49 protein-coding genes and 1 riboswitch (2 of these 50 only partly in view) are annotated in these 57492 nt (G+C 72.6%); of the genes, 35 read left to right on the top strand and 14 right to left on the bottom strand.

The genetic code is table 11. The annotated features are described in order from the left end of the window. The 3 genes in view from ABZ809_RS18485 to ABZ809_RS18475 are tightly spaced (at most 26 nt apart) and all read left to right on the top strand, a layout consistent with a single transcriptional unit that may run on beyond the window. On the top strand, positions 1-1037 hold the 3' portion of the coding sequence (locus tag ABZ809_RS18485; RefSeq protein ID WP_357563722.1) for an MmgE/PrpD family protein. Its footprint begins 409 nt before the window's first position; 1037 of the gene's 1446 nt are visible here — the last part of the coding sequence; the start codon falls outside the window, past its left edge; the stop codon is at positions 1035-1037. A 26-nt stretch (positions 1038-1063) separates the two neighbouring features. Beyond that, positions 1064-2527 (top strand): dihydroorotase family protein, encoded by a 1464-nt coding sequence (locus tag ABZ809_RS18480; protein WP_357563721.1) that lies wholly within the window; start codon positions 1064-1066, stop codon positions 2525-2527. A gap of 9 nt (positions 2528-2536) precedes the next feature. After that, entirely contained in the window at positions 2537-3397 is an 861-nt protein-coding gene (locus ABZ809_RS18475) for a CoA ester lyase (protein WP_357563720.1), read from the top strand. A gap of 140 nt (positions 3398-3537) precedes the next feature. On the opposite strand, the gene ABZ809_RS18470 is transcribed toward ABZ809_RS18475, so the two are convergent. Then, a complete protein-coding gene (locus ABZ809_RS18470; protein WP_357563719.1) occupies positions 3538-4809 on the bottom strand; it encodes an MFS transporter in 1272 nt (423 codons plus the stop codon). A gap of 40 nt (positions 4810-4849) precedes the next feature. Then, complete coding sequence (locus ABZ809_RS18465; RefSeq protein WP_357563718.1) at positions 4850-6025, bottom strand: SagB/ThcOx family dehydrogenase; 1176 nt, start codon at positions 6023-6025, stop codon at positions 4850-4852. 913 nt (positions 6026-6938) lie between these two features. On the opposite strand from ABZ809_RS18465, the gene ABZ809_RS18460 reads away from it, so the two are divergent. From ABZ809_RS18460 to ABZ809_RS18445, 4 genes are all read left to right on the top strand, one after another. Beyond that, positions 6939-7691, top strand: coding sequence for an SDR family oxidoreductase (locus ABZ809_RS18460; protein WP_357563717.1), 753 nt, complete (start codon positions 6939-6941; stop codon positions 7689-7691). 14 nt (positions 7692-7705) lie between these two features. Further along, on the top strand, positions 7706-8893 hold the full coding sequence (locus ABZ809_RS18455) for an acyl-CoA dehydrogenase family protein (protein ID WP_357563716.1): 1188 nt from the start codon (positions 7706-7708) through the stop codon (positions 8891-8893). Next, a complete protein-coding gene (locus ABZ809_RS18450; RefSeq protein ID WP_357563715.1) occupies positions 8890-9951 on the top strand; it encodes a phosphotransferase family protein in 1062 nt (353 codons plus the stop codon). Before ABZ809_RS18455 ends, ABZ809_RS18450 begins: the two co-directional genes overlap by 4 nt. A 316-nt stretch (positions 9952-10267) precedes the next feature. Then, entirely contained in the window at positions 10268-11284 is a 1017-nt protein-coding gene (locus ABZ809_RS18445; protein WP_357563714.1) for a LacI family DNA-binding transcriptional regulator, read from the top strand. Positions 11285-11444: 160 nt separating this feature from the next. On the opposite strand, the gene ABZ809_RS18440 is transcribed toward ABZ809_RS18445, so the two are convergent. Continuing rightward, positions 11445-12284 carry a hypothetical protein gene (locus tag ABZ809_RS18440; RefSeq protein WP_357563713.1) on the bottom strand — a complete coding sequence of 280 codons (840 nt, stop codon included), beginning with the start codon at positions 12282-12284 and terminating at the stop codon, positions 11445-11447. 370 nt (positions 12285-12654) lie between these two features. Here ABZ809_RS18440 and ABZ809_RS18435 point away from each other — a divergent pair, with 370 nt between their 5' ends. The 4 genes from ABZ809_RS18435 (at position 12655) to ABZ809_RS18420 (ending at position 15870) form a co-directional block, all read left to right on the top strand. Further along, positions 12655-13674: an ABC transporter substrate-binding protein gene (locus ABZ809_RS18435; RefSeq protein ID WP_357563764.1), complete on the top strand. Its 1020-nt coding sequence runs from the start codon at positions 12655-12657 to the stop codon at positions 13672-13674. Between the two features lie 107 nt (positions 13675-13781). After that, positions 13782-14519 (top strand): ABC transporter permease, encoded by a 738-nt coding sequence (locus tag ABZ809_RS18430; protein WP_357563712.1) that lies wholly within the window; start codon positions 13782-13784, stop codon positions 14517-14519. Between the two features lie 8 nt (positions 14520-14527). Further along, positions 14528-15376, top strand: coding sequence for an ABC transporter ATP-binding protein (locus tag ABZ809_RS18425; protein WP_357563711.1), 849 nt, complete (start codon positions 14528-14530; stop codon positions 15374-15376). 80 nt (positions 15377-15456) lie between these two features. Continuing rightward, the gene (locus ABZ809_RS18420) at positions 15457-15870 is read left to right on the top strand and encodes a VOC family protein (RefSeq protein WP_357563710.1); all 414 of its coding nucleotides are present in this window, start codon (positions 15457-15459) and stop codon (positions 15868-15870) included. A gap of 75 nt (positions 15871-15945) precedes the next feature. Here the strand turns inward: ABZ809_RS18420 and ABZ809_RS18415 are convergent, their stop codons facing one another. The 4 genes from ABZ809_RS18415 to ABZ809_RS18400 all read right to left on the bottom strand — a co-directional run bounded on the left by ABZ809_RS18415 (position 15946) and on the right by ABZ809_RS18400 (position 19693). Then, positions 15946-17085 carry a thiolase family protein gene (locus ABZ809_RS18415; RefSeq protein WP_357563709.1) on the bottom strand — a complete coding sequence of 380 codons (1140 nt, stop codon included), beginning with the start codon at positions 17083-17085 and terminating at the stop codon, positions 15946-15948. Next, positions 17082-17456, bottom strand: coding sequence for an OB-fold domain-containing protein (locus ABZ809_RS18410; protein ID WP_357563708.1), 375 nt, complete (start codon positions 17454-17456; stop codon positions 17082-17084). Before ABZ809_RS18410 ends, ABZ809_RS18415 begins: the two co-directional genes overlap by 4 nt. Continuing rightward, the gene (locus ABZ809_RS18405) at positions 17453-18970 is read right to left on the bottom strand and encodes an AMP-binding protein (protein ID WP_357563707.1); all 1518 of its coding nucleotides are present in this window, start codon (positions 18968-18970) and stop codon (positions 17453-17455) included. The genes ABZ809_RS18410 and ABZ809_RS18405 overlap by 4 nt, the downstream gene beginning before the upstream one ends. Positions 18971-19186: 216 nt before the next feature. After that, the gene (locus tag ABZ809_RS18400; RefSeq protein WP_357563706.1) at positions 19187-19693 is read right to left on the bottom strand and encodes a MarR family transcriptional regulator; all 507 of its coding nucleotides are present in this window, start codon (positions 19691-19693) and stop codon (positions 19187-19189) included. A gap of 134 nt (positions 19694-19827) precedes the next feature. Between ABZ809_RS18400 and icmF the strand changes: the two genes are divergently transcribed. The 10 genes from icmF (at position 19828) to ABZ809_RS18350 (ending at position 35718) form a co-directional block, all read left to right on the top strand. After that, positions 19828-23082, top strand: coding sequence for a fused isobutyryl-CoA mutase/GTPase IcmF (gene icmF / locus ABZ809_RS18395; RefSeq protein WP_357563705.1), 3255 nt, complete (start codon positions 19828-19830; stop codon positions 23080-23082). A 20-nt stretch (positions 23083-23102) separates the two neighbouring features. Next, positions 23103-23960 carry a 3-hydroxybutyryl-CoA dehydrogenase gene (locus ABZ809_RS18390; protein ID WP_357563704.1) on the top strand — a complete coding sequence of 286 codons (858 nt, stop codon included), beginning with the start codon at positions 23103-23105 and terminating at the stop codon, positions 23958-23960. Next, positions 23957-25120, top strand: a complete 1164-nt coding sequence (locus tag ABZ809_RS18385; protein ID WP_357563703.1) for an acyl-CoA dehydrogenase family protein — start codon at positions 23957-23959, stop codon at positions 25118-25120. Before ABZ809_RS18390 ends, ABZ809_RS18385 begins: the two co-directional genes overlap by 4 nt. Before the next feature lie 197 nt (positions 25121-25317). After that, the gene (locus tag ABZ809_RS18380; RefSeq protein WP_357563702.1) at positions 25318-26886 is read left to right on the top strand and encodes a pentapeptide repeat-containing protein; all 1569 of its coding nucleotides are present in this window, start codon (positions 25318-25320) and stop codon (positions 26884-26886) included. A gap of 611 nt (positions 26887-27497) precedes the next feature. Beyond that, positions 27498-27587, top strand: a complete 90-nt coding sequence (kdpF, locus tag ABZ809_RS18375; protein WP_357563701.1) for a K(+)-transporting ATPase subunit F — start codon at positions 27498-27500, stop codon at positions 27585-27587. Further along, positions 27587-29242 (top strand): potassium-transporting ATPase subunit KdpA, encoded by a 1656-nt coding sequence (gene kdpA, locus ABZ809_RS18370; RefSeq protein ID WP_357563700.1) that lies wholly within the window; start codon positions 27587-27589, stop codon positions 29240-29242. The genes kdpF and kdpA overlap by 1 nt, the downstream gene beginning before the upstream one ends. Before the next feature lie 32 nt (positions 29243-29274). After that, a complete protein-coding gene (gene kdpB, locus ABZ809_RS18365; protein ID WP_357563763.1) occupies positions 29275-31473 on the top strand; it encodes a potassium-transporting ATPase subunit KdpB in 2199 nt (732 codons plus the stop codon). Next, on the top strand, positions 31473-32354 hold the full coding sequence (locus tag ABZ809_RS18360; RefSeq protein ID WP_357563699.1) for a potassium-transporting ATPase subunit C: 882 nt from the start codon (positions 31473-31475) through the stop codon (positions 32352-32354). The genes kdpB and ABZ809_RS18360 overlap by 1 nt, the downstream gene beginning before the upstream one ends. 125 nt (positions 32355-32479) lie before the next feature. Continuing rightward, complete coding sequence (locus ABZ809_RS18355) at positions 32480-35035, top strand: DUF4118 domain-containing protein (RefSeq protein ID WP_357563698.1); 2556 nt, start codon at positions 32480-32482, stop codon at positions 35033-35035. After that, positions 35032-35718, top strand: a complete 687-nt coding sequence (locus tag ABZ809_RS18350) for a response regulator (protein ID WP_357563697.1) — start codon at positions 35032-35034, stop codon at positions 35716-35718. The genes ABZ809_RS18355 and ABZ809_RS18350 overlap by 4 nt, the downstream gene beginning before the upstream one ends. On the opposite strand, the gene ABZ809_RS18345 is transcribed toward ABZ809_RS18350, so the two are convergent. Continuing rightward, on the bottom strand, positions 35681-36670 hold the full coding sequence (locus tag ABZ809_RS18345) for an RNA polymerase subunit sigma-70 (RefSeq protein ID WP_357563696.1): 990 nt from the start codon (positions 36668-36670) through the stop codon (positions 35681-35683). The two genes, ABZ809_RS18350 and ABZ809_RS18345, sit on opposite strands and share 38 nt — an antisense overlap. A 72-nt stretch (positions 36671-36742) precedes the next feature. On the opposite strand from ABZ809_RS18345, the gene ABZ809_RS18340 reads away from it, so the two are divergent. The 5 genes from ABZ809_RS18340 to ABZ809_RS18320 all read left to right on the top strand — a co-directional run bounded on the left by ABZ809_RS18340 (position 36743) and on the right by ABZ809_RS18320 (position 41664). After that, positions 36743-37528 carry a DUF899 family protein gene (locus ABZ809_RS18340; protein ID WP_357563695.1) on the top strand — a complete coding sequence of 262 codons (786 nt, stop codon included), beginning with the start codon at positions 36743-36745 and terminating at the stop codon, positions 37526-37528. A gap of 102 nt (positions 37529-37630) precedes the next feature. Continuing rightward, on the top strand, positions 37631-38941 hold the full coding sequence (locus tag ABZ809_RS18335; RefSeq protein WP_357563694.1) for a glycosyltransferase 87 family protein: 1311 nt from the start codon (positions 37631-37633) through the stop codon (positions 38939-38941). Then, entirely contained in the window at positions 38938-39975 is a 1038-nt protein-coding gene (locus ABZ809_RS18330) for a glycosyltransferase (RefSeq protein ID WP_357563693.1), read from the top strand. The genes ABZ809_RS18335 and ABZ809_RS18330 overlap by 4 nt, the downstream gene beginning before the upstream one ends. Then, positions 39972-40937 carry a lysylphosphatidylglycerol synthase domain-containing protein gene (locus ABZ809_RS18325; RefSeq protein ID WP_357563692.1) on the top strand — a complete coding sequence of 322 codons (966 nt, stop codon included), beginning with the start codon at positions 39972-39974 and terminating at the stop codon, positions 40935-40937. Before ABZ809_RS18330 ends, ABZ809_RS18325 begins: the two co-directional genes overlap by 4 nt. A gap of 97 nt (positions 40938-41034) precedes the next feature. Then, a complete protein-coding gene (locus ABZ809_RS18320) occupies positions 41035-41664 on the top strand; it encodes a class I SAM-dependent methyltransferase (protein ID WP_357563691.1) in 630 nt (209 codons plus the stop codon). A 26-nt stretch (positions 41665-41690) separates the two neighbouring features. Here ABZ809_RS18320 and ABZ809_RS18315 read toward each other — a convergent pair whose 3' ends face one another. The 3 genes from ABZ809_RS18315 to ABZ809_RS18305 all read right to left on the bottom strand — a co-directional run bounded on the left by ABZ809_RS18315 (position 41691) and on the right by ABZ809_RS18305 (position 44396). Beyond that, entirely contained in the window at positions 41691-42497 is an 807-nt protein-coding gene (locus ABZ809_RS18315) for an AfsR/SARP family transcriptional regulator (RefSeq protein ID WP_357563690.1), read from the bottom strand. 184 nt (positions 42498-42681) lie between these two features. Further along, on the bottom strand, positions 42682-43398 hold the full coding sequence (locus ABZ809_RS18310; protein ID WP_357563689.1) for a polysaccharide deacetylase family protein: 717 nt from the start codon (positions 43396-43398) through the stop codon (positions 42682-42684). Next, positions 43395-44396 carry a glycosyltransferase family A protein gene (locus ABZ809_RS18305; protein ID WP_357563688.1) on the bottom strand — a complete coding sequence of 334 codons (1002 nt, stop codon included), beginning with the start codon at positions 44394-44396 and terminating at the stop codon, positions 43395-43397. The genes ABZ809_RS18310 and ABZ809_RS18305 overlap by 4 nt, the downstream gene beginning before the upstream one ends. A 275-nt stretch (positions 44397-44671) precedes the next feature. Here ABZ809_RS18305 and ABZ809_RS18300 point away from each other — a divergent pair, with 275 nt between their 5' ends. Genes ABZ809_RS18300 through ABZ809_RS18275 form a run of 6 tightly spaced genes read left to right on the top strand, consistent with a single transcriptional unit; the run spans position 44672 to position 51131 of the window. Next, positions 44672-45982 (top strand): aspartate aminotransferase family protein, encoded by a 1311-nt coding sequence (locus ABZ809_RS18300; protein ID WP_357563762.1) that lies wholly within the window; start codon positions 44672-44674, stop codon positions 45980-45982. Continuing rightward, the gene (locus ABZ809_RS18295; RefSeq protein ID WP_357563687.1) at positions 45976-46995 is read left to right on the top strand and encodes an NAD-dependent epimerase/dehydratase family protein; all 1020 of its coding nucleotides are present in this window, start codon (positions 45976-45978) and stop codon (positions 46993-46995) included. Before ABZ809_RS18300 ends, ABZ809_RS18295 begins: the two co-directional genes overlap by 7 nt. 11 nt (positions 46996-47006) lie before the next feature. Beyond that, positions 47007-47975 carry a UbiA prenyltransferase family protein gene (locus ABZ809_RS18290; protein WP_357563686.1) on the top strand — a complete coding sequence of 323 codons (969 nt, stop codon included), beginning with the start codon at positions 47007-47009 and terminating at the stop codon, positions 47973-47975. Then, on the top strand, positions 47972-48985 hold the full coding sequence (locus tag ABZ809_RS18285) for a glycosyltransferase family 2 protein (protein ID WP_357563685.1): 1014 nt from the start codon (positions 47972-47974) through the stop codon (positions 48983-48985). Before ABZ809_RS18290 ends, ABZ809_RS18285 begins: the two co-directional genes overlap by 4 nt. Continuing rightward, entirely contained in the window at positions 48982-50019 is a 1038-nt protein-coding gene (locus ABZ809_RS18280) for a glycosyltransferase (RefSeq protein WP_357563684.1), read from the top strand. The genes ABZ809_RS18285 and ABZ809_RS18280 overlap by 4 nt, the downstream gene beginning before the upstream one ends. Further along, a complete protein-coding gene (locus ABZ809_RS18275) occupies positions 50016-51131 on the top strand; it encodes an endonuclease/exonuclease/phosphatase family protein (protein WP_357563683.1) in 1116 nt (371 codons plus the stop codon). Before ABZ809_RS18280 ends, ABZ809_RS18275 begins: the two co-directional genes overlap by 4 nt. A 20-nt stretch (positions 51132-51151) precedes the next feature. Here ABZ809_RS18275 and ABZ809_RS18270 read toward each other — a convergent pair whose 3' ends face one another. After that, positions 51152-51595, bottom strand: a complete 444-nt coding sequence (locus ABZ809_RS18270) for a hypothetical protein (protein WP_357563682.1) — start codon at positions 51593-51595, stop codon at positions 51152-51154. Between the two features lie 313 nt (positions 51596-51908). Further along, positions 51909-52127: riboswitch (cobalamin riboswitch) on the top strand. A 218-nt stretch (positions 52128-52345) separates the two neighbouring features. Between ABZ809_RS18270 and ABZ809_RS18265 the strand changes: the two genes are divergently transcribed. Next, on the top strand, positions 52346-54691 hold the full coding sequence (locus ABZ809_RS18265) for a ribonucleoside-diphosphate reductase subunit alpha (RefSeq protein WP_357563761.1): 2346 nt from the start codon (positions 52346-52348) through the stop codon (positions 54689-54691). Positions 54692-54729: 38 nt separating this feature from the next. Next, complete coding sequence (locus ABZ809_RS18260) at positions 54730-55725, top strand: ribonucleotide-diphosphate reductase subunit beta (RefSeq protein WP_357563760.1); 996 nt, start codon at positions 54730-54732, stop codon at positions 55723-55725. Between the two features lie 72 nt (positions 55726-55797). On the opposite strand, the gene ABZ809_RS18255 is transcribed toward ABZ809_RS18260, so the two are convergent. Both ABZ809_RS18255 and rpsD read right to left on the bottom strand, forming a co-directional pair. After that, a complete protein-coding gene (locus tag ABZ809_RS18255; RefSeq protein WP_357563681.1) occupies positions 55798-56088 on the bottom strand; it encodes a hypothetical protein in 291 nt (96 codons plus the stop codon). A gap of 49 nt (positions 56089-56137) precedes the next feature. Next, positions 56138-56746, bottom strand: a complete 609-nt coding sequence (gene rpsD / locus ABZ809_RS18250) for a 30S ribosomal protein S4 (RefSeq protein ID WP_357563680.1) — start codon at positions 56744-56746, stop codon at positions 56138-56140. A gap of 109 nt (positions 56747-56855) precedes the next feature. Here rpsD and ABZ809_RS18245 point away from each other — a divergent pair, with 109 nt between their 5' ends. Continuing rightward, a protein-coding gene (locus tag ABZ809_RS18245) for a DUF2470 domain-containing protein (RefSeq protein WP_357563759.1) crosses the window boundary here: on the top strand, positions 56856-57492 show its 5' portion. 26 nt of this gene lie beyond the right edge of the window; the window shows 637 of its 663 coding nt (coding positions 1-637); the start codon lies at positions 56856-56858; the stop codon falls past the right edge of the window.

Raw genomic sequence — 57492 nt, 5'->3', positions numbered from 1 at the left:
GCGTCCGGCTCGGGATGGCCGGCTACGACCACGCCGCCGGCAACTCCGTCTTCTTCGAGCACGGCCAGCACGCCACCTCCATCTGCGGGGCACTGGGCGGTGCGGTCGCCGCCGCCCGACTGCTGGGCCTCGACGCCGCGGGGATCCTGGACGCGCTCGGGGTGGCCGCGTCGATGGCCGCCGGGCTGATCGAGTCGAACCGCAACGGCGGCACGGTCAAGCGGATCCACTGCGGCTGGGCGGCGCACTCGGCGGTCAGCGCGGCGCAGTTGGCCCGGCACGGCATCACCGGCCCGCCGACCGTGCTCGAGGGGCGGTTCGGCTTCTTCCAGGCGTTCCTCCGGGGCGAGTTCGACCCGGCGGAGATCACCCGGGGGCTGGGCACCGAGTGGACGGTGCCGGGCATCTTCTTCAAGCCGTACCCGGCGAACCACTTCACCCACGCCGCCATCGACGCGGCCATGGCGTTGCGCGCCCGCGGCCTGGTCGTCGAGGAGATCGAGACGATCACCCTGGGCGTACCGTCGCCGGTCATCCGGACCATCGGGGAGCCCATCGAACGCAAGCGGGCGCCGCAGACCGGGTACGAGGCACAGTTCAGCGGCCCGTACGCCGTGGTCGCCGGGCTGTGCGGGGGCGGTGGGCTGGGCGTCGGGCTGGCCGACTTCACCGACGAGCTGGCGCGCGATCCGGCCCGCCGGGCACTGATGGCGCGCGTCGTGGTGGTGCCCGACGAGCGGTGCGACCAGATCTTCCCGCACCAGTTCCCCGCCGTGCTGCGGGTGGTCACCCGCGACGGACGGGAGTGGACCGAGGAGATCCTCGCCAACCGGGGCGGCCCGCAACGTCCGCTGTCCAACGCGGAACTCGCCCTGAAGTTCCGCGACAACGCCGCCGCACGCCTGTCCGCCGAGACCGCCGGTGAGATCGAGGAGGAGGTCCACCGGTTGGACACGGCCCCGGACGTACGGCGGCTGACCGGCCTGCTCGCCTTCCCGGCCGGTGAGCGGGCCGGCGTCGCGGCGCAGGTTCGGTGACCCGAGTGACAACCGAGGAGCAAGCCATGACGTCCTTCGATCTGCTGCTGAGAAACGTCCGCGTCGTCCGCCACGACCGGCCCGAACCCGAACTGCTGGACGTCGGCGTCAAGGACGGCCGGATCGCCCGGATCGCCCCCGCCATCGAGGCGGGGGAGGCCGCCACGGTGGTCGACGGCGGCGGCAGGCTCGCCTTCCCCGGCGTGGTGGACGCCCACCAGCACTGGGGCATCTACAACCCGCTGGGCGAGGACACCGCCACCGAGAGCCGCGCCTGCGCGCAGGGCGGCGTCACCTCCGCGATCACCTACATGCGCACCGGGCAGTACTACCTCAACAAGGGCGGGGAGTACGCCGACTTCTTCCCCGAGGTGCTCGAGACCAGCGCCGGCCGTTCGTACGTGGACTACGCGTTCCACCTCGCGCCGATGATGCGCCGGCACATCGACGAGATCCCCGCACTGGTACGCGACCACGGTGTCACGTCGTTCAAGGTGTTCATGTTCTACGGCAGCCACGGGTTGCACGGCCGGTCGGCCGACCAGAACTCGTTCCTGATGATCCCGGAGGGGGAGCGGTACGACTACGCCCACTTCGAGTTCGTGATGCGTGGCGTCCAGGCCGCCCGGGAGCAGTTCCCGGAGCTCGCCGACCAGATCTCGCTCTCTTTGCACTGCGAGACCGCCGAGATCATGACCGCCTACACGAAGCTGGTGGAGGAGGCGGGCGAGCTGAGCGGGCTGGAGGCGTACCACGCCTCCCGGCCGCCACACTCCGAGGGCCTCGCCGTCAGCATCGCCGCCTACCTGGCGCACGAGACCGGCCTGCCGACGATCAACCTGTTGCACCTGACCTCGCGCAAGGCGGTCGACGCGGCGCTGCGGATGGCCCGGGCGTTCCCGCACATCGACTTCCGTCGCGAGGTGACGGTGGGACACCTGCTCGCCGACATCCACACCGCGCACGGCATCGGCGGCAAGGTCAACCCGCCGCTGCGCCCGCGCGAGGACGTCGACGCGCTCTGGGAGTACCTGCTCGACGGCAAGATCGACTGGGTGGTGAGCGACCACGCCTGCTGCCGCGACGAGCAGAAGTTCGGCGAGCCGCGCGACGACGTCTTCCTCGCCAAGTCCGGGTTCGGCGGCGCGGAGTACCTGCTGCCCGGCATGGTGACCGAGGGCACGAAGCGGGGCCTTCCGTTGCGCCGGATCGCCGAGCTCACCGCCTACAACCCGGCCCGCCGGTTCGGCCTGCACGACAAGGGCGCCATCGAGGTCGGCTACGACGCCGACATCGCGCTGGTGGACCCGGGCGTGACCTGGACCGTACGCGCCGAGGACTCCGAGTCGACCCAGGAGTACACCCCGTTCGAGGGCTTCGAGCTGACCGCGAAGGTGACCGACACCTTTCTGCGCGGCGAGCACGTCCTGGTCGACGGCAAGGTGGTCGGCGACCCGCAGGGCCGGTACGTGCACCGGGCGCGGCGGTAGGGCGGCGCCATGGGACGCCTCGCGCGAAGCTACCTGTACGTGCCGGGAGACCGCACCGACCTGCTGCACAAGGCCCCCGGCCGGGGCGCCGACGCCCTCGTCCTCGATCTCGAGGACGCGGTGACCCTCTCCCACAAGGAGCAGGCGCGGCAGGCGGTGGCCGGGTTCGTGGCCGGCGCCGCGCCGACCACCAGCCGGATCTGGGTCCGGATCAACAGTGACCAGGTCGGCGCCGATCTCGCGGTGCTCTCCCCGGCTGTCGACGGGGTCTGGGTGCCGAAGGCGGAACCGGCGCTGCTGCGCGCCGTCGACGTCGCGCTCGGCGCGGTGGAGCGGCGGCTCGGCCTGCCGGACCCGACGTTCCAGGTGGTCGCGTTGATCGAGACGGCCCGGGGCGTGCTCGACGTGGCGCAGGTGGCCGCCGCGCCACGCGTCCTGCGGCTCGGCATCGGCGAGGCGGACCTGGCCGGGGAGCTCGGTCTGCAGCCGGGACCGGAGCGCGCCGAGCTGGCCGCGATCCGCTCCCAGGTCGTGGTCGCCTCGGCCGCTGCCGGGATCGCCGCGCCGGTGGGGCCGGTCGAGACCACCCTGCGCGACCCGGAGCGGTTGGAGCGGACCACCCGCCTGCTGCTGCGGCAGGGCTTCCGCGCCCGCAGCGCCATCCATCCCGGTCAGCTCACGGTCATCAACGAGGTGTTCACCCCCACCGAGGCGGAGGTCGAGTCCGCCCGGGCCGTGCTCGACGCGATGGACCGGGCGGAGCGGGACGGTTCGGGCGTGGCGACCGACGCCGACGGCCGGCTGCTGGACCGGGCCGTGGTGCGTACGGCGGCCGAGGTGCTGCGCCGGGCCGGGGCGCGGACGCCCTGACCGCGGTCACCGTACGGCGGGCTGTCCCTCCCGCCGTGCGGTGACCGCTGTCCGGTGTACGTCGATGGCCGCAGGGGCGGCGGGGCATGACCGTGCTGGTCCGCTGCCTGTCCTTCCGGCGAACGCTCCGGTCCGGCGGGTCAGGCCGGGCCGGTCGGCTCCCCGCCCGGGCCGGCCCTGCCGGCGCGGGCGGGGTCGCTGAAGGTGCTGACGCCGGGGACCAGCAGTGCGACCGCGGTGGCGGCGGCCGTCAGGACGGCCGCCGCGACGAGGGTGGGCTGGATACCGAACGCCGCGACCGCGGGCCCGGTGAGGGCGTAGCCGACCGGCAGCAGGGCGAAGGCGCTGAGCTGGTCCAGGGCGAGGGTCTTGCCGAGCATCTCGGCGGGGATCTCGCGTTGCAGGGCGGACAGCCAGTAGACGAACCACAGTTCCACCACGAACCCGCCCAGGGCGAAGCAGAGCGCCGTGACGGGCAGCGGCAGGGCGAAGGCGAGGCTGGCCGGCAGGGCGGCGTAGCTGACCAGCGCGATCATGCTGACCGCGCCGGGACGGCGGGGCCGCCACCGGCCGGCCAGGGCGATGGCCGGCAGGGCGCCGGCGGCACCGGCGGCGAGGACGAGCCCGTAGGCGAGTTCGCCGCCGAGGCGTTCGGAGGCGACCAGCGGCAGCAGCGTCAGCGACGGTGCGGTGCCGGCGAAGAGCTGAACCGCCACGGCGGCCATGACGGCGACCACCCAGGGGCGGTGCCGGACGGTGTTGATGCCGGCCACGGCGTCGGCGAGGACACTGCTCCGGTCCCGGGTGTCGGCGACGGTGTCGCGCACGCCCAGCACCGCCAGCGCGCCGGTCGCGAACAGGAAGGCGGCCAGGCCCAGCGCGGCGTGGATGCCGATGGCGGTGACGATCGCGGCGCCGGCGAGCGCCCCGAGCAGGGTCGCGGACCGCTGTACGGCGGCCACCAGGGCGTTGCCGCGTTCCAGCAGGGCGGTGGGGAGCAGGGCCGGAACCAGGGACCGCATGGCCGGCCGGGAGAGCGCCTCGGCCACACCGGACAGCGCGGTGACGATGCCGAGCGCGGCCAGCGGCAGGTGGGTGAGGGTGAGCAGCGTGCCGAGGACGATGACGGTGCGCAGTACATCGGCGGTGAACAGGATCCGGGGCCGGGACACCCGGTCGGCGAGGATGCCACCGGCGAGCAGGCAGACCACCAGGGCGATCGCCCGGCCGGCGAGGATGACGGCGATGGTGCCGGCACCGGCGCCGTTTTGCACGGCGTGCAGCGCGAACGCGACCGGCAGGATCTGGTCGGCGACCGCGCCGGCGGACTGGCTGGCCCAGACCCGCAGGAACCGCGGGTGCCCCGTCAGTTTCTCCACGCGACGGGTGGCAGGGATGGTGGGTGCGCTCATGGGTTGATTGTGCTGCTTGTCCGGTGCCGACCGGTCGGGCTCATCCGAGCTGTTCCGGATCGGTTGCCAGGTCGACGGGAGAATCGGTTGCCAGGTCGGCGGGAGAACGGTGCGCGCTGGCGGCCAGGCGGGCCAGTGGCGGGTACGGCTGCCCGGTGGAGCCGGTGCCGTCGTCGGGCGCGGGGTTGCCGGCAGCGAGCAGGTAGGTCGCGAACTCGTGGTCGGCGTCCACGCCGAGCAACGCCTCGATGCCGCTGTCGTGGAACGCCACGGTCTGGAACGGTGCCAGGCCGAGCGCGGTGCAGGTCAGCGCGAACGTCTGTCCGTAGTGGCCGGCGTCGTACATCCACAGCCGGTAGGCCCGGGGGTGCCGGTACTTCCAGGACAGGCGGGCGGCGACCGTGGTGGTGAGGCAGGTGAAGGCTCCCTGGTAGGAGGCGTCCTGCTCGTAGACCAGGGCGGCGATGCGCTCCCGGTCGACGGTGGCGTCGAGGAGTTCCAGGCGGTGCACCTCGGGCGCGTAGTGGTACAGGCCGGGCGGCACGCCGGTGACGTCGTAGACGGCGACGTAGCACTCGACCTCGTGCCGGCCGCCGGCGGAGGCACTGATCCGGGCCTGCTGCGGGCCGAACGCGCCCCCGTCGAGGAAGCGCTGGGGCGCGAAGGTACAGGCCAGGACGGTGGCGAGCGCGTCGATACCGACGGGGGTGCCGGCGAACGCGCGGTGCGTGCGACGGGCGGCGAACACCTCCTCGACAGGCGTACGCAGCGGCAGCGTGCGGCGGGGAAGGTGAACGGCCGGGGCGTCCGGATACCGCTTGAACGGTGCGGGCGACTCACCGTCGGCGGCGATCTGTACGGCGGTGGCGTCGCGGTGTGGCGAGTTCACCAGGTAGTTGGCGTCGCGGGCCTCGGTGTGCATGCGGGCCGCGATCGGCCCCCAGTGCTGCCAGATCGCCGGCGCGTCGGCGTCGTCGGTGTCGGTGACGAGGATGCCGGCGTTGTGGAGTTGGTGGACCGCCTTGGCGGCCGCCTCGGCGGCCTCGTCCCCGAAGCGCGCGGCCACCTCGTCGACGTCGGTGAACTCGTCGAGGTGTTGCAGCAGGCTCAGCAAATCGGGGGTGGCGCGCAGCCATCGGTGCTGGCCGGGTAGGGCGATCATCAGCGCATCGTTGTCCCAGCGGCAGATGAGCTGGTCGCGGCGACGTACACGCATCCCGACGGGCCCTTTCGAGGAATGGAGCGCGGTGGACAGGGTGGTGCCGGACCCGCATGCGGGTCCGGCACCGGGCTCGTCAGACGGCCCCGTGGTTCAGCAGTTCCTCGTTGGTCTCGACGATAACGATCTCGAACGCCATGACATACCTCCCTTCGGGAACGGTGAGCGCGGTGCACCCCAGAACACGGCCGTCCGGACGGACGGTTCGGGGGAATTCAGGGCCGCGGCGATAGGGTGGGTTTCTCGAAAGACGGTGGTCACGGTATGCGGAATCGATCCGAACAGTGCACCGTCACATCCACCCCCGTTATGTGTTTCTCGCTTGCGGCATAACGAAGGTAGCCAATGTCTGGGGGCTCTGCCAAGGGTCGGCGACCGCCCAACTCGCAGCCGCCAGCGAGAGTCGATGGAAATGCAAGGGGCGGTCAGGTTGGGTGCCCTCTTCGGGGCGTTGCCCCGCTGGGCCCGCGACGTGCGGCTTTGTAGAACGAGCACCTTTCCCGGGCGCAAAAGCTGCGTAAGGCAGCTCCGTTTCCCGGTCGGCCGCGAGCCATTCCCAGCGAAGAGAATTTCGCTGCCGGGCTCGCGCGGCGATCGCGGGGGCGGCCGTGCGCTGGTGCGACGCTGTCGAGCTGCCCCGCGCATGCGACCGACCGGAGCCGGACCCCTTGCCCCACCGGTAGGGGCAGCTCGACAGTGCCCACGACTCGACACGCACGACGTCGACACGCACGACCTCGGCACCACGCGATCCGGCGCCACGCGATCCGGCACCGCGGCTGGTCGGAATCGCCAGCGGATCGCCCGCGCCACCCCGGGTTGACATCGCCCGGCCCCGGAAAATAGCCTGCCGGTCAAACGATTGACCGCGCGGTCGATCGGAACGCGTGCGGCGGCGGGAGGGACTGGGATGGCGTCGAGCAGGGCGTGGGTCACCGGCGCGAGCCGCGGCCTCGGCCGGGCCATCGCGGTCGGGCTCGCGGCCGCCGGCCACGACGTCGCCCTCACCGCCCGCACCGCCGAGGCGCTCACCGGGGTCGCCGCCGACGTCGAGGCGGCCGGGGGCAGGGCCCTGGTCGTGCCCGCCGACGTCGCCGAGCCGGATTCGGTACGCGCGGCGGCGGAGGCCGTCGGGCGGGCGTGGGGCGGGCTCGACGTCTGCGTACCGGCGGCCGGCGTGTCGCCGTATCTCAAGGACGCGCGCGACGTGACCGACGACGACTGGCGGGACGTGCTCGCGGTCAACCTCGACGGCACCTTCTGGACGATGCGCGAGGCCGCGCGCCTGATGACGGCCGGCACCGGTGCGGGCGGCAGCATCGTCGCGGTCACGTCCATCCACGCCCGGGCCGCCGGCCCCCGGATGGCGGCGTACTCCGCGTCGAAGGGCGCCGTCGAGGCGCTGGTGCGGACCCTGGCCACGGACTGGGCGGGCATCGGAATCCGGGTCAACGCGTTGGCGCCGGGCTACTTCGAGACCGACCTCACGGCCGCGTTGATGCGCAAACCGAAGGCGATGGCGGACCTGCTCGGCCATGTTCCGCTGGCGCGCTTCGGCCGGCCCGACGAACTCGTTCCCGCCGCGGTCTTCCTGGCCTCACCGGCCGCGTCGTTCGTGACGGGGTCGGTGCTGGTCGTCGACGGCGGGTGGACGGCGACCTGAGCGGAGGACGACAGGTGGGTTTCGACTTCACGGTGACGGCACGCACGGCACAGTGGCGCGACAGGATCGGGGAGTTCCTCCGGGATCAGGTGATCCCGGCGGAACAGCAGGCGTTCGCCGCGGGTGTCGACGACGCGCTGCGGCTCCGCCTCCAGGCGGCGGCGCGACAGGCCGGCGTGTTCGCGCCGCAGGTCGCCGAGGATCTCGGCGGTGGCGGGTTCGCCTTCGACGACGTGGCGGTACTCCTCGAGGAGGCCGGCACCAGCCTGCTCGGCCCTCTGGCGCTGGGTTGTGCGGCCCCCGACGAGGGAAACGTCCATCTGCTCGACCGGATCGCCTCGCCCGAGCAGCGGGACCGCTATCTCCGGCCCCTCGCCGCCGGTCAGGTGCGTTCGTGCTTCGCGATGACCGAGCCGCCGCCCGGCGCCGGCTCGGACCCGTCGGCGCTGCGCACCAGGGCCCGCCGGGTCGACGGCGGCTGGCGCGTCGACGGCGTCAAGCACCTCATCACCGGTGCGGAGGGTGCGGCGTTCGCGATCCTGATGGCCGCCGGTGGCCGCCCCGACGGTCAGGGTTCCACCATGTTCCTCGTCGACACCGACACCCCGGGTTGGCAGCTTGGCGCGCACGCCCGCACGATCGACGCCACCATGGTCGGCGGCCACTGCGAGGTGCGCGTCGACGACCTCTTCGTCCCCGACGAGCAGGTGCTGGGCGAACCCGGCGAGGGCTTCCGCTACGCGCAGGTGCGGCTGGCGCCGGCCCGGCTGACGCACTGCATGCGGTGGCTGGGCGCGGCCCGCCGGGCGCACGAGATCGCGACGGACCGGGCGGTCACCCGTGAGCTGTTCGGCTCCCCGCTCGCCGACCTCGGCATGGCGCAGCAGATGATCGCCGACAACGAGATCGACCTGCACGCCGCCCGTGCCCTGCTGTGGCAGACCAGCTGGGAGATCGCGCAGGGCAACCGGGGCACGGAGTCGTCGAGCCGGACGAAGGTGTTCGTCAGCGAGGCGGTGGGCCGGGTCGTCGACCGGGCGGTGCAGCTCTGCGGTGGCCTCGGCACGAGCGACGACCTCGTCGTCGGCCGCATCTACGCCGACGTGCGCGCCTTCCGCATCTACGACGGGTCCTCCGAGACGCACCGCATGTCGATAGCCAAGCGCGCCGCGCGCCGGGCCCGTGACCGGCGGACCGGATGAGCCGGGACGCGTACGAGGCCGAGCTGCCCGGCCTGCCCCGGGCCGCGCTGACCGCGTGGTTCGCGCGGGAGCTGCCCCAACTGGACGCCGGCGACGCGTGGCGGGCCCGGGTCATCGCCGGCGGGCTGTCCAACATCACCTACCGGATCGAGGTGCCGGGGGGCACGGTGGTGCTGCGCCGGCCACCCCTGGCCGGGGTCGTACCCAGCGCCCACGACATGATTCGCGAGCACACCGTGCAGAGCGCCCTGGCCGGGGCGGGCGGCGGCGTGGTCCCGGTGCCGACACCGCTCGCGCTGTGCGCGGACACCGGGGTGCTCGGCGCCCCGTTCTACGTCATGGCCGACGTCGCCGGCACGGTCCTGCGCGGCGCCGAGGACACGGCGGCGCTCGGCGAGGTGCAGCGGGCCGCGCTCGCCGGCAGCCTCGTCGACGCTCTCGTGGCGCTGCACTCGGTGGATCCCGACGCCGTCGGGCTCTCGGGCTTCGGCCGGCCACAGGGCTACACCGCGCGGCAGGTGCGGCGGTGGGGCGAGCAGTGGCGGCGTACCGCGACGCGCGACCTGCCCGACATGGCGCGGCTGCTCGCCGGGCTGGCCGACCGGGTGCCGAGGCACGGCGACAGCGCGATCGTGCACGGCGACTACCGGCTGGACAACACCATCGTCGACCTGTCGGGCGACCCGCCGCGGATCGCCGCCGTGCTGGACTGGGAGCTGTCCACGCTGGGGGACCCGCTCGCCGACCTCGGGATGTTCCTGACGTACTGGTACGACAGCCACCTCGTCGAGGGGGCGGCGTTCGGGCAGATCGCCGGGCTGACCGCCGCGCCGGGCTTCCCGGACACGGACGCGGTCGCGCAGGCGTACGCCGTCCGGTCCGGGCGTGACGTGTCGGAGCTGCGGTTCCACCGCGCGTTGGGCGCGATGAAGCTGGCCGTCATCCTCGAGGGGGTGCACGCGCGGTACCTGGGCGGGCGGACGATCAGCGCGGGTTACGAGGGCGTCGAGGAGGCGGTCCCGGTGCTCACCGCCCGCGGCCTCGAACTCCTCGGCTGAGGGCGCGGGGCGGCAGTCGACCGTCCGCGCCGACCGTCCCGCGGTGTCGCCGTCGGCCCCGTGGCGGTGGCCGCCCGCCGCGGGTCGGTGGGGGCGCCCGCGCGACGTGCCGGCCGGCGGTATCCTCGCCTCTCCCCATCCGTGGGGCCCGATGCCCGACCCGCCAGTCCCATCGACGTTCGACAAGAGGAGCGATGCAGAGACGCCGCGACGTCCGGGCGCCCGGAAGCCGGTGGATTCCAGCCCTTGCGGTGGATTTGCCGGCAGGGCTTGCGCGAGGCGGAGGCAATCGGTTGACTGGAACTGTGAGGAGACGATGACGACGGACCGCCGGCTTGCCAAGCCGCCCACCATGCGCCAGGTCGCGCAGCATGCGGGTGTCGACGTCAGCGTGGTGTCGCGACTGCTGAGCGGCGATCCGAGACTCAGCGTCTCCGAGGCGACCAAGCAGCGGGTGCTGGCCGCGGTACGGCTGCTCGACTACCGGCCCAACCTGGCGGCGCGTGCCCTGCGGACGTCCCGGGGCGGCATGGCGGCTTTCGTGGTGCCCGAGTTCACGAGCCCGGTCTACTCACGGGTGATCGCCGGCGCGCACCGAAGGGCCACCGAGGAGGGCTACTCGATCGTGGTCGGCGAGGTCACGGAGGACCTCGGCAGGCTCGCCCAGGACTATCGCGTCCGCGGGGTCGACGGCATGCTGCTGGCCGGCGCCACCCTCTCCGACGAGGCGGTGCGCGCGCTCGGGGACGCGGCCGTCCCCGTGGTCGTGGTCAACCGGCTGGTCCCGGGCACGCGTCGCACCGCCGTGGTCGACTACACCGGCGCGACCGAGCTGGCCGCGGACCACCTGCGGGATCTCGGTCACCGCGACGTCGTCGTGGTCGCGGGCCCCAGGCATCTCGACACGACCCGCGACCGCGTCCAGGCCTTCACCCGGCGGGCGACAGCCAACGGCGCCCGGGTCCGGCAGGTGACGGCCAGGGACCTCTCCGGTGACGCCGGGCTTGCCGCCGGCCAGCGTCTGCTGAGCCGCAACCGGGACGCGACGGCGGTCTTCGCGCCGACGCTGATGCTCGCCGTGGGCGTCCTGGCGGCGGCGCACCGGGCCGGCGTGTCGGTGCCCGACGAGTTGTCGATCATCGCCCTGCACGACGCGGAACTGGCCAAGTTCACCTGGCCGCCGTTGACGACGGTGTCGCTGCCGATGACCGAGCTGGGCGCGGCGGCGGTCGACCACCTCCTGGCGGTGCTGTCCGGGGCCGACCCGGAGCCGTCGATCGTCACCACGCCGCCCGAGCTCGTCGTCAGGGGGTCGACGGGGCCGCCCCGCTGACCAGGTAGCTGTGCGTGGGGCGACGTGCCGTCCGGCAGCCCGGTGCCCGGCGGGACGTGCTTCCCGAGGCGACGTGTTCCCCGCGTGTTCCCACGGCGACGTGTTGCCCGAGGCGGCGGACGGCTGTGCCCGCCGCCTCGGATGCCGGCTGCCGACGGGCTCAGTCGAACGTCGGGAGCGTGATGACGACGAGTTCGCTGTCGTCCGCCGCGCCGCGCACCTCGACGGCGTCCTCGTCCTCGGCGAACAGGGCCGAGTGCTGGCCGACGCCGGCGCCGCCCGCGCGCACCTCGCCGGTCAGGACGAAGGCGACGGTGGACCGGCCGGGCGCTCCGATGGTCAGCGACGCGCCGGCGGGAACCAGGTGCATGCCGATGGACAGGCCCCGCTCGCCGAAGGAGCCGAGATGCTTGCTCCGGACCGGCGACCCGTCGACCGGGACCCAGGAGAAGGCGTCGACGTGCATGTAGACCGCCTCGTCGAAGCGTGGCTCGGGATAGATCATCTCGCGGCCGGTGGCCCGTTCCCATGATGCCTGGTACCCGTCGACAGCCTTGCCGCCGTCGTGCGGGTGCCAGAAGCCCTTGCGGAACTCGCCCAGCTCCTTGAGTTCGGCGGTCGCCTTGTCCAGGTGCACGTAGTTGACGTAGCCGCCCCGGCCGGCCCCGTCGAACTGCAGGATGGCCTGCAGGGACGGCCCGCCCGACACGCTCAACGGGCCGTAGTAGGTGCCTTCGGGGTAGTAGCCGATCGTCCGGGCCGGCAGCTTGCGGTGCGGGCCGTACTGGGTCTCGCCCTCCAGGCCGATGCGGATCTGGTCGAAGTTGTGCCGGTGACGGGGGCTCCAGAAGTCCTCGCCACCGAACCGGACGACGTTGAACTCGAAGCTACGTCCCTCGCCGTCCCGCTGGAGCAGCGGCTTGATGTCGATGCCGGGGGTCCGGTGTGTCGAGGCTGCCTCCCAGGTGCTCGCGGAGGGGTCCACTACCTGCGTTGCCATCACGTCTCCTCGGGGTCCTGCCGCGCGGCCGTACGTGTGCTCGGGCGGCCATGGGCGTTGCCGTGGGGGGAAGGTACGCCGAACGCTCCGGCGCAGTCAACCGATTGACCATTCCCGTCCGGAATGCCCCCCACCTGGGGTGCGCACGCTGCGGAACGTCGCGTTGTCCCTGCGTGACAGCCGGAAGATCTTGGAAACGAGTTTGGAACAAACGATTGACCTCGGGGTGATCCTCGGTGTTACCTAGGCGACATCGGCCGGAGGCATGCGGCTGTTGACGCCAGGGGCAGCATGCGCCACGGGTGGCCCTGCCAGGGGCCCTCGTCCGGCGCCGGAACCGGTCATATGAGGGCGAGGAGTAATCGTGGTCATGTTTCGACGGGTCGGTCTGGTGGCGGCCGGAATGGCGGCGGTGTTGGCCGCGGCCGTCGGTTGCAGTGGTGGTGACGACGAGGGCGGCTCGACCGCGGTACGGGTCGGCTGGCAGAAGAACGCCCTCATCGGCCTGATGGACCTGGTGGCCGCCGACCAGGGCTTCTTCAAGGCCAGGGGGATCGACGTGACGCTCATGCCGATGGAGACCGGCCAGGTCGCGGTCACCTCCGCCCTGCGGGGCGAGTTGGACATCCTGTACGGCCCGCAGAGCAACGTCGTGCAGGCCGCGTCGCAGGGGGAATGCTTCAAGGTGCTCTCCACCGGCCACGGCAACTCCATCAACTTCGTGGCCCGCAAGGACGTGTCGCTGCCCAGCAAGACCTCCGACGCCTTCCCGGGCGGGCTGGCCGACATCAAGGGCCTCAAGGTGGGCGTACCCAACCTTGGCAGCGCCACCGACCGGCAGGCGCGGGTCGTGCTCAAGGCCGCGGGCATCAACGACGACGACGTCGACTTCGTCGCGGTGGGGGTGGGTGGCACGGCCGTCGCGGCTCTCGAGGGGAAGTCGGTCGACGTCCTCGTGGTCTTCCCGCCGGCCTCCGAGGCGTTGCCGAAGGACAGCTACCAGGTGGTGGTCGACCTGGTCAACAACCCGGAGACCAGCCCGCTCAAGGACGTCGTCATCTCGCACCAGATGACGACCTGTGACTTCCTGGAGAAGAACGAGCAGGCGGTGCTCGGGTACTGCCGGGCCTACCTCGACGCCCGCGACTGGACGACCAACCCGGCCAACCGGGACGCGCTCGCCCAGATCATCGCCAGGCACCTGAACCTGGAGCCCGCGGCGGCGAAGGCCATGTGGGAGGGCTACGGCGCGGTCTGGAACACCCCGACCAAGCTGACGCCCGAGGTGTGGACCGCGCAGACCAAGTACAACTCGCCGCAGGACCAGAGCACGCCGCCGTTCGACGAGTGGGTGTACGGGCCCTGCGCGACCGAGGACCAGCGGAGCTGACGGTGGCCGTGACACAGACTCTCCCCAGGAGCGCCCCTCGTGCCGAACGGAAGCGGGGTGGACCGGCGCCGCAGCGGCGACGTCGCGGGCTGGGACCCGTCGGCGTCGTGGCCGCGCAGGTGCTGCTCTTCGCCGGCTTCATCGGGCTGTGGGGCCTCGCGGCGCGCTTCGAGATCGGCCGCCCCATCGTGGTGCGCAGCCCGGCAGCCGTCTGGAACGCGCTGCGGGACCTGGTCGCCAGCGGCCAACTGTGGCCGCACACGTGGTCGACCCTCCAGGCCACGCTGATCGCCCTCGCGCTCGCGGCGGTGATCGGGGTGGCCACGGGTCTGGGGCTGGCGCTCTCGCCCACCCTGGAACGGATCGTCACGCCCTACCTGAGCGCGCTGAACGCCGCTCCCCGCATCGCCTTCGGTCCGGTGTTCATCATCATCTTCGGGATCGGGCTCAGCTCGAAGGTCGCGCTCGCGTTCTCCGTGGTCATCTTCGTGGTCATCCTGAACGCGCGGGCCGGCGTCCACGCCGCCGATCCGGACGTGGTCCGGCTGATGGAGGTGATGGGGGCCAGCCGGCGGGCCGTCTTCACCAAGCTGCTGTTCCCGGTGGCCATCCCGTCGATCTTCGCCGGCCTGCGGCTGGGGCTCATCTACAGCCTGCTCGGCGTGGTGACCTCCGAGATGATCGCGGCCCGCGAGGGGCTGGGACAGCTGGTGGCCCAGTACTCGGGCAACTTCCAACTCGACTACGTCTACGCCGTCATCGCGGTGCTGATCGTCATCGGCACCCTTCTGAACGCCATCGCGGGAGTCGTCGAGCGGCGGCTGCTGTGGTGGAAGGCCCCCTAGGAGGATCCGTGACTGTCGTGAAGTCCAACCGGCGCCAGGCGGGCCTGGGACACCCGTCCGACGACCAGGCCGCGACCCCGCCCGCCCCCGGGGGCGGGACGGACGGCGGGGGAGTGGCCTTCTCGCTGGAGGGCGTCAGCGTCAGCTTCCCCGGTTCGTCGGCGAACCACCCGGCCCTGGACGATGTGTCGCTGCGGTGCCGCGACGGGGAGTTCCTCGTGCTCGTCGGACGCAGCGGCTCCGGGAAGACGACGATTCTCAACGTGCTCTCCGGGCTCCTGGAGCCCGACGCGGGGGAGGTGTCGATCCTCGGGGGCAGGCCGCGCGCCGCCCGGCCCCGGATGGGGTTCATGTTCGCCCGGGACGCGTTGATGCCCTGGCGTACGGCGCGGCGCAACGTCGAGTTGGGACTGGAGATCCTGGGGCGGTCCGGCGGTGAGCGCCGTGAGGCGGCGACGTCGATGCTCGAACGGGTCGGTCTCGGCCACGCGGTCAACCGGCTGCCGTGGCAGCTGTCGCAGGGCATGCGGCAGCGCGTCGCCCTCGCCCGTACCTGGGTGCGGCAGCCGAAGCTGCTGCTGATGGACGAGCCGTTCTCGGCGCTCGACGCGCAGACCCGCCGCGAGTCCCAGCAGGTCTTCCTGGAGACCTGGGCCGGCACCAGCGCCAGCGTGGTCCTGGTGACCCACGACCTCACCGAGGCGCTGCTGCTGGCGGACCGACTCGTCCTGCTCTCGGCCGGCAGGATCCTGCGCGAGGTCGAGATTCCGTTCGAGCGACCACGCGACCTGGACCAGCTCGTGGTGAGCCAGGAGTTCCGTGACCTGGAACGCGAGCTGTGGGAGCTGCTGCGCTGACCATCCGGTCCGCCCGACCTGCGATGCCGCCCTCCGGTGACACCGCCTGCGTAAACCTAGATCCTCGAAAGGAAGCCACCATGGGCTGGAAGCTGCACCACGTGAACGTCCCCGCGTACAACGTCCGGGAGACGGCACAGTTCTACACCGAGGTCCTCGGCATGGAGGAGCGGTCGCCGGCGTTCAAGGACCGCGACCGTGGCAACTTCAAGACCGACGAGCAGAACGTGGCGTGGTTCGACAACGGTGTGGAGCAGTTGCACATCGCGAAGCCGTCGCACAGCTTCTGCGTGGACAACCACTTCCACATGGACCCGCTGGTCAACGGGCACGTCGCGATCGAGGTGGACGATCTGGACGCCGTACGGGAGCGGCTGCGGGCCCGGGGGATGTACTTCGCGGACCCGGGCAACTGGGCCCTCAACGGCTACCAGCAGATCTACGTGCTGGACCCCGCGCACAACGCCGTGGAGATCAACTGCAAGCTGCGGTGAAACCGCGACCAGTCACCGGTGCGGGCCGGTCCCTCGGGGCCGGCCCGCACCGCTGTGCCCGGATCGGCGCCGGTGCTACTCGGCCCGGAGCATGATGACCCCGGCGGCGTTGCCGTCCAGGCCGCTGGCGCCGCCGCCCATCGTCTCGACGAGCCCGCGCCGCGGGGCCGGAAGCTGTCGGGCGCCGGCCCGGCCGGTCAGTTGCGCGCACACCTCGGCGAGCTGGGCGATCCCGGTCGCGCCGAGGGCGTGGCCCCGGGCCAGCAGCCCGCCGCCGACGTTGACCGGCCACCGCCCACCGGCGGCGAACTCACCGGCGTGCAGCAGGGCGGGCGCGGCGCCCGGCTCGCACAGGCCCAGGGCCTCCACCGTCAGCAGCTCCCCGATCGTGAAGGCGTCGTGCACCTCGAACACCTCCGCGTCGGACGCCGGCCAGCCGGCCTCGGCGACGGCGAGGTCGCCGGCCCGGCGGATGCACGCGGTGCCCCACGGCTCGTCCGGCGTGCCCGGCCAGGCCTGGCCGCCCACGAAGCCGGAGCCGTCGACGAGGACGTCCCCGGCGCCGGGGCGGGGGCGGCCGATTACCGCCGCCGCCGCGCCGTCGCTGATCGGGCAGCACTGCAGGACGGTCAGGGGCTCCGCGATCGGCCGCGAGTCGAGCACCTCGCGCAGCGAGACCTCCTGCTGCCGGTGGGCCAGTGGATTCTTCGCCCCCTGGGCGCGGTTCTTCACCGCGACGGCGGCGAGGTCGGCCACGGTGTGACCGTACTGTTCGAGGTACCGGCGGGCCTGGAGGGCGTACAGGCCGGGCAGCGGCAGGCCGAGTGAGCCCTCCGGGTCGCTGTGCTCGGGAACGATGGCGCCGCCGAACCGCACCGACATCTGCTCGACACCGAGGGCGAGCACCACCGCGTGCTCGCCCCGGCGTACCGCCTGAGTGGCGAGGTGGGCGGCGAGGGTGCCGCTGGCGCAGGCCGCCTCGACCCGGACGACGGGGACGTCGCCGATGCCCGCCGCGCGTACCACCCTGGCGGCCACGCCGGAGGGACCGAAGACGTTGCCGACGAAGACGGCCTCGACCTGGGCCGGTTCGATGCCGGCGAGGTCCAGCGCCGCTCCGACGGCGTCCCAGGTCAGGTCCTCCAGCCGGCGGGCCGGGAACCTGCCGAAGGCGGACTGGGCGGCGCCCAGCACCGCGGCGGTGCCACCGGTCATGGTGTGACCTCCCTGTCGGCCACGGCCCAGGCGGCCGGGTCGTCGGTTGCCGCGAGCGTCACCCGGGTGCCACCGGTGAGCGCCTCGGGCCGGCGGAGCAGCACGAGCACCCGTGGCCCGTCGTCGAGGTCGACGTAGGCCAGGCCGTACGGGGGCTGCCGGGCGCCGACGTCGATGTGGACGACGGTCGCCGCCCAGACGGTGCCGCTGGGCGCGAACGTCTCCCCCTCCGCCGTCGCGCCGCACCACGGGCAGCGTGGCGTGGCGGGCGCGGCGCCGCGCCGGCACCGCGTGCAGCGCGATCCGTGCACGCCCTCGGCGGCCAGGACGGGTTGGTAGGCCGTCGCCGGGACGTCGGCCGGGGCGCTCACGGGGTGACCCCGACGGTGGCGCCCGACGCCCGCAGCGCCTTCTTGTCGACCTTGCCGTACGGGGTCGTCGGCAGCGCCGGGACCAGGTGGTAGGCCTTGGGGCGCTTGTAGGCGGACAGGGTCTCCCGGCAGTGGGTCCGCAGCCCGTCGGTGTCCGCGAAGTCGCCCCGGGGCACCACGTACGCGTGCACGGCCTCGCCCCAGTCCGCGTGCGGCAGGCCCACGACGGCGGCGGCCCGTACCCCGGGGTGGCGGGCGAGCGCCTGCTCCACCTCGATGGAGTAGACGTTCATGCCCCCGGAGACGATCATGTCGTTGCGGCGGTCGACGAGGTAGAGGTACGACTGTTCGTCCTGGTAACCGATGTCGCCGGTGAGCAGCCACCCGTCGACGAAGCGTTTCGCCGCGCCCTCGGGGTCCTCCCAGTAGCCGGTCATCACGTAGGGGGAGCGCACCGCCACCTCGCCGGTCGCGCCTGGCGGCTGCGGGTTGCCGGCGTCGTCGAGCACGGCCACGTCGCACATGATCGACGCCCGGCCGCACGAGGCGAGCAGTCCCGGCTCGGCCAGCGCCCGGACGTGGTCCTCCTTGCGGAGCAACGTCGCGTAGTTCGGGCTCTCCGTCTGGGCGTACAACTGTTGCAGCACGGGCCCGAAGACCGCCAGGGCCCGCCGTAGCTGCCCGGCGGCGATCGGCGCGGCGCCGTACTGCACCGTGCGGAGCGTCCCGGGGCGCCAGCCGCGCGCCTCGGCGGCGTCCAGCAGGCGGTAGATGGTGGTGGGAACGGCGAACGTCCAGGTGGTGCCGTCCTGGTCGACGCGGTCGAGCACCCGGTCGGCGTCGAAGCCGGGCTCGATGCGCGCGTACGCCCCGCGCAGCAGCGCGGACAGCGTGAACAGGCCGGCGGCGTGCGCCAGCGGTGTCGTGAGCAGCAGCCGCTCGTCGCGGCGGATGTCGGCGTCGAGCAGGTGCGCCCAGAGATTGGCGACCACGCCGCGCTGGCTGTGCACGATCCCCTTCGGGGCCCCCGTGGTGCCGCCGGTGAAGTAGATGACGGCCGGGTCGTCCGGCCCGGCGGCCCCGGGCGGCGGCAACTGCTCGCCCTCGTACGCCAGGGGCAGGTCGGCGTCCACGACGGCGGTCCCGGCGCCGGTCGGGATGCCGGCGACGCGCTCGGCCAGCGAGCGGCTGACGACGGCGACGCGCGGGCGGACCCGCCGCGCGATGTCGGTGACCTCCGGTGTCGAGATCATGGCGTTGAGGGGCACCTTGACGGCGCCCAGGCTCATCACGGCGAGGTCGTGCACCGGGAAGGCCGCCACGTTGTCGGTCAGCAGGATGACGCGTTCGCCCGGCCGCACCCCGAGCGCGGCGAGCCGCGCGGCCGCCGCGGCGACGGCCCGGCCGAGTTCGGCGTAGGTCCACGTCTCGTCCCCGAACCCGAGCGCGGGACGGTCCGCGTTGGTGATCAGGGAACGCCGGAAGATCTCCCACAGGGTCGTGGACGCCTCCACACACGCCTCCTCGGGCAAGCGCGTCACCGCGACGCGACGGTCGGCCAGCCCTGAGGAAACACCCAGGAGACCGGGAAGTCAACCGTTTGTCTTCCGTTGGCCTCCCGCCACGATGCCCCGTTGACCATGGCGTTGGCGGCAGCAGAAGAGATCGACTTCGCCGCCAACGTCATGATCAACGGGCCGTCGGCGATTGGGCCGGCCGGGGCGGCGGGGTCAGAAGTCGCCGGCCTCGTGGCGCAGTTGGGCTAGGACCTCGACCAGGGAGGTGACGTGGGCCGGCGACAGGCCGGGCGCGGCGAACACCTGGTCGTTGAGTTCCTTGGTGGCGTTGGCGGCCAGCTCCCGCCCCCTGGGCAGCAGCTCGACGAGGGTGGTGCGCCGGTCGGTCGGGTGGGGCGTGCGCCTGACGAGATCGGCCGACTCCAGCCGGTCGACGGCGTTGGTGACGCTGGTGGCGTGCACCTGTAGCCGCTTGCCGATCTTCGCCATGGGCAGCGACCCGGCGCGGCTGAAGAACAGCAGCATCAGGACCTCGTAGCGGGCGAAGGTCACCCCGTAGGGCCGCAGGACGGACTCGACGCGGGCGAGGGCGATCTGCTGCGCGCGCATGAGCGAGGTCACCGCCGCCATCCCGTCCGCGGCGGCCTCCCAGCCGTGGGCGGCCCACTGGCGGCGCGCTTCCGCGATCGGGTCCAGGGGGAGCTGGTCGGGGGCGGGCACGTGGCAATCCTAGGGTGTCGGAGGGTGCATGGACATTGGATAGTCGGACGTCCTAGTATATTACCCGACCGCCCACAGTTCGCCGTCCCGCGATGCGAGTGGGCCGTGTCGTCAGCCCCTCGCCTAGGAGTGTCATGAGTCAGCCGAAGTCGTCTCCCCGGACCGCCCCCGCGCTGCACGTGCCGGCGCACCCGGTGCGGTTCGTGACCTCCGCCAGCCTCTTCGACGGTCACGACGCGGCCATCACGATCATGCGGCGGCTGCTGCAGAGCCAGGGTGCCGAGGTCGTGCACCTCGGCCACGACCGCAGCGTGGACGAGGTGGTGGCGGCGGCGGTGCAGGAGGACGTGCAGGGGGTCGCCGTCTCGTCCTACCAGGGCGGGCACGTCGAGTACTTCGGCTACCTGGTCGAGCGGCTCGCCGAGCGCGGCGCCGCGCACGTGCGGGTGTTCGGCGGCGGCGGCGGGACGATCGTGCCGGAGGAGATCGCGGGCCTGGCGGAGCGGGGCGTGCGCATCTTCAGCCCGCAGGACGGCCAGCGGCTCGGGCTGCCCGGCATGATCAACGAGCTGATCCGCGACTGCGACGTCGACCTGTCGGCCCGGCGTCCGGACCTCGGCGCCCTGCTGGCGGGGGACGACGCCGCGCTGGCGCGGGCGATCACCGTGCTGGAGGCGGGCGCCGACGCCGAGCTGGCCGACGCCGTACGCGCCGCCGCGGCCTCGCGCGTCGTCCCGGTGCTGGGCATCACCGGCACGGGCGGATCCGGCAAGTCGTCACTGACCGACGAGCTGGTACGCCGGCTGCGCCGCGACGGCGAGGACAAGGTCCGGGTGGCGGTGCTGGCGGTCGACCCGACCCGCCGCCGGGGTGGCACGTTGCTGGGTGACCGGATCCGGATGAACAGCATCGCCCCGGGCGTGGTCTTCTTCCGTTCCCTGGCGACCCGGACGCCGGGCGCGCAGGTGCCCGAGCGCCTCGACGACATCGTGGCCGCCTGCAAGGCCGCCGGCTACGACATGGTCGTCATCGAGACGCCCGGCATCGGCCAGGGCGACGCCGCGATCGTGCCGCACGTCGACGTGTCTCTCTACGTGATGACGCCCGAGTACGGCGCGCCCAGCCAACTCGAGAAGATCGACATGCTCGACCTGGCCGACGTGGTGGCCATCAACAAGTTCGAGCGGCGCGGCGCGGAGGACGCGCTGCGGGACGTGGCGCGCCAGATGGTGCGCAACCGCGAGCAGTTCGGCACCCCGTGGTCGGAGATGCCGGTCTTCGGCACGAGCGCGGCCCGCTTCGACGACGACGGCGTGACGGCCCTCTACCACCACCTCAAGCAGCTCCTCGGCCCCCACGGCTTCCCGGCCTTCGCCGGGGCCCTGCCGGCCGTGCAGGGGCGCGTCTCCACCGGCCTGCGGTCGGTGCTGCCCAGCGGACGGGAGCGCTACCTGGCCGACATCGCGCGGAGTGTGCGCGACTACCACGCCACCACGGCCGGGCAGGTGGAGCTGGTCCGCCGACGGCAGCACCTGGCCGCGACGCGGGACCTGCTCGCGGCCGATGGCGACTCGGCCGCGACCTCCGTCGAGGCGCTGCTGGAGCGCACCGAGCAGGGCCTGGCCGGTGACGTACGCCAACTGCTGGAGCAGTGGCCGGCCGTCCGCGCCCGCTACGACGGCGACGAGCAGGTCTACACCGTCCGCGGCAGGGAGATCCGCACCCCGCTGACCCGTACGACGCTCTCGGGCACCAGGGTGCCCCGGGTGGCCCTGCCCCGCGACGGCGACGACGGCGAGCTGCTGCGGTTCCTGCGCGGTGAGAACCTGCCCGGCTACTTCCCCTTCACCGCCGGGGTGTTCCCGTTCAAGCGGACCGAGGAGGCGCCCGCCCGCATGTTCGCCGGCGAGGGCGACGCCTTCCGTACCAACCGGCGTTTCCACCTGCTCAGCGCCGGCCAGCCGGCGACCCGGCTCTCCACGGCGTTCGACTCGGTGACCCTGTACGGCCGCAACCCCGACCGGCGTCCCGACATCTACGGCAAGATCGGCACCTCGGGCGTGTCCATCGCGACGGTCGACGACATGCGCGAGCTGTACGCCGGGTTCGACCTGTGCTCGCCCACCACCTCGGTGTCGATGACCATCAACGGTCCGGCGCCGGCGATCCTGGCGATGTTCCTCAACGCGGCCGTCGACCAGCAGCTGGCCCGGTTCCGCGAGGCCGAGGGCCGCGAACCGGACGCCGCCGAGGCCGCCCAGATCCGGGCGCGGACGCTGTCGACGGTGCGGGGCACCGTGCAGGCCGACATCCTGAAGGAGGACCAGGGGCAGAACACCTGCATCTTCTCCACCGAGTTCGCCCTGCGCTGCATGGCGGACATGCAGGAGTGGTTCATCGCCAACCAGGTGCGCAACTTCTACTCGGTCAGCATCAGCGGCTACCACATCGCCGAGGCTGGCGCGAACCCGATCAGCCAGTTGGCGTTCACCCTCGCCAACGGCTTCACCTACGTCGAGGCGTACCTCGCCCGGGGCATGGACATCGACGAGTTCGCGCCCAACCTGTCCTTCTTCTTCTCCAACGGGATGGACGCCGAGTACACGGTCATCGGCCGGGTGGCCCGGCGGATCTGGGCGGTCGCGATGCGGGACCGGTACGGCGCCGGCGAGCGGGCCCAGAAGCTGAAGTACCACGTGCAGACCTCCGGCCGGTCCCTGCACGCCCAGGAGATGGACTTCAACGACATCAGGACCGCCCTGCAGGCCCTGTGCGCCATCTACGACAACGCCAACAGCCTGCACACCAACGCGTACGACGAGGCCGTCACCACCCCGACCGCGCAGTCGGTGCGCCGGGCCCTGGCCATCCAGATGATCATCGACGCGGAGTGGGGGCTGGCGGACACCGAGAACGTGTTGCAGGGCTCCTACATCGTCGACCAGCTCACCGACCTCGTCGAGGAGGCGGTGCTCGCCGAGTTCGACCGTATCGCCGACCGGGGCGGCGTCCTCGGCGCGATGGAGACCGGCTACCAGCGCGGCCGGATCCAGGACGAGTCGATGCTCTACGAGCACCGCAAGCACGACGGCTCGCTGCCCATCGTCGGCGTCAACACCTTCCTCGGCGAGGACTCCGACAAGCCGGCGCCGGTCATCGAACTCGCCCGGGGCACCGACGCGGAGAAGCAGTCGCAACTGGACCGGCTGGCCGCCTTCCACGCCCGGCACGCCGGCGAGGCCCCCGCCGCCCTGGCGCGGCTGCGGACCGCGGCGACCAGCGGCGGCAACGTCTTCGACGCGCTGATGGACGCGGTCCGCTACTGCTCGCTCGGGCAGATCAGCGAGGCGTTCTTCGAAGTTGGCGGCCAGTACCGCCGCAACGTCTGACCAGCAGAGGTGGGAGTGAAGTGAAGAAGATAGGTGTGATCGGCTGCGGCCTCATGGGCGCCGGCATCGCCGAGGTCGCCGCCCGCGCCGAGCTGGACGTGGTGGTCGTCGAGTCGGACCAGGCGGCGGCGGACGCGGGGAACGAGCGGCTGGCGGCGTCGCTGCGGCGCGCCGAGGCCAAGGGCAAGATCACTGACGCGGCGGCGGTGCTGGGGCGGGTACGGGTCGGCACCGACCTGGAGGCGCTGGCCGACCGGGATCTCGTGATCGAGGCCATCGTGGAGGACGAGGCCGCCAAGTTGGACCTGTTCGCGAAGCTGGACGGCATCGTGACCGCCCCGGACGCGGTGCTGGCCTCGAACACCTCCGCCATCCCCATCATGAAGCTGGCGGCGGCCACGTCCCGGCCCGAGCACGTCCTCGGCCTGCACTTCTTCAACCCGGTGCCGGTGCTCTCCCTCGTCGAGCTGGTGCCGAGCCTGCTCACCGACCCGGGGGTGACCGAGCGGGTACGTGGGTTCGCCCGCGACACCCTGGGCAAGCACGTCATCAACTCGCAGGACCGGGCCGGGTTCGTCGTCAACGCACTGCTGATCCCGTTCCTGCTCTCGGCGATCCGCATGGTCGAGTCGGGGTTCGCCACGCCGGCGGACATCGACGAGGGCTTCGTGCGCGGCTGCGCCCACCCGCAGGGCCCCCTCGCCCTGGCGGATCTCATCGGCCTCGACACCACCAGGGCGATCGCCGAATCGTTGTACGAGGAGTTCCGGGAGCCGCTGTACGCACCGCCCCCGCTGCTGGCCCGCATGGTCGACGCCGGGCTCCTCGGTCGCAAGAGCGGGCACGGCTTCTACCGCTACGGGGAGGCCCAGCGGTGAGCGGGTCCTCGTTCGACCTGTTCCGGCTGCCCGACGAGTACGAGGAGTTGCGGGCCACCGTCCGTGCCCTCGCCGAGAACAAGATCGCCCCGTACGCCGCCGACGTCGACGAACGGTCCCGGTTCCCGACCGAGGCGTACGACGCGTTGCGCGCGGCGGACTTCCACGCCCCGCACATCGGTGAGGAGTACGGCGGTGCCGGCGCCGACGCCCTGGCCACCTGCATCGTCATCGAGGAGGTCGCCCGCGCCTGCGCCGCCACCTCGCTGATCCCCGGGGTGAACAAGCTGGGCACCATGCCGCTCGTCCTGGCGGCCTCCGACGAGGTCAAACAGCGTTACCTGCCGCCGGTGGCACGAGGGGAGGCGATGTTCTCCTACGGCCTGTCCGAACGGGAGGCCGGCTCCGACACCGCGGGCATGCGTACCCGTGCGGTGGCCGACGGCGACGGCTGGGTGCTGACCGGCCAGAAGTCGTGGATCACCAACGCCGGCGTGTCCCGCTACTACACGGTGATGGCGGTGACCGACCCGGACGGCCCGCGCGGTCGCAACGTGACCGCCTTCGTGGTCGAGGACGGCGACGAGGGCTTCACCGTCGGCGAGCCCGAACGCAAGCTGGGCATCAAGGGTTCCCCGACCCGCGAGCTGCTCTTCGACGGCGTCCGCCTCGGCGACGACCGCCGGGTCGGCGACGTCGGCGACGGGCTCAAGATCGCCCTCAGGACGCTCGACCACACCCGGGTCACCATCGGCGCGCAGGCCGTGGGCATCGCCCAGGGGGCGCTCGACCACGCCCTCGCCTACGTCAAGGAGCGCCGCCAGTTCGGCAGGGCGATCGCCGAGTTCCAGGGCATCCAGTTCATGCTCGCGGACATGGCCATGACCCTCGCCGCGGCCCGCCAGATGGTGTACGCGGCGGCCGCGAAGTCCGAACGCGACGACGCCGACCTGTCGTTCTTCGGCGCCGCCGCCAAGTGCTTCGCCTCCGACGTGGCGATGCAGATCACCACCGACGCCGTCCAACTGCTCGGTGGCGCCGGCTATGTGCGGGACTATCCGCTCGAACGGATGATGCGCGACGCGAAGATCACCCAGATCTACGAGGGCACCAACCAGGTGCAGCGGGTCGTCATGGCCCGACACCTGCTACGCGCCTGACGGCCACTCGTCGGGGGGAGCGAGGAACACGAGGCTCCAGGGGAAGGACGTGGCGTCGAGAAGGCCGCCTCATGCCTGCCTGCCGGGACCGCCATGATGGACCGCCTGTCGACGCAGTGGGCCACAATGTCCCGGTGACTGAACCGCTACGCCCCGCTTCTCGTCGAGGGTCGAGCCGAGAGGGCATCGCTTGTCGCGTGAAGGACCACCTGGGCGGGTTCCTCGTGGCAGCGGGTGCCATGGGTCTCCTGGCTGCTGGCCTGTCGCAGGTTCCGGCCGCCTGGTGGAAGGCGGTGGCGCCCTTCTGGCCGACGTTGCTTCTCGTCGCGGTCAGCGTGGCGGCACTGGTCGGCGGCGTCGCCGTCCGGCAGCGCAGCCGGGAGCGCGGGCGGCATCAGCCGTCCGCCGCCCCGGTGCCTCCAGACCGGCCGCTGCGCCCCCTGCCGTCATGGACGGTCGCCGCCGGGGCCGTGCTCATCGCCGGAATCACCGCGGGGGCGGCGTGGTGGTTGCAGGGCTGGTTCCCGGACACCGTGCCGGCCGACGCCACGCAGCGGGCGAGGATGCGGGTCGACGGGATCCGCACCGGCCTGACCATCGGCGCTGGCGTCACCGCCGCGTTCGCACTGCTGCTGGCGTTCCGCAGGCAGCAGTTGGCCGAACGCACCCAGCAGGCCACCGAGTACGACGCCGGTGAGAAGCGGGTCACCGAGCTGTACGTGAAGGCGGTAGACCAGCTCGGTTCTGAGAAGGCCCCGGTCCGGTTGGGTGGGCTGTACGCGTTGGAGCGACTGGCGCAGGACAACCCGGCACACCGGCAGAGCATCGTGGAGGTTCTCTGCGCCTACCTGCGCATGCCCTACACCCCGCCGGGCGACGAGGGGACGTCCGCCCCGCACGCGGCCAGTCCCTCTCCGAAGGTCGACGGCACGGCGACCAGGCCCGGACCGCAGCCGCTGACCGCTCCTGACGGCGGTAGCTTCCAGAAGCCGGCACTCGACCCGCGCGAGGAAGGCCAGGTGCGCCTCACCGCCCAGACCATCCTCGCCCGCCACCTTCGGCCCAGAACCGTGGAAAACGGGCCCAACCCGGCCTACTGGGGTCCGGAGGTGGCACTCGATCTCACCGCGGCAGTGCTCACCGATCTCGACTTTGCCGGCTGTCACCTTCACAACGCCATCCTCACGCGGACGCGCTTCATCAATGGGGCCCGATTCGGCCAGGCGACGTTCGGAGGTGTCGCCAACCTTGTCGGGGCACGCTTCACCGGCACAGCCAGTTTCGGCGGCGCGACGTTTGCGGGCAGCGCCTGGTTCAACCTCGCGAAGTTCGACGGATCCGTCGGATTCGACAAGGCGAGTTTTGACGGTGACGTTGATTTCGGCGGGTCGACGATCGGCTCCGGCGCGAGCTTCGACGAGGCGACGTTCGGCGGGCGCAGCCGTTTTGACGGGGTGAGGTTCGACAGTGGCGCCAGCTTCGAGGGAGCGACGTTCGGCGACCACGCCGGATTCAGCGGAACGACGTTCTTCTGGAACGCCAGTTTCAAGGGAGCGAGGTTCGGCAGCGTCTCGTTCGTCGAGGCGGAATTCCGCGACAACGCCTGGTTCGACATGGCGGAATTCCGCGATGACGCCTGGTTCGTCGCTGCGACGATCAGCGGCACCGCGAGCTTCGCGGGGGCAACCTTCGACGACACCTTGGAAGGGTTCGGTCTCCTGGGCGGGTGGCCCGTGGGTGGCGTAGCCGATGGGGCGGCTCGTTAGACCAGCACCCGGCGGCCCAGCCGGTGCCCGCAGCGACTTTCCTGTCGGTTTCGACCGGTGCTGAGGGTCCTCGTCGTGGCCCGGTCACGACGCCACGGTAGCGGTTGCGTCGGCTGACGCCTTTCTCGGCGGCGTGGTGGAGCCGGTCGAACCGGGGACCGAAAGCGCGGGCGTCCGCCGTGGGAGCCTCCCGCCGCCACCTCCCTCGTCCGGGCCGTGGCGACGTGCGTGGCGGCGAGGCAGCCTGCGGCCAGCGGGATCGGCCGGAGGGCACAGCAGCCAGCACACCGTCACCGGGTCCGCGAAGTCGCAGGCCGTCGTCGCCGCGTCGCTGGCGCCCGGCGACGCCCCCAGCACCGGTGACCCGGCTCACCTGATGGGCGTTCCGGCGTGAAAAGGGCGTCAAGAAAACGCCGCCCGCCGTCATGGTCGCGTTAACGCCCCTGTCCGACGCGTTTGCGCGGGGCTTTGATTGCCCGGCGCGACCGGTTGGCGGTCGTGACGAACTCATCCCGGTAAGAGGAGTCAGCCGTGTCTGACGTGGTGTTCGTGGTGTTGACGGTGGCGCTGTTCGCGGCGCTCGCCCTGCTGGTGCGGGCGGTGGAGAAGCTGTGAGCGCCGTCAACGTCGTGGGCCTGGTGCTGGCGGTCGGCCTGGGGGCCTACCTGGTGGTCGCCCTGCTGTTTCCGGAGCGGTTCTGATGACCGCGACGACAGCGGGCGTCATCTTCGTCCTGTCCCTCGTGGCGGCCCTGGCAGCCGTGCACAGGCCGTTCGGTGACCACATGTACCGGGTGGTCTCCGGGCAGCGGCAGTCCCGCGTCGAGCGGGGGATCTACCGGCTGGTCGGGGTGGACCCGGCGGCGGAGCAGTCCTGGGGGGTGTACGCCCGCGCCGTGCTGGCCTTCTCCGCCGTGTCGGTGCTGTTCCTGTACGCGTTCCAGCGGGTGCAGGACAGGTTGTGGCTGTCGCTGGGCTTCGAGCCGGTGGTGCCGCACGGGGCGTGGAACACGGCGGTGTCGTTCGTGACCAACACGAACTGGCAGTCGTACTCCGGCGAGTCGACCATGGGCCACCTGGTGCAGATGGCCGGGCTGGCGGTGCAGAACTTCGTCTCCGCCGCCGTCGGCGTCGCCGTGGCCGTCGCCCTGGTCCGCGGGTTCGCCCGCAGCCGCACCGGGCACCTGGGCAACTTCTGGGTGGACCTGACCCGGATCGTGCTACGGATCCTGCTGCCGGTCGCGGTGCTCGGCGCGCTCGCCCTGATGGCCGGCGGCGTGGTGCAGAACCTCTCCGCCGGCACCGAGGTCACCACCCTGACCGGCGGTACGCAGACGATCACCGGCGGTCCGGTGGCCGGCCAGGAAGTGATCAAGGAGTTGGGCACGAACGGTGGCGGCTTCTACAACGCCAACAGTTCCCACCCGTTCGAGAACCCGACGGCGTGGACGAACTGGATCGAGATCTTCCTGATCCTGCTGATCCCGTTCAGCCTGCCCCGGGTCTTCGGCCGGATGGTCGGCCAGCGGCGGCAGGGCCACGCGATCGCCGCCGTGATGGCGATCCTCGCGCTGGCCAGCGTCACCCTGACCAACGTGTTCGAGGTGACCGGCCACGGCACCGTGCCGCAGGCGGTCGGGGCGGCCCTCGAAGGCAAGGAGGTGCGGTTCGACGTGTCGAACTCGGCGACCTTCGCCGCCGCGACCACGCTGACCTCGACCGGTGCGGTGAACTCGTTCCACGACTCGTACACGTCGCTCGGCGGCATGATGACGATGGTCAACATGATGCTCGGCGAGGTCGCCCCCGGTGGCACCGGCTCCGGCCTCTACGGGCTGCTGATCCTCGCCGTGATCACCGTCTTCGTGGCGGGTCTGATGGTCGGGCGCACCCCGGAGTACCTGGGCAAGAAGATCGGGTCCCGGGAGATCAGGTTCGCCTCCCTCTACTTCCTGATCACCCCGGCGCTGGTCCTGACCGGCACCGCGGCCGCGTTCGCCACCGGCAACGCCTCGACGGCGCTGAACGTCGGCCCGCACGGGCTCTCCGAGGTGCTCTACGCGTTCACCTCGGCCAGCAACAACAACGGTTCCGCGTTCGCCGGCATCACGGTCAACACCACGTGGTGGGACACCGCGCTGGGCCTGTGCATGCTGCTCGGCCGGTTCCTGCCGATCGTCTTCGTGCTCGCCCTGGCCGGCTCCCTGGCCCGGCAGGCACCCACGCCCGCCTCCGAGGGCACCCTGCCCACGCACCGGCCGCTCTTCGTCGGGATGGTCGTCGGCGTCACGGTGCTCCTCGTCGCGCTGACCTACCTGCCCGCCCTCGCGCTCGGCCCGCTGGCCGAAGGGCTGTGACCATCATGAGAGAGAAGGACATGACCACGTCCATGCCGGCACCGCACGGCACCGCCGACGCGGGAACCGCCGGCACTCCGGCCACCCGGGGCAACCGGGTCGGCGGCGGCCTGCTCGACCCCGAGCAGTTGATCAGATCTCTGCCCGACGCGCTGCGCAAGCTCGATCCGCGCACGCTGTGGCGCAACCCGGTGATGCTGATCGTCGAGATCGGCGCCGCCTTCACCACCGTCCTCGCGGTGGCCGACCCCACGGTGTTCGCCTGGGCCGTCACCGGCTGGCTGTGGCTGACCGTGCTCTTCGCCAACCTCGCCGAGGCCGTCGCCGAGGGCCGGGGCAAGGCCCAGGCCGCGACCCTGCGGCAGGCGAAGAAGGACACCATCGCCACCCGGCTGGTCGGCTGGGCGCCCGGCCTGCGCGCCCACGCCTACCGGGACGAGGCCGTGCCCGCGCCGGAGCTGAGGCAGGGCGACGTCGTCCTGGTCGAGGCCGGCGGGATCATCCCCGGGGACGGTGACGTCGTCGAGGGCATCGCCAGCGTCGACGAGTCGGCCATCACCGGCGAGTCCGCCCCCGTGATCCGGGAGTCCGGCGGCGACCGCAGCGCGGTCACCGGCGGCACGAAGGTGCTCTCCGACCGGATCATCGTCAAGATCACCCAGAAACCGGGGGAGAGCTTCGTCGACCGGATGATCGCCCTCGTCGAGGGCGCCAACCGGCAGAAGACCCCGAACGAGATCGCCCTGAACATCCTGCTCGCCGCGCTGACCGTCATCTTCCTGCTCGCGGTGGTCACCCTCCAACCCCTGGCGATCTTCGCCAAGGGCTACCAGGCCGCCGCGCCGGACACCGGCGCGATCACCGACGCCGGGGTCTCCGGGGTGGTGCTGGTCTCGCTGCTGGTCTGCCTGATCCCCACCACCATCGGCGCGCTGCTGTCGGCGATCGGCATCGCCGGCATGGACCGCCTGGTGCAGCGCAACGTCCTGGCCATGAGCGGGCGCGCGGTGGAGGCCGCCGGTGACGTGAACACGCTGCTGCTGGACAAGACCGGCACCATCACCCTCGGCAACCGGCAGGCCGCCGAGTTCCTCCCGGTCGAGGGCGTGGACGCGGCCACCGTCGCCGACGCCGCGCAACTGTCCAGCCTCGCCGACGAGACCCCCGAGGGACGCTCGGTGGTCGTGCTGGCCAAGAACGACTTCGGGCTGCGCGAGCGCGAGCCGGGGCTGATGCCGCACGCCACCTTCGTGCCGTTCACCGCGCAGACCCGGATGAGCGGCGTGGACCTGACGCCCGACGCCACCGTCGACGGCGGCACCACCGGGGCGGCCCGCCGGGTCCGCAAGGGCGCCGCCGCCGCGGTGATGAAGTGGGTACGCGACAACGGCGGGCACCCCACCGACCAGGTCGGCGACATCGTGGACGCGATCAGCGGCTCCGGCGGCACCCCCCTCGTCGTGGCCGAGCACGTCGCGGGAGAGCCGGCCCGGACGCTCGGGGTCATCCACCTCAAGGACGTGGTCAAGTCCGGCATGCGGGAGCGGTTCGACGAGATGCGCCGGATGGGCATCCGCACCGTGATGATCACCGGCGACAACCCGCGCACCGCGAAGGCCATCGCCGACGAGGCCGGCGTGGACGACTTCCTGGCCGAGGCCACCCCCGAGGACAAGCTCGCCCTGATCAAACGGGAGCAGGAGGGCGGCCGGCTGGTCGCGATGACCGGCGACGGCACCAACGACGCGCCCGCCCTCGCCCAGGCCGACGTCGGCGTGGCGATGAACACCGGCACGTCGGCCGCGAAGGAGGCCGGCAACATGGTCGACCTCGACTCCGACCCCACCAAGCTGATCGAGATCGTGGAGATCGGCAAACAGTTGCTGATCACCCGGGGCGCGCTGACCACGTTCTCCATCGCCAACGACATCGCCAAGTACTTCGCGATCATCCCGGCCATGTTCGCCGGCATCTACCCCAGCCTCGACGCACTGAACATCATGCGCCTGGCCAGCCCCGAATCGGCGATCCTCGCCGCGGTCATCTTCAACGCCCTGGTGATCATCGCCCTCATCCCGCTCGCCCTGCGCGGCGTGCGGTACCGGCCCGCCGCCGCGTCGAAACTGCTCAGCCGCAACCTGCTGGTCTACGGCCTCGGCGGGATCGTCGTGCCGTTCCTCGGCATCAAGCTCATCGACATGCTCCTCCAGCTCATCCCAGGGATCTCGTGATGCGCCTACCCGTCTGGCTGACCCAACACCTCGCCGCCCTGCGCGCCCTGCTGGTCTTCACCGTCCTGCTCGGGCTCGCCTACCCGCTCGCCCTCGTCGCCGCCGGCCGGCTCCCCGGCCTCGACGGCCGGGCCGACGGCTCGCTTGTCGACGCGGGCGGCCGGACCGTCGGCAGCGCCCTGATCGGGCAGGCGTTCACCGACGCCGACGGCGACCCCGTCCCGCGCTACTTCCAGTCCCGGCCGTCGGCTGCCGGCGACGGCTACGACCCCACCTCCACCGCCGCCAGCAACCTCGGCCCCGAGAGCGTGGTCGACACCATCGCCGCCGATCCCGAGGAGTCGACGCCGAGCCTGCTCACCCAGGTCTGCACGCGCAGCAGGGCCGTCGGTGAGCTCGACGGCGTCGACGGCCGCCGCCCGTACTGCACCCCGGACGGAGTGGGCGCGGTGCTCGCCGTGTTCCGGGCGAACGGGCTGACCGGGCCGGTGACCCGGGCGGTCAGCGTCAACCAGACCGGCCCGGCCGCCCCGTTCCTCGCCACCTACCAGGGCGTACCTGTCGAACTGGCGAAGCCGGGCGAGGACTACGTCGCCGCCGGCGGGATCGTCACCCCGATCCGGGGCGACGCACCCGCCGAGCCGGCGGTGCCCGCCGACGCGGTCACCGCCAGCGGCAGCGGCCTCGACCCGCACATCAGTCCCGCGTACGCGCGGCTCCAGGTCGCCCGGGTCGCCCGCGAGCGCGGCGCGGACCCGGCGGTGGTCCGTGACCTGGTCGACCGGCACACCACGGGCCGGGCGCTGGGCTTCATGGGCGAACCGGGCGTCAACGTCCTGGCCCTCAACCTCGCTCTCGACGAGCGGTTCCCCGCCCGCTGACCGATGCCCCGGGCGGGGCCGGCCCTCCGGCCGGCCCCGCCCACGTGCCCGGCGGACACTCCCGCCAGGCCGGCGCTGACCGGGGACCGCCGCACCAGCGGCCGCGACCAGGGAGGATCGTCTGCGTGTCACGAGGAGAGCTGCGCATCTACCTGGGGGCCGCCCCCGGCGTCGGCAAGACCTACGCCATGCTGGAGGAGGCCCGACGCCGCGCGGAACGCGGCACCGACGTGGTGATCGGCTTCGTCGAGACCCACGGCCGCCCGCACACCGCGGCCATGATCGGCGACCTGGAGCAGGTGCCGCGCCGCGCGATCACCTACCGCGGTGTCGAGTTCACCGAGATGGACCTCGACGCCGTGCTCGCCCGCCGGCCCGAGCTGGTGGTGGTCGACGAGCTGGCCCACACCAACGTGCCGGGAGCCCGCAACGACAAGCGCTGGCGGGACGTCCAGGAGATCCTCGACGCCGGCATCAGCGTGCTGTCCACGGTCAACGTGCAGCACCTGGAGTCGATCAACGACGTCGTCGCCCAGATCACCGGCACGACCCAGCGGGAGACGGTGCCCGACGAGGTCGTCCGGGCCGCCGAGCAGGTCGAACTGGTCGACATGACCCCGGAGGCGCTGCGTCGCCGGATGGCCCACGGCAACATCTACCGCCCCGACCGGATCGACGCCGCGCTCGGCAACTACTTCCGGGTCGGCAACCTCACCGCCCTGCGCGAACTCGCCCTGCTCTGGCTGGCCGACAAGGTCGACGAGCAGCTCGACGCCTACCGCGCCCAGCAGGGGATCTCCGACACCTGGGAGGCCCGCGAGCGGGTGGTCGTCGCGCTCACCGGCGGCCCGGAGGGCGACACGCTGATCCGCCGGGCGGCCCGGGTCGCCGCCCGGAGCAAGGGCGCCGACCTGCTCGCCGTGCACGTGGCCCGCAGCGACGGCCTGGCCGGCGTGGACCCCGCCCGGCTGGCCCGGCAGCGGGTCCTGGTGGAGAGCCTCGGCGGCACGTACCACCAGGTGCTCGGCACCGACGTCCCGGCGGCCCTGCTGGACTTCGCCCGTGGCGTCAACGCCACCCAACTCGTCCTCGGCGCCAGCCGCCGGGGGCGCTTCGCCCAGGTGCTCTCCCGAGGGGTCGGGGTCACCACCACCGCGCTGTCCGGGCCGATCGACGTACACCTGGTCACCCATCCCGAGGCGGGCCGTGGCCGGCGCGCCACCGGCGTGCCGGCGGCCCTGTCGCGCCGCCGCCGGCTGCTGGGGTTCGCGCTCGCCGGGTTCGGCATGCCGCTGCTCACGGTGCTGCTGCGGGCGCTGCCGGACCTCACGCTGACCAACGACATCCTGCTGTTCCTCGCCGGGGTGGTGGGGGTGGCACTGGTCGGCGGCCGGTGGCCGGCGCTGGTCGCCGCGCTCGGCGGGTCGCTGCTGCTGAACTGGTTCTTCACCCCGCCCTACCACGCGCTGACCATCGCCGAGGCGGACAACCTGCTCGCCCTCGGCGTCTTTGTCGGCGTCGCCGTCGCGGTGAGCTGGGTCGTCGACGTCGCCGCCCGCCGCACCCGGGAGGCCGCCCGCGCGTCCGCCGACGCGCAGACCCTGGCCACGGTGGCCGGCGGGGTGCTGCGCGGGGAACGCCCGCTGCCGGCGCTGCTGGGCCGGTTGCGGGAGACGTTCGCGCTGCGTGCCGTCAGCGTCCTGGAGTTGGCCCCCGACGCCCAGGGGCGCCCCACCCGCGCCCGCGACGAGGGCGCCTGGCGCGTGGTGGCCAGCGTGGGCGAGTCGCCGGCGGGCAGCCCCGGCGCGGGGGAGACGGCGGTGCCGGTGGACGACCGGCTGACCGTGGTGCTCAGCGGCCGGCGGCTGGAGGCCGCCGACCGGCGCATCGTCGAGGCGTTCGCCGCCCAGGCCGCCGTCGCGCTGCGCCAGGAGCGCCTCGCCGAGGAGGCCGCCACCGCCCGGCCGCTGGCCGAGGCCGACCGGATGCGCACCGCGCTGCTGGCGGCCGTCAGCCACGACCTGCGTACGCCGCTGGCCTCGGCCAAGGCCGCCGTGAGCAGCCTGCGCAGCCCCGACATCGAGTTCGAGGCCGAGGACCGTGACGAGCTGCTGGCCACCGCCGACGAGTCCCTCGACCGGCTCGGCCGGCTGGTGGCGAACCTGCTGGACATGAGCCGGCTCCAGGCCGGGGCGCTGGGCGTCAGCGTCACGGCGATCGGGCTGGAGGACGCCGTGCCCCTGGCCCTGGACGAGCTGGGCCCGGTCGCGGCCGACGTCACCACCGACATCCCGGCCGACCTTCCGGCCGCCAGCGCCGACCCGGGGCTGCTGGAGCGGGTCCTGGTCAACATCGTCGCCAACGCGCTGCGGCACAGCCCGCCCGGGCAGCCGCCGACGATCACCGCCAGCGCCCACGCCGGGCAGGTGGAGCTGCGGGTCATCGACACCGGCCCCGGCATCCCCGAGGACCAGTGGGAGCACGTCTTCCTGCCGTTCCAGCGGCTCGGCGACCGGGACAACCAGACGGGGGTGGGCCTCGGCCTGGCGCTGTCCCGGGGCCTGGCCGAGGCGATGGGTGGCAGCATCACCCCCGAGACCACCCCCGGCGGCGGGCTGACGATGGTGCTGCGGCTGCCCGTCACCGCCCAGCCGCCACCGTCGGAAGGGCCACCGGCATGACCCGCATCCTCGTCGTGGACGACGAACCGCAGATCCTCCGCGCCCTGCGGATCAACCTGCGGGCCCGGGGCTACGACGTCGAGATGGCCGCCACCGGGGCCGCCGCGCTCAGGGCCGCCGCCAGCCACCCGCCCGACCTCGTGGTGCTCGACCTCGGCCTGCCCGACATCGACGGCACCGAGGTGATCCGGGGGCTGCGTGGCTGGACCACGGTGCCGATCATCGTGCTCTCCGGCCGGGCCGGCAGCGAGGACAAGGTCGCCGCCCTCGACGCCGGCGCGGACGACTACGTCACCAAGCCCTTCGGGGTGGACGAACTCCTCGCCCGGATCCGGGCCGTCACCCGCCGCCTCGCCGTGGCACCCGGCGACACCGCCCTCGCGGCCCTGCGGGTGGGTCGGCACACCGTCAACCTGGCCGACCGCACGGTCACCCGCGACGACGGCGCCGAGGTGCGGCTCACCCCGACGCAGTGGGCCATGCTCGACAAGCTGCTGCGGCACCCCGGCAAACTCGTCAGCCAGCGCCAGCTCCTGCACGACGTGTGGGGCCCGGAGTACCAGCACGAGACCAACTACCTGCGTCAGTACATGGCCCAACTGCGGCGCAAGCTCGAGGATGACCCCGCCCGTCCCCGCCACCTCATCACGGAACCGGGCATGGGCTACCGCTACCGGCCCTGACCGCCCCGGTCAGACCGTGCCCGGCGATCCGGTCGGGCGCGAGCGCGGCGGGCATGCCGAACGCCACGACGTGCCGGGCACCGACGAAGGCGTTGGTCTCCACGATCTTCCCGTCCTCGATCCGGAGCACGTCGACGACCAGCGCCTCGTGGTGCGGGCTGCCGGGCCGGCGGAGGTAGCCGATCAGCGCCGGGCGCCCGTTGGCCGAGGTACGGAACGTGCGCCAGGCGAGCGGCCGGCCAAGGAACTCCGCCGCCGCGTCGATCCCGACGACCGGCGGCTCGGGCGGCATCGTGATCCGTACGTCCTCGGCGAGCAGCGCCCGGAACGCCGCCGGATCCCTCGCCTCGGCGTAGCGGCGCAGGATCTCCTCGTCCGCGCTGGTGAGTCGCGGGCGGCGCCAGCTCTGCGGGTCTGCCGGCGCGTGCTGCCGCAGGGTGTGGCGGGCCCGTTGGAGGAGGCTGTTGGCGGCCGGCACGGCGGTGTCGAGCGCCCCGGCGACCTCCTGCGGCGTCCAGCCGCAGACGTCGCGCAGCACGAAGGCCACCCGCTGCCGTGGGGGCAGATACATCAGCGCCGCGATCAGGGCCAGCTCGACGGTCTCCCGGGCGACCAGACCGGTCTGCGGGTCGTCGGCCAGCAGTGCGTCGGGATAGGGGCCGAGTTGCTCGGACCACTCCAGCGGGTCGCCGTACGCCCTCGTCCGGTGACTGGCCGCCCTGCGGCTGTCGAGGAAGACGTTGGTGGCGATCCGGTAGAGCCAGGTGCGCGCCGCCGCGCGCCCCTCGAACCGGTCCCGGGCCCGCCAGGCGCGCAGGAAGGTCTCCTGCACCAGGTCGTCCGCGTCGGCGACGTTGCCGGCGAGGCGGTAGCAGTGCACGTGCAGCTCACGCCGGTGCTCGTCGAAGGCACGCCGGAGCCATGCCGCCTGCTCGACAGGCGAGTCGGACATGTGTTCTCCCCTGAGCCGGGCCGTCCCCACGACCGTACCGACGAACGCCGGCCGGTCCGTCATCGGTGACCGATGACGATCGCCGACTCGCTCGTCCGTACCGGCGACCTGTTCGGACCCACGAAGGAGACCACCATGACGGCAACCCCGGAGACCCGCGCCGCCACACCCCCGGTCGTCGACCGGGAGACCTGGCTGCGCGCCCGCGACGAACTGCTGGCCCGGGAGAAGGCCCACACCCGCGAGGGCGACGCGATCGCGGCCGCCCGCCGCCACCTGCCGATGACCCTGATGCCGCCGGTGACGCTGCGCGGCCCCGGCGGGGAGACCCCGCTGGTCGACGTGTTCGAGGGCCGCCGGATGCTCATCGCCTACTTCCACATGTGGCACGACGGCGAGCCGTTCGAGGACCAGTGCGAGGGGTGCACCTTCTCGACCTGCCACATGCGGACGCTGGACTACCTGCACGCCCGGGACGTCACCTACGCCGTGTTCGGCGAGGGCCCCTACGCCGAGGGCGCCGCGCTCGCGGAGTTCATGGGCTACCCGTTCGCCTGGTATTCGGCCCAGGACTCCGACCCGGTCCTGGCCGACGGTCGCGACTTCGGGTTCATCGCGTGCTACCTGCGCGACGGCGACCGGGTCTACGAGACCTACTGGACCACCGGGCGGGGCGTGGAGGCGTTGATGACGAGCTACCACGCCCTGGATCTCACGGTGTACGGCCGGCAAGAGCGGTGGGAGGAGTCCCCCGCGGGCTGGCCGCGGGTGACCGGGCACCCGTGGCGCCTCGACGGCCGCCCGGTGGCGCAGTGGAGCCGCCCGGGCGTCACACCGGTGCCGTCCTGCTGCCGCTGACCGGCGGCAGCCGTGGACCGTGGGTAATCCAGATCAGTTACAGGAAGCGTTACTGGATCGATTGCTAGCGTTCTCCCGCCGACACCTGAGGGGAGAGCGGTGATGACCCTTTCGCCGGCACCGGGCCTTCGCCCGCGTCGCCCGTTCGCCGCGCTCCCGGCCACCGGCCTGCTGGTGTTCCCGGTGCTGGTGGCCGCCGCCGCGGCCGTCGGGCACGCGACCACCGGCCGGTTCTGGGGCGACCTCGCGGTCTACCGGGCGGGCGCGGTGGCCGCCGCACACGGCGACGGGCGACTCTACGAGGTCGTCCACCGCGGCACCGACGGCATCGCGCTGGGCTTCACGTACCCGCCGTTCGCCGCGTTGCTGCTGGGACCGCTGGCGTACGTCGACGCCACCGTCGGGGTCGGGCTCTGGACGTTGGCCTCGGTCGTGGCGTTGTCGGCCGTGGTACGCGTGGCGCTGCGCGCCGCCGGGTCCGGCGCCGCCGGCCGGGCCGGCCCGGTACTCCTGGGCACGGCCGCGGCGCTGCCGATGTTCCCGGTGGCCGGCCACCTCCAGGTCGGCCAGGTGGGCCTGTTCCTGATGCTGCTCGTGTTGCTGGACCTGACCTCCGATCCCCGCGGCCGCTGGCACGGCCTCGGGGTGGGCGTCGCCGCCGGGATCAAGCTCACCCCGCTGCTGTTCGTGGCGTACCTGCTCTGCGTCGGCCGGTGGCGGGCGGCGGGCGTGGCCCTGACCGGGTTCGCCGCCACCGTCGGGATCGGGTTCGCCTGGCGGCCGGGGGACTCGGCCCGGTTCTGGGGCGGCGGCCTGCTCGACACCGCCCGGGTCACCGGTGATCCCCGTACGGTGCTGAACCAGTCGCTGCACGGCGCGCTGGCCCGGCTCGCCGACAGCACCGACGTGCGCGCCGTCTGGCTGCCGGTGGCGGCGCTGACGGCGCTGGCCGGGATCGTGCTCGCGGCGCGGTGCGCCCGCGCGGGCGAGGAGTTCCTCGGGGTGCTCGCCTGCGCGGCCACCGGCCTCCTCGTCTCCCCGGTCTCCTGGCACCACCACTGGGTGTGGTGCGTGCCGGCGCTGGTGCTGCTGGCGGTGCGGGCCCGGCGGACCGGCGACCGGCCCGCGATGGCGCTCGGCGCGCTGCTCTGGGCCGGCTTCGTGGCGAGCGCCGCCTGGACGGTCATCGGCCTGCGCGGCGAGGACCTGCACTTCCAGGGGTGGGAGTTGCCGCACACCAACATGTACGTGCTGGTCGGGGTGGTGGCGCTGGGCTGGCTGGCGCTGCGCCGGGGCGGGCCGCGGGCCGGCACCGACCCGCCCGGCCCGGCGTCCGCCCCGCCCGACGATCAGCACGAGAGGGACGGTGACACCGTGACCCGCGCCGACACCATCGAGGACCGGACCCGGTGAGGGTCTCCGTGGTCGTGCCCAACTTCAACAAGGAGCGAACGCTGCACGAGTGCCTGTCGGCGGTGTACGCCCAGACCCCGCCGCCGGCCGAGGTGATCGTCGTCGACGACGCCAGCACCGACCGGTCCCGGCGGATCGCGGCCGGCTTCCCCTGCACGGTGCTGGCGTTCCCGGTCAACCGGGGCGTGTCGGCGGCCCGCAACGCCGGCGCCGCCCGGGCGACCGGGGACGTGCTGTTCTTCGTCGACTCGGACATCGCGCTGGCGCCCGGCGCGCTGGCCGCCGCCGTACGCACCCTCGACGCGCACCCCGACTGCGGGGTGGTGCAGGGCATCTACGACCTGCGCCCGCTGCACGACGACGGGCCGGTCGAGGCGTACAAGACGCTGTTCGAGCACTTCTGGCGGCGCCGGTCGACAGGCGTGACGGCGACCACGATGTTCGCGCTCACCGCCGTGCCCAGGGCCGTCTTCGACCTGGTCGGCGGCTTCGACGAGCGGCTGCGCGACGCCGAGGACGTGGAGTTCGGCACCCGGTTGCCGCAGCGCTACGAGATCCGGGTGAGCGACGAGATGGTCGGCCGCCACGACGACGTGGACCGGCTGCGGCCGTACCTGTCGGAGCTGTTCCGCCGCGCAATGACGTACGCCGACGCGGTCGTCGTGACCCGGTGGGAGCGCCCGGCCGCCGGGGCGGACGCGGCGGGCCGCACACCGCACCGGATCGACCTCGGCTCGGTGGTCGGCATGGCCGCCAGCGGGCTGGCCGTGGGCACCGGGCCGCTGGCCCTCGTGTCGCCCTGGCTGGCCCTGGCGCCGGTGGGCCTGGTCGCCGCCTTCGTCGTGGCGGACCGGGAACTGCTGGCGTTCGCCCTGCGGCACCGCGGCCCGAGGTTCCTGCTCTACGCCGCCTGGCTGCGGTGGCTGACGCATCTGACGGAGTTCGTCGGGATGGGCCTGGGCGTCTGCGGCGCCCTGCTGCGGCGGGTCCGCGCGGGCCGGTCCCGGCCGGTGACCCTGGTGTCGCGCCGGTGAGGGCGCGCTGGTGGCGGCTGGTGAACCACGCGTTCACCGTGGCCTTCGTGGTGGCCCTGACCGTCGGGCTGGTGCTGTTCGTGCGCGCCCAGGACTGGGCTCCGGTGTCCACACTGGCCGGCCAGTTGGATCCCGTCCAGGTGGGCGTGGCGCTGACCGGCGCCCTGCTGATCAACGCGGCCGGGCTGCTGCTGGGGCTCGTCTCCTGGCGGGCGCTCTTCGTCGACCTCGGCGCGGCGGTCGACAGGTGGACCGCGTACCGGCTGTTCTTCGTGGGGTTCCTGGCCAAGTTCGTCCCGGGCCGCTTCGTCGCCCTGCCGGTGCTGCTGCGGATGGGCAAGGAGATCGAGGTGGGGCCGGTCCGGCTCGCCGGGGTGTTCCTGCTCAGCTGGGCGGTGGTCGCGATGACCGGGACGACGGTCGGGCTCGCGGCGGGACCGGCGCTGCTGTCGGGCGCCGCCGGGTGGCTGCTGCTCGCCACGGTCCCCCTGGTCGTGCTCTACGCCCGCCCGGACCTGCTCAACCGTGGGCTCACCGCGGCGGCCCGGCTGCTGCGGCGCGAGCCGCCGCAGGTCGCCGCCTCCCGTGCCGGCGTCCGGCGGGCCATCACCGCGCAGTCGCTGTCCTGGTTCGTGTCCGGGCACCACCTGTGGCTGCTCGCGGTGACCGCCGGCGCGCCGCCGCTGCGGTCGTACGTGGTCTGCGTCGCCGGGTTCGCCGCCGCCACCGTCGCCGGGCTGGTGGTGATGGTCGCCCCGGACGGCCTGGGCGTACGCGAGGCGGTGCTCATGATCGGGCTGGCCACCGTGCTGCCGGTGACCGTGGCCACGCCGGTGGTGCTGGTCAGCCGGCTGGTCTGCGCGCTCAGCGAGGTGGCGGTCGGCGGGGGCGGGCTGCTGCTGGCCCAGTACATGCACCGGCGTCGTCCCGGCCCGGTCGAGCGGGCGGCACCGGTCGGCTGACGCGGCCCGCACGCGGCGGGTCCCTGCTCCACGGGTCCCTGACCCACGAGTCCCTGGTCCACCGGACCGGTTCCTGCGGAGAGAGTCGGTGACATCCATGTCGAACGCGCCACTGCGGACGATGGCACGGCTGGTCGGAGCGCCGGTGCGCGCGCTGGTGCGACGCAGCCCCAGGCTGACGGCCGCGCTCTGGGACACCCAGTACGCGCTGGGCTTCTGGCGCTACCTGGACGGGACGGGCGACGGGGCCCTGCCGCTGTCGCTGATCGAGACGTGGGCGCCGCGCCCGACGATCCTCGACCTGGGCTGCGGCACCAGCGCCAACCTGCCGCTGGCCCGTGGCCGGTACCGGCACTACCACGGCGTGGACATCAGCCGGCGGGCGATCGAGACGGCCCGGTCGCTCGGCCGGCCGGACGCGTCGTACGAGGTGGCCGACATCCGGGCGTACGAGACCCCGGACCGGTACGACGCCATCCTGCTGCGCGAGGTCATCTACTACCTGTCAGTCGCGGAGGCGGAGCACCTGCTGCGCCGGCTGCCGGCGCTGCTGACCGCACGCGGCAGGATCCTCGTGCAGATCTACGACCCGGAGCGGTCCCGGCAGTTCGTGGAGGTGATCCGCGACTGCGGGCTCGACCTCACCACCGGGCCGCCGACCGGCTCGGACGACGGCGCGTCCGGCGCCTTCTTCGTCCTGACCCCCGTCGGCACGCCGCGATCCTGACTCCCCGTCGGCCGTTCCCCGCCGGCTCAGACCGTGACCCGCCGTTCCCACCACGGCCACACCGTCACCGGTTCGCTGCGCAGCAGCCGGCCGTGCAGGTCCTGGAGCCGGTGCCCGGGTTCCACCCCGAGCCGGTCGGTCAGCGTGGTCCGGGCGTCCTGGAAGGCGGTGAGCGCCTCGGCCCGGCGGGAGGTCTGCCCGAGCGCGACGAGCAGCAGCTCCCAGAGCCGCTCCCGCATCGGGTGCTCGGCCAGCATCCAGCGCAGCTCGGCGACGACGTTCTCGACGTCGCCGAGCAGCAGCCGTACGCCGGTCGCCTCTTCCAGCACGTCCTGGCGCAACTCGGTCAGCCGGATCCGTTCGGCCTCGGCGAGCGGGCCGGTGGCCTCGTACAGGGCCCGACCGGACCAGCGGGCCAGGCCCCGCTGGAAGAGGTAGAGCGCCTCGGGCAGGTCCGCCTGGGCGCGGGCGGCGCGGGCCGCCCGGACGTCCTGCTCGAAGCGGATGATGTCCACGGCGCCCGACGGGATGTCGAGGGTGTAGCCCGGTCGGGTGGAGCGGAGCACCCGGGCCAGGGCCGGCCGGCGGCCGGGCGGTTCCAGCACCCGGCGCAGCCGCCCGATGTAGGTGTGCACCATGTTCTCCACCGAGTCGGGTCGACGGCCGGCCCAGATCGCGTCGACGATCTGCGCGACCGACATCACCATGCCGCTGCGCAACGCCAGCACCGCCAGGACCTCCCGTTGCCGGGGGGTGCCCAGGTAGAGGTGGGTGTCCCCCCGGTAGGCCCGCACCGGCCCCAGGAGCATTATGGACAGTTCATCGTGCGGCATCAGGTGTCTCCCCCACCCAGAGGAGCCGGGCGTCACGACCCGGCTCGGCACTTGTCGACGGTGCTGTCCGGGCACCCGGGGCCCACGGCGTCGGGGGCGGGCACGTAACGGCAGGCGAGTCGACTGTCAGCGTGCGTTCGGCGGTTTCCCGCTCCGGGAAAGGCCGTCGGGGCATCCACGCCACCTACCGGTCGTCCGGGACGGTCACGAAGCGAAGCCCTCGACCGGTCAACCTCGGGAGGACCTCGGCCAGGGCCGCGACGGTCTGCGACCGGTCGCCGCCGCCGTCGTGGCAGAGGATGATCTGCCCGGGACGGGTACGGGACAGCGTCCGGGTGATCCGGGGGACCCCGGGACTGCGCCAGTCGCTGGGGTTGACCGTCCAGTCGACCGGGGCGAGGCCGAGTTCGGCGGTGGTCCGCAGGACCCCGGGCGACCAGTTGCCGCCGGGCGCGCGGAACAGCCGCGGCGTGACCCCGGTGGCGTCCTCGATCACCCGCTGGGTCCGCTCGATCTCCGACCGGAGCTCGTGCCGGGGCAGCGCGGCGAACGGCTGCGGGTGCGACATGGAGTGGTTGCCGATCAGGTGGCCGGCGGCCAGCACCTGCCGGGCGAGGTCCGGATGTTCCCGTACCCGGTCGCCGATGAGGAAGAACGTGGCCCGTACGCCGTGCCGGGCGAGCAGGTCGAGCGTCGGGGGAGTCCACCGGGGGTGGGGTCCGTCGTCGATGGTGAGCGCGACGTCGTCGCCGGCCACGCCGAACGCCGGCCGGCGCGGGCCGCCGAGCGTGGGGCGGCGGCGCAGGAGCTGTTGGCCGCGGTAGGCGAAGAGCAGGTAGTGCAGCGCCTGGGCGGACAGGTGGGAGCAGAGCCGGGCGGCCGGTCCCCGGGAGCCGCTCATCGGGGCGTCTTCGCGGTGCTCACCCGGGTCGGCCCGAAGTCGCGGTCGGCGAGATGGCGCAACCCGCCCACCACGGCTCCGGTGACGACGGCCAACTGGACCAGCAGGTGCACGGCGAAGAAGAAGACCGCGAACGCGGGGCCGCGCCGGCGCAGGACGAACCGCAGCAGGCCGGGCTCGGCGACCATGAACAGCGCGAAGAACAGCAGGGACAGCAGCGGCCAGCCGCCGCCGAACGCCGCCGCCGGCAGGGCCGCCGGCACCAGGGTCGCGCTGATCAGGCCGGCCGGGCTGTTGGCGCGGATGCCGGCCGGCCCGCGTTCGGCCAGGGCCACCGGGACCAGCAGCTGCGAGCGGTGGAACTGCTTGCGCAGCAGCGCGCCGAGCCGGCTGTCGTCGTCGTGCCGGCAGACGACCGTGTCGGTGAGGACGATGCCGTACCGGTCGCCCATCCGGTCGCCGAGTTCGACGTCCTCCGAGGCGCGCAGGTTCTCGTCGAACAGCCCGACCGTGGCGAAGACCTCGCGGCGGATGAGGCAGACCGCGAAGAGGGTGGTGCGCACCCGCCCGACGTTGCGCAGCCGCCAGTAGTGGCCGTGCAGCAGCCGGTACGCCTCGACGGGCCCGTCGTCGACCAGCGGTTCGAGGGCGTAGATGCCGTGTACGCAGGCGACGTCCGGCTCCTCGCGCAGGACCGCGAGGGCGTTGTCCAGCGCGTCCGGCTCGGGCGCGCAGTCGGAGTCGAGGAAGAAGAGCAGCTCGCCGGTGCTGGCCTGGATGCCGCGGTTGCGGGCGGCGGCCGGCCCGGCGTTGCGGTCGGTGACCAGCAGCCGGCACGGGAACCGCCGCGCGATCTCCCGGGTGTCGTCGGTGCTGGCGTCGTCGACGACGATGACCTCGGTCACCGGGTGTCGCTGCCGGTAGACCGCTTCGAGGCACGCTCCCAGCGTCTTCGCGCTGTTGTGGGCGGGGATGATGACCGACACCGTCGGCGGCATGATCAGCACCTCACCGGGACGTAGGGTAATGCGTAAGAAATAGACGGGGGAATTTCTGTGGGCCGCGACCAAGTTATCGACCGGCCGCCCCTTCCCGCAAGGGTTGCCTTGCGTAGTCAAGGTTCCATACAGTATCGGTCCAGGAAAGATTTCGGGGCGATAGATAGCGTCGCAGCATGCCCAATCTGGTCAGCGTCGAGGAATGCGAGCGGCTCACCGTTCGCGAGGTGCACGACCTCTATCGGCGGTACGTGAACGCAAGCCAGGTCAATCTGATGACCTCGTTCGGGTTCGGCCGAGAATTGGTCGAGCACGCCGAGGGCGCCTACCTGACATTACGCGACGGCCGGCGCGTCCTCGACCTCACCGGCGGGGTCGGGGTGCTCAACCACGGCCACAACCATCCACGCATCGTAGCGGCCCGGCAACGGTTCGCCGAGAGGCGGCGGATGGAAGTCCACAAGACATACTTTTCGCCCTACCTTGCGGCGCTCGGCCACAATCTGGCGCAGCTGCTGCCCGGTGACCTTTCCATGTCGTTCCTCCCCAACTCCGGTGCGGAGGCGGTGGAGGGGGCGGTGAAGCTCGCCTTCAAATACCATGGTGGCCGGCGGAGGACAATCCTGCGCGCGGACTGCGGTTTCCACGGAAAGCTGCTCGGCTCCGGCGGGTTGACCGGTCAGCCCCACTTCGATTTTCCGACAATTCCGGGCATCGTCCCATTTACTTACGGCGACCTGGATTCCGTCCGGGCGGCTATCGAGGCGCACCCCAGGGACGTCTATGCCCTGATCGTGGAACCGTTCAGCGCCTCCACCATTCAGTGGTGCGATGAAGGTTTCCTTCGCGGCGTACGGGAACTGTGCGACCGGCACGACATCGTGCTGATCTTCGATGAGATCTACACCGGGTGGGGCAAGACGGGCAGCCTCTTCTACTTCATGCGCTACCCGGACCTGGTGCCGGACGTGCTCACCACGAGCAAGTCCTTCGGTGGCGGCAAGTCGTCCATTTCGGCCTTCGTCGCCCGCGAACCGGTCTTCCGTAAGGCGTACGACAACCTCACCGACGCGCTGTTGCAGAGCACCAGCACGACCTACTACGGCATGGGGGAGGAGTGCGTCACCGCCATCGAGGCGATCAACGTGGCGGTGGAGGACGACTACCCGGCGCGGGCCCGCGAGCTGGAACGCGTCCTGGAACCGGCCCTGAACCGGCTGGCCAAGGAGTATCCGGAGGCGGTCGGCCGGGTGGCGGGCGCCGGGGCGCTGTGGGGCGTGCAGATCGACGGCGGACCGAAGATCCTCGACCTGGTCGCCCGGCTCGCTCCGGGCGGCGTGGCCCGGGACCCCCGGTTCAAGGCGAAACTGGTGACCTGCGCCGTGGTCAACGCGCTCTACCGCGACCACGACATCTTCACCTACTACACGCTCAACGGCCTGAATCCGCTGGTCATCGGCCCGTCGCTGGTCACTGACCCGGCCGACGCGCAACGCGCCGTCGACGCCCTCGGCGAGGTGCTCGGCCAGGGGCTGAACCGCCTGGTGACCCGGTTCGTCGCGCAGAAGGTGGGCTCGCTGTGGTGATCGCGATCACCGGCGCCGCCGGCATGCTCGGCTCCCGGCTGGTCGACCGCCTCGCCGCCGACGGCCACCGGGTGCGCGGCGTCGACCTGCGGCCGGAGGCGGGAGTCACCGACGTCGGGGACGTCCGCGATGCCCGGCTCCTGGCCCGCGCGTTCGCCGACGCCACCGTCGTGATCCACTGCGCGGCGGCGCTGCCCAGCTATCCCGCCGACCAGATCCGGTCCGTCACCGTCGACGGCACGCGCGAGGTGTTCGCCGCCGCGCAGCGGGCCGGCGTGGCGCGGGTCGTCCACATCTCGTCGACCGCCGTCTACGGGCTGCCTAAGCGGGTGCCCACCCCGGAGGACCACCCGCGTGCGCCGGTCGACACCTACAGCGCGGCCAAGGCCGCCGCCGAGGAGATCGCCGACGGGTACCGCGCCGGTGGGCTGCCGGTGGCGGTGCTGCGCCCCAAGACCTTCGTCGGCCCCGGCCGGATGGGGCTGTTCTCGATGCTCTTCGAGTGGGCCGAGGAGGGCCGCAACTTCCCGGTGCTCGGTCGCGGCGACGTCCGGATCCAGATGTTCGCCGTCGACGACCTGGTCGACGCGGTGGTCACCGTCCTGCACGCCCCCGACGAGGTCGCCAACGACACGTACAACCTCGCGGCCGAGCGTTTCGGCACCATACGCGAGGACTTCCAGGCGGTCCTGGACGCCGCCGGGCACGGGCGGCGGGTGGTCTCCCTGCCCGCCCGGCCCGCGCTCGCCGCGCTCAGCCTGCTGGAGCGCAGCCGGCTCTCGCCCGTCTACGGGCGGCTGCTGCACAAGCTGATGGCCGACTCGTACGTGAGCATCGACAAGGCTCGTCACCGCCTCGGCTTCCAGCCGAAACTGTCCAACCAGGACGCCATCCTGCGCACCTTCGAGTGGTGGCGGGCCGAGCGGCACCGCGACCGGCCGGCGCGGGAGGGACGGACCAGCCGTGATCCCTGGCGGCAGGGCGCCCTGGCCGCCGCGAAGATCTTCTTCTGACAGGGGCCCCGATGACCGCCGTCGAAAGCGTGGTGGAGCCGGTCGCCCCGGTCGCCGCCGGACGCGTCGCGCGCCTGCCCACGCTCCTGCGACACCTCGTGGCGCTCGCCCGGCCGGGCCACGCCGTCAAGAACCTGCTCGCCGTCCCGCTGGCGTTGACCGACACACCGGTGTGGACGGCGACCGCCCTGTGGCGGTGCGTCTGGGCGGTGGCCGCGTTCACGCTCGCGTCGTCGGTGATCTACGTCGTCAACGACATCGCCGACCATCGCCTGGACCGGGCGCACCCGGACAAACGGCGCCGGCCGATCGCCGCCGGGCACGTATCGGTGCCGGTGGCCGTCGGGTACGCGGTCGTCCTCGCGGCGCTGCTGACCGCGCTGACCCTCAGCGGGCCGTCGATCCCCTGGTGGCCGCTGGTCGCCTACCTGGCGCTGAGCACCGCGTACAGCAGGTGGCTCAAGCACGTGCCGCTGCTGGACGTCTGCGTGGTCTCCGCCGGCTTCGTGCTGCGGGTCCTGCAGGGCTACGCCGCGACCGGCGCGGAGGCGTCCAGCCTGCTGCTGACCGCGGTGTTCAGCGGCTGCCTGGTGCTCGTCCTCGGCAAGCGCCGGCACGAGCTGGCCGCCCTCGGCGCGCCGCACCGGCCGGCACTGGCCGGGTACAACCTGCTGCTCGCCGACCACCTGCTCGGCCTCACCGCCTCGCTGGCCGGCACCGCCTTCCTGCTCTACCTGCACGTCGACGCGCCGGTCGACGCCTATCCACCCGTCGCGCTCGCGATCGTCGTGCCGCTGGGGCTGCTCGCCGCCTTCCGCTACCTCCAGGCGGTCCTGGTGCTGCGCACCGGCGGCGACCCGATCCGGATCCTGCTGCGCGACCGGATGATCGTCGGCTGCGCCGTACTGGCCGGCGCCACGCTGGCCCTGGCACAGATAACCGCCCGCTATCCACACCTGCTGACCTGGACGGACAGATGAACCATCCCCTGGTGTCGGTCATCGTGCCGAACTACAACTACGCCCGTGCGCTGCACCTGTGCCTCGACTCGATGCGGCGGCAGACGTACCCCCACCTGGAGATCATCGTGGTGGACGACTGCAGCACCGACGACTCGGTCGCGGTCGCCGAGGCGCACGGGGCGCGGGTGGTGCGTACGCCCCGCAACGGCGGGCCGGCCGCGGCCCGCAACCTCGGCGCGGCGACCGCGACGGGGGAGATCCTGTTCTTCATCGACTCCGACGTGGCGGCCAAGCCGGACGCGGTGGCGAACGCGGTCGAGCTGCTGACCGCCGACCCGACGATCGGGGCGGTCTGCGGCAACTACGACCCGGTGCCGCTGATCCGGGACAGCCTGCTGGAGGAGTACCGCTGCCTGCAGCAGTCCTACTGGCTGATCGCCGACGAGGGCCGGATCATGACGCTCTACACCGCGCTGCTGGCCGTCCCGGCGCGGGTGTTCGCCGAGATCGGGCCGTTCAACCCCCGACTGCGGGAGACTGAGAACGCCGACTACGGCATGCGGCTCGCGCAGCGCTACCAGATCCTGCTCTCCCCACGGGTGCGCGGCGTGCACGACCACGACCACGAGCTGGGGGTGCTGGTGCGCAAGGTGTTCACCCGCACGGCGCTGCACATCCCGATGTACGCCCGCAAGCCGGAGTTCCCCGGCGGGCTCCGCAGCGGCCCCCGGGCCTGGGTCAGCATCGCCGCCCCGCTGACCCTGCTCACCCTCGCCCTGCCCCTGCTGCTCGGCCCGGCCCTCCTGGCGGTGCCGCTGGCCGCGTTCGTCGCCTTCGTCGCCGGGGACCTGCCGATGTACCGGTTCGTCCGGGCCGAACGCGGGCCGCTGTTTCTGGTCTACTTCGTCGCGATGCACTTCTTCCTGAATCTGGTCATCGCCGCCGCCGCGGCCTCTGGCGTGGTCGCGTGGCTGACCTCGGGCCGGTTCCGGCGGCTCTACGACCGCCCGGAGGTCGCCACCCGATGAACGAGCACCCGCTGGTTTCGGTGATCGTGCCGAACTACAACTACGCCGAGTCGCTGGACCTGTGCCTGCGCTCCATCCTCGACCAGACCTACCCGAACGTCGAGCTGCTGATGGTCGACGACTGCAGCACGGACCAGTCCGTGGCGGTGGCCAGCGCCCTCGGCGTCCCCGTCGTCAGCACCGGGGCGAACGGCGGCTGTGGCACCGCCCGCAACATCGGCGCCGCGTACACCCAGGGCGACCTGATCTGCTACGTCGACTCCGACCTGGCGCTGGCGCCGGACGCGGTGGCCACCGCGGTACGGATCCTCGTCGAGGACCCCACGATCGGGGCGGTCTGCGGGATCCAGGACGCCGAGCCGTTGCTCCACGACACCGTGGTCTCCCGATATCGTGGCCTGCAGTACCACTACTGGTCGATCAGCTCGGAGGGCGACGTGTCGTTCCTCTTCCCCGCCATGTGCGTCATCCGGCGGACCGTGTACGACGAGGTCGGGCCGTTCAACCCGGCCCTGCGGCAGACCGAGGAGGTCGACTACGGCTACCGGCTGACCCGCCGGCACCGGATGCTGCTCACCTCGCGGGTGCACGGGCGGCACGACCACGACCACGAGTTGTCCGGGCTGCTGCGCAAGCTGTTCCACCGGGGGCGGCTGCGCATTCCGCTGTACGCCCGGGCGCGGCGCTTCAGCAAGGGATTCGAGACCGCCTCGCGCGCCTGGGGCAGCCTCGCCGCGTTCGCCGCCCTGCCCGCGTCGGCCGTACCACTGCTGCTGGGGCCGTGGGGGGCGGTGCTGCCGGTCGGGCTGCTCGCGGCCTCCCTGGCGTGTGACGCCGGGATGTACCGATTCGTCCTGCGCCGCCACGGGTTGCCGTTCCTGCTCGGCTTCGCCGCGTTGCACTTCCTGGTCAACGTCACGATCACGGCGGGGGTGGCGACCGGCGCGGCGCAGTGGCTGCTGTCCCGGACCTTCCGGCAGCTCTACGACGCCTCGTTCCCGGTCGACGGCACCGCGCGGTGGGAATCGGCGTGACGACCGCCGCGCCGGTGACCGACGCCGGCACTCCGCCGGCGGCACGCGTCCCCGCGTCGCCACGGCGTTGGCCGGCGGCGGTCCTGCTCGGCGCCTCGGCGCTCTGGCTCGTGTTCACCGCCGTGCACCTGGCGGTCAGCGGGCGCTGGTGGCTCTGGCTCGCGGTGGACGCCGTGCCGCCGCTGGCCTTCCTCCTCGTGCCCCTGGCGCTGGGTGCCGGCGCGGCGGTGAGCCGGCGGCGGCGCGGCGCGGTGGCGCTGCTCGCCGCCGCCGCGCTGCTGCTCGGCGCGACGCAGAGCGGGATCAACGTCCGCCGGTGGCAGGGCGGGGACGGCGTCGCCCCGGCCGAGGCCCTGCGCGTGTTCGCCTGGAACACCGGCTACTGGGACGAGGGCGGCGAGACCGAGGCGCTGTACCGGCGGTTGCGGGACGCCGACGCCGACGTCTACCTGTTGCAGGAGTACTGGTACGAGAGGACGGCCGGGCCGACGGCCGCCACGCTCGACCGGCTGCGCGCCGAGTTCCCCGGCTTCCACGTGGTGGTCGCCGGCGAGCTGGTCACCGTCTCCCGGCTGCCCGTGCTGCGGCAGGTGCCGCTGGAGGCGGTCGACCTGCCACCGGCGGTCGCCGCGGCCGGCGACCAGTGGCGCTACAAGACCCTGCGTACCGACCTGGACGTCGGCGGCGGCCGGGTGCTGTCGATGTACAACCTGCACCTGCCCGTGCAGTTGTCACCCGAGCACGGCCTGCTCGACGGCGACTTCTACCGGGTGCTGCGGGAGCAGCGCGCCCAGCGGGAACCGCAGTGGCGGGCGTTGGCCCGGGACGTGCGGGCCAACCCGCACCCGGTGCTGCTCGCCGGGGACCTGAACACCAGCCCGGCGATGGGCGACCTGCGCAAGCTGCCCGACGGGCTGCGCGACGCGAGCTACGCGATGCCGTCGCTGTACCCGGCGAGCTGGGCGGACAGCCCCGGCTGGCCGCGCTGGTGGCGGCTCGACTGGGCGCTCGTCTCGCCGGAGGTGCGGGTGCACTCCTACCGCTTCGGCGACGGGCGCGGGGTGTCCGACCACCGCCCCCAGGAACTGGTGGTGTCGCTGGGCGGCGGTTGACGGCGCGGCGGGCACCCCGGTCACGGGGCGGGTTCCTCCGTCGCGCCGCCGTCGCCGACCAGCGCCAGCCTGGCCACCACCGCGTCGGCGATCGCCGTGGCGCGTGCCTCGTCGAAGCCCTGTTGGGCAGCCGCCTCCAGCACCCGGTGCCGCACCTCACCGAGTTGCGCACGGGTCAGCGGCGGCACGGTCACGGGCGCCGCCTTCCGACGCAGGATTCTGCGCAGCAGGGGGCTCAGCCGACGGGCCGCGCCGTCCACCCCGGCGCCCGCCACCCGCCTGGCCGTCTCGTCGACCACCAGCCACACCACGGGCGTCGCCAGCGCCACGATCTCGCCGAGCCCGAAACCCAGGGGCTCCCGCGTCCGGCTCCGGCGGACCAGCCGCCGCGCGACCTCGGCGTCGTCGAGACTGGACAGCCCGCCCACGAGCGGAAGCTCCTCCGGGGCGATTGCGGTCACCACGTCGCGGACCACATCACGAACCCTGGCCCCACCGGCCGCCGACGGGATCCCGCCGGGCGGGACTGCATCAGAACCCACCTCACCGCCCCCGTCTCTCACTCTCCGTCGCACACGGGACACTGTAGGACGTCTATGAAAGGGCTCTCGCCGGCCGCCGCCCACCTCGCCTCGGTGGGATTCGCCGGCGCGATCGGGGGCGCCGAGCAACCGTCCGCGCCGGTTCGGCCGGGGGCGATCGACGGCCGTCATCGGAGTAGCCGACGACACGCCCGGGGGCGACATGTGGGGTGTGACAACGGTGCTGTCCCTATATATGGTGTCGAGCGCAGCTGGTTCGGCCGCTCAGCCCGAGCGGTCGAGGCAAGAGGGAACCCGGTGGAAGTCCGGGACTGCCCCGCAGCGGTGAGTGGGAACGACCGCCGTCATCAGCACTGGGCCGGGAGTGGCCTGGGAAGCGACGGCCAGTAGGAGACCGGACGCCCTCCGGTCCTGCCCGCGAGTCCGAAGACCTGCCAGCGCGCCGTACGCCCGCGCCGGGCGCACGGCGGTCCGAGGCCGCGTGGGACGGCCGACGCCATCCCGACCGCGCGCCCAAGGCGCGTCGGTCGTCGGTGTCCGCTCCCCGCGCGCCCAGGAAATCCGTCTGGGATCAAGGCTCGCGAGGAGTGAGTGGTGACAGTCACCGAAGTTGTTCCGACCGCCGGTGCGGGGGCCGACGACGCGGCCCTGCCGGGCCAGCGGCGGACGCAGATGCACGTCCGCAAGCGTGATGGCGGCACCGAGCCGGTCGACGTCAACCGGATCGTGCGCGCCGTCGGGCGGTGGGCCGACGACCTCGCCGACGTCGATCCGCTGCGGGTGGCGACCCGGACGATCAGCGGCCTGTACGACGGGGCGACGACCGCCGAGCTGGACCGGCTGTCCATCCAGACCGCGGCCGAGATGATCGGTGAGGAACCGCAGTACTCGCGGCTGGCCGCCCGCCTGCTGGCCGGCTACGTCGACAAGGAGGTCCGCCGGCAGGGCATCGGCTCCTTCAGCGAGGCGATCCGTCGGGGCCACGCCGAGGGCCTGGTCGGTGACGGCACCGCGGCGTTCGTCGCCGCCCACGCCGCCGCCCTCGACGACGCCGTGGACCCGCGCGGCGACCTGCGGTTCGAGTACTTCGGCCTGCGGACGGTGTACGACCGGTACCTGCTGCGGCACCCGACCAGCCGGCTGGTGGTGGAGACGCCGCAGTACTGGCTGCTGCGGGTCGCCTGCGGCCTGTCCCAGGCCCCGGACGAGGCGATCGAGTTCTACCGGCTGATGTCGAGCCTGGCGTACCTGCCGAGTTCACCGACGTTGTTCAACTCCGGCACCCGGCACACCCAGATGTCGTCCTGCTACCTCGTCGACTCGCCACGTGACGAACTCGACTCGATCTACCAGCGGTACGCGCAGGTGGCGAACCTGTCGAAGTTCGCCGGCGGCATCGGCATCGGGTTCTCCCGGGTGCGCTCCCGGGGCGCGCTGATCAGGGGCACCAACGGGCAGTCCAACGGGATCGTGCCGTGGCTGCGGACGCTGGACGCCTCGGTGGCGGCGGTCAACCAGGGCGGCCGGCGCAAGGGTGCGGCCTGCGTCTACCTGGAGCCGTGGCACCCGGACGTCGAGGAGTTCCTCCAACTGCGGGACAACACCGGCGAGGACGCCCGGCGCACCCACAACCTCAACCTGGCCAACTGGATCCCGGACGAGTTCATGCGGCGGGTGGAGGCCGACGGGGTGTGGTCGCTGTTCGACCCGGACGTGGTGCCGGAGCTGCCGGACCTGTGGGGGGAGGAGTTCGACGCGGCGTACCGGGCGGCCGAGGAACAGGGCCGGTACGTGCGGCAGGTCCCGGCGCGGGAGCTGTACGGGCGGATGATGCGCACCCTGGCCCAGACCGGCAACGGGTGGATGACGTTCAAGGACGCCGCGAACCGGTTGTGCAACCAGACCGCCGAGCCGGGCAACGTGGTGCACCTGTCCAACCTGTGCACCGAGATCATCGAGGTGTCCAGCGACACCGAGACCGCCGTGTGCAACCTCGGCTCGGTCAACCTCGCCGCCCACCTCACCGCCGACGGGCTCGACTGGGCGCGGCTGCGCGCCACGGTCCGCACGGCGGTGACGTTCCTCGACCGGGTCATCGACATCAACTACTACCCGACGCCGCAGGCCGCGGCGAGCAACCCCCGCTGGCGGCCGGTCGGCCTCGGGCTGATGGGCCTGCAGGACGTGTTCTTCGCGCTGCGGCTGCCGTTCGACTCGCCGGCGGCGCGGGAGCTGTCCACCCGGATCAGCGAGGAGCTGTACCTGACCGCCCTGGAGACCTCCGCCGACCTGGCGGAGCGCCTCGGCGCCCATCCGGCGTACGGGCAGACCCGGGCGGCGCGCGGGCGGCTGCAACCCGACCTGTGGGGCGTACCGGGCACCCAGACCGCGCGGTGGACGGCCCTGCGGGAGCGGGTCGCCGCGCACGGGTTGCGCAACTCGCTGCTGGTGGCGATCGCGCCCACCGCCACCATCGCCTCGATCGCCGGCTGCTACGAGTGCATCGAGCCGCAGGTGTCCAACCTGTTCAAGCGCGAGACGCTGTCCGGCGAGTTCCTCCAGGTCAACACCGCGCTCGTACGCGAGCTGAAGGCCCGTGGCCTGTGGACCGAGCGGGTCCGGTCGGCGATCAAGCGCGCCGAGGGGTCCGTGCAGGACGTCGCGGAGCTGCCGGCCGAGGTCCGTACGCTGTTCCGCACCGCCTGGGAGCTGCCGCAGCGGGCCCTGATCGACCTGGCCGCCGCCCGCGCTCCCTTCGTCGACCAGTCCCAGTCGCTGAACCTGTTCCTCGCCGCGCCGACGATCGGCAAGCTGTCCTCGATGTACCTCTACGCCTGGAAGGCCGGGCTGAAGAGCACCTACTACCTGCGCTCGCGGCCGGCCACCCGGATCCAGCAGGCCACCGTCGCGCCCACCGGCCCGGACCGCGCCGTCGGCGTCGTCACGCCGCTGGTGACCGTCGACGAGGCGCTGGCCTGCTCGCTGGAGAACCCCGAGTCGTGCGAGGCCTGCCAGTGACCACCGATCCGACGACCACCGACCCGAGGACCACCCACATGCTGCTCGACCCGGGGATGGACCTGACTCTCCGACCGATGCGTTACCCGCACTTCTTCGACCGGTTCCGTGACGCCATCCGCAACACCTGGACGGTGGAGGAGGTCGACCTGCACGCCGACCTGGCCGACCTCGACCGGCTCTCCCCGGCGGAGCGGCACCTGGTGAGCCGGCTCGTGGCGTTCTTCGCCACCGGCGACACCATCGTGGCCAACAACCTCGTGCTCAACCTCTACCAGCACGTCAACTCCCCGGAGGGCCGGCTGTACCTGTCCCGGCAGTTGTTCGAGGAGGCCGTGCACGTCCAGTTCTACCTGAACCTGCTCGACACGTACGTGCCCGACGAGACCGAACGGTTCGCCGCCTTCGCCGCGATCGAGAACATCCCGTCGATCCGGCGCAAGGCCGAGTTCTGCTTCCGCTGGATCGACTCCCTCCAGGAGTTGCGCGAGCTGCGTAGCCGGGCGGACCGGCGGGCGTTCCTGCTCAACCTGATCTGCTTCGCCGCCTGCATCGAGGGCCTGTTCTTCTACGGCGCCTTCGCCTACGTCTACTTCCTGCGCTCCCGGGGCCTGCTGCACGGCCTGGCGTCCGGCACGAACTGGGTGTTCCGCGACGAGTCGATGCACATGGCCTTCGCCTTCGACGTGGTCGACACCGTCCGCCGGGAGGAACCGGAGCTGTTCGACGACGACCTCGCCGGTCAGGTACGCCAGATGCTCACCGAGGCCGTCGAGTGCGAGGTCCAGTTCGCCGAGGACCTGCTCGGCCAGGGTGTGCCCGGGTTGTCCCTGACCGACATGCGCGAGTACCTCCAGCACGTCGCCGACCGGCGGCTCGCCCAGCTCGGCATCCCCGCCCACTACGGCTCGGCGAACCCCTTCGCGTTCATGGAGTTGCAGGACGTGCAGGAGCTGTCCAACTTCTTCGAGCGGCGGGTGTCGGCGTACCAGGTCGGGGTCACCGGCACTGTCGCCTTCGACGACGACTTCTGAGCCGGCGGTGCCGCCCCGGGGCAGCGCGTGGCTGCCCCGGGGCGGTTCGTCGCGAATCGTCAGGGCCCGTCGTCAGGACGAGCCGCCGCCGGAGTCGCCGCCACCGAGGTCGCCGCCACCGGTGTCGCCTCCGTGGTGTTCGTCGCCGTACTTGCGGACCTTGGTCCGGCCGAAGTGGTCGCCGGACCCGCGCCGCCCGCGACCCCGGCGGGTGCGATTGTCCCGGCGCATCTCCCGGGCGGCGAGCCGGGCGCGTTCCAGGGGCGTCAGCCGGGCCGACCGCCGCCGGCGGGCGGCGGTCACGAGGGTCACCCCGAGCAGGGCGAATCCCGTTACGGTGATGGTGATCCATGTCCCCGTCATGCCCCGACGGTAGGGACGCCGGTCAACGCCCGCCCGGCGTGCGCGCCGGTCAGCGCGAGTAGTGCTCCACGACGAGCTGCTCCTGGCAGACGATCGGCACCTCCGACCGCTTCGGCAGCTCGACCAGCCGTGCGGTCAGGTTGGCCAGGTCGACCGCCAGGTACGGTGCCGTGCGCTCCGGGGCGTGTGCCCCGGCCGCCGCGACGAGGAACGGCGCCTTCGTGCGGCTGCCCTCGGCGATGGCGATGACGTCGCCCGGCCGCAGCCGTGCCGAGGGGCGGTCGAGCCGGCGCCCGTTGACGGTGACGTGGCGGTGGGTGACGACCTGCCGCGCCTGGTAGATGGTCCGCGCGAGGCCGGCCCGCAGGACCAGCGCGTCCAGCCTCGTCTCCAGGTCGGCGACGAGCGCCTCGCCGGTCTTGCCCTCCTGGCGTACGGCGCGGTCGAAGGCGCGCCGCAGTTGTGCCTCGCTCACGTCGTACTGCGCCTTGAGCCGCTGCTTCTCCAGCAGGCGGATCTTGTAGTCGCTGGTGCTCTTGCGGGCGCGGCCGTGTTGCCCCGGCGGGAACGGGCGGCGCTCGAAGTAGCGCACGCACTTCGGTGTCAGGGGGATGCCGAGGGCGCGGGATCGCTTGACCTTGGGGCGGGACTGGTTCACTCTTCACCTCTCAACTAAGGTAAGGCTAACCTAATGGGAGGTGTCCGGGTTGAGCAACCACCCCGTACCGCGCAGCTGTCCCGACACGGCGGCGCAGCGGCTGCGATCGATGCTGGTCGGAGCCTCGTCCCTGACCCTCCGCACCGCGGAGCACCGCGCGGACGTCGTCGGCCGGCACGCCGTGGGCGGCGACGGCCGGCTGCGGCTCGACCTGCCGGCCCGCAGCCAGCTGGCCGGCGCCCTCGCCCGGCAGGGCGAGGCGGTGGCGACGATCGAGGTCACCGACGTGGCACCGACCCCGGTCCGCGACCGGGTCCGGGGGCGGGGCAGCCTCACCGGCTGGCTCACCCCGGTCGCCGTAGGCGCCGACCGGGACGGCGCCGGGGACCTGACCGTGGTGCTCGACCTCGCCGCCGCCGAGGTGAGCACCGCCGGGGCCAGCACCGCCGTCGACCCGGACGAGTTCGCCGCCGCCGAACCCGACCCGCTCGCCGCCGACGAGGCGGAGCTGCTGTGCCACCTCGACGGCCAGCACCCGCACACCGTCCGGCAGCTCTGCCGGCTGGTCGACCGGCGTGACCTGCGTGGCGTCCGTCGGGTCACGCCGGTCCGCCTGGACCGGCACGGCCTCGTGCTGCGGATCGAGCGCGCCGGCGGTCAGCACGACGCCCGCCTCGCGTTCACCCCCATGCTGCGGCACGCCGACGAACTCGGCGGACACATCGCCGAGCTGCTCGACCGCAGCG

This window comes from Micromonospora sp. NPDC047074, assembly GCF_040643815.1.
In the GTDB taxonomy this organism is placed as follows: Bacteria; Actinomycetota; Actinomycetes; order Mycobacteriales; family Micromonosporaceae; genus Micromonospora.
The sequence above is the reverse complement of the archived record's forward strand: the minus strand, read 5'-3'. Positions and strand labels throughout refer to the sequence as shown.

What these genes read in the sequence shown, in the direction of transcription:
- ABZ809_RS18480 (WP_357563721.1), top strand. Translation starts at nt 1,064, where the DNA reads ATGACGTCCTTCGATCTGCTGCTGAGAAACGTCCGCGTCGTCCGCCAC.
- ABZ809_RS18475 (WP_357563720.1), top strand. Translation starts at nt 2,537, where the DNA reads ATGGGACGCCTCGCGCGAAGCTACCTGTACGTGCCGGGAGACCGCACC.
- ABZ809_RS18470 (WP_357563719.1), bottom strand. Translation starts at nt 4,809, where the DNA reads ATGAGCGCACCCACCATCCCTGCCACCCGTCGCGTGGAGAAACTGACG.
- ABZ809_RS18465 (WP_357563718.1), bottom strand. Translation starts at nt 6,025, where the DNA reads ATGCGTGTACGTCGCCGCGACCAGCTCATCTGCCGCTGGGACAACGAT.
- ABZ809_RS18460 (WP_357563717.1), top strand. Translation starts at nt 6,939, where the DNA reads ATGGCGTCGAGCAGGGCGTGGGTCACCGGCGCGAGCCGCGGCCTCGGC.
- ABZ809_RS18450 (WP_357563715.1), top strand. Translation starts at nt 8,890, where the DNA reads ATGAGCCGGGACGCGTACGAGGCCGAGCTGCCCGGCCTGCCCCGGGCC.
- ABZ809_RS18445 (WP_357563714.1), top strand. Translation starts at nt 10,268, where the DNA reads ATGACGACGGACCGCCGGCTTGCCAAGCCGCCCACCATGCGCCAGGTC.
- ABZ809_RS18440 (WP_357563713.1), bottom strand. Translation starts at nt 12,284, where the DNA reads ATGGCAACGCAGGTAGTGGACCCCTCCGCGAGCACCTGGGAGGCAGCC.
- ABZ809_RS18435 (WP_357563764.1), top strand. Translation starts at nt 12,655, where the DNA reads ATGTTTCGACGGGTCGGTCTGGTGGCGGCCGGAATGGCGGCGGTGTTG.
- ABZ809_RS18420 (WP_357563710.1), top strand. Translation starts at nt 15,457, where the DNA reads ATGGGCTGGAAGCTGCACCACGTGAACGTCCCCGCGTACAACGTCCGG.
- ABZ809_RS18415 (WP_357563709.1), bottom strand. Translation starts at nt 17,085, where the DNA reads ATGACCGGTGGCACCGCCGCGGTGCTGGGCGCCGCCCAGTCCGCCTTC.
- icmF (WP_357563705.1), top strand. Translation starts at nt 19,828, where the DNA reads ATGAGTCAGCCGAAGTCGTCTCCCCGGACCGCCCCCGCGCTGCACGTG.
- kdpA (WP_357563700.1), top strand. Translation starts at nt 27,587, where the DNA reads ATGACCGCGACGACAGCGGGCGTCATCTTCGTCCTGTCCCTCGTGGCG.
- kdpB (WP_357563763.1), top strand. Translation starts at nt 29,275, where the DNA reads ATGCCGGCACCGCACGGCACCGCCGACGCGGGAACCGCCGGCACTCCG.
- ABZ809_RS18360 (WP_357563699.1), top strand. Translation starts at nt 31,473, where the DNA reads ATGCGCCTACCCGTCTGGCTGACCCAACACCTCGCCGCCCTGCGCGCC.
- ABZ809_RS18350 (WP_357563697.1), top strand. Translation starts at nt 35,032, where the DNA reads ATGACCCGCATCCTCGTCGTGGACGACGAACCGCAGATCCTCCGCGCC.
- ABZ809_RS18345 (WP_357563696.1), bottom strand. Translation starts at nt 36,670, where the DNA reads ATGTCCGACTCGCCTGTCGAGCAGGCGGCATGGCTCCGGCGTGCCTTC.
- ABZ809_RS18340 (WP_357563695.1), top strand. Translation starts at nt 36,743, where the DNA reads ATGACGATCGCCGACTCGCTCGTCCGTACCGGCGACCTGTTCGGACCC.
- ABZ809_RS18335 (WP_357563694.1), top strand. Translation starts at nt 37,631, where the DNA reads ATGACCCTTTCGCCGGCACCGGGCCTTCGCCCGCGTCGCCCGTTCGCC.
- ABZ809_RS18320 (WP_357563691.1), top strand. Translation starts at nt 41,035, where the DNA reads ATGTCGAACGCGCCACTGCGGACGATGGCACGGCTGGTCGGAGCGCCG.
- ABZ809_RS18315 (WP_357563690.1), bottom strand. Translation starts at nt 42,497, where the DNA reads ATGCCGCACGATGAACTGTCCATAATGCTCCTGGGGCCGGTGCGGGCC.
- ABZ809_RS18310 (WP_357563689.1), bottom strand. Translation starts at nt 43,398, where the DNA reads ATGAGCGGCTCCCGGGGACCGGCCGCCCGGCTCTGCTCCCACCTGTCC.
- ABZ809_RS18305 (WP_357563688.1), bottom strand. Translation starts at nt 44,396, where the DNA reads ATGCCGCCGACGGTGTCGGTCATCATCCCCGCCCACAACAGCGCGAAG.
- ABZ809_RS18300 (WP_357563762.1), top strand. Translation starts at nt 44,672, where the DNA reads ATGACCTCGTTCGGGTTCGGCCGAGAATTGGTCGAGCACGCCGAGGGC.
- ABZ809_RS18290 (WP_357563686.1), top strand. Translation starts at nt 47,007, where the DNA reads ATGACCGCCGTCGAAAGCGTGGTGGAGCCGGTCGCCCCGGTCGCCGCC.
- ABZ809_RS18285 (WP_357563685.1), top strand. Translation starts at nt 47,972, where the DNA reads ATGAACCATCCCCTGGTGTCGGTCATCGTGCCGAACTACAACTACGCC.
- ABZ809_RS18280 (WP_357563684.1), top strand. Translation starts at nt 48,982, where the DNA reads ATGAACGAGCACCCGCTGGTTTCGGTGATCGTGCCGAACTACAACTAC.
- ABZ809_RS18265 (WP_357563761.1), top strand. Translation starts at nt 52,346, where the DNA reads ATGCACGTCCGCAAGCGTGATGGCGGCACCGAGCCGGTCGACGTCAAC.
- ABZ809_RS18260 (WP_357563760.1), top strand. Translation starts at nt 54,730, where the DNA reads ATGCTGCTCGACCCGGGGATGGACCTGACTCTCCGACCGATGCGTTAC.
- ABZ809_RS18255 (WP_357563681.1), bottom strand. Translation starts at nt 56,088, where the DNA reads ATGACGGGGACATGGATCACCATCACCGTAACGGGATTCGCCCTGCTC.